At 39.9% G+C, this 55740-nt stretch carries 67 protein-coding genes and 1 riboswitch (1 of these 68 only partly in view); of the genes, 51 read left to right on the top strand and 16 right to left on the bottom strand.

The window, feature by feature from the left end; translation table 11 throughout:
* On the bottom strand, positions 1-127 hold the beginning of the coding sequence (locus EDD69_RS08145; protein WP_132948463.1) for a response regulator transcription factor. It extends 551 nt beyond the left edge of the window; the window shows 127 of its 678 coding nt (coding positions 1-127); it begins with the start codon at positions 125-127; its stop codon lies beyond the left edge, outside the window.
* Positions 124-1110 (bottom strand): YncE family protein, encoded by a 987-nt coding sequence (locus tag EDD69_RS08140; protein WP_132948462.1) that lies wholly within the window; start codon positions 1108-1110, stop codon positions 124-126. The genes EDD69_RS08145 and EDD69_RS08140 overlap by 4 nt, the downstream gene beginning before the upstream one ends.
* A gap of 121 nt (positions 1111-1231) precedes the next feature.
* On the opposite strand from EDD69_RS08140, the gene EDD69_RS08135 reads away from it, so the two are divergent.
* The 3 genes from EDD69_RS08135 (at position 1232) to EDD69_RS08125 (ending at position 3251) form a co-directional block, all read left to right on the top strand.
* Positions 1232-1609 carry a FixH family protein gene (locus tag EDD69_RS08135; protein WP_132948461.1) on the top strand — a complete coding sequence of 126 codons (378 nt, stop codon included), beginning with the start codon at positions 1232-1234 and terminating at the stop codon, positions 1607-1609.
* 83 nt (positions 1610-1692) lie between these two features.
* Positions 1693-2712: a YkvI family membrane protein gene (locus EDD69_RS08130; protein ID WP_132948460.1), complete on the top strand. Its 1020-nt coding sequence runs from the start codon at positions 1693-1695 to the stop codon at positions 2710-2712.
* A gap of 59 nt (positions 2713-2771) precedes the next feature.
* On the top strand, positions 2772-3251 hold the full coding sequence (locus EDD69_RS08125) for a hypothetical protein (RefSeq protein ID WP_132948459.1): 480 nt from the start codon (positions 2772-2774) through the stop codon (positions 3249-3251).
* 19 nt (positions 3252-3270) lie between these two features.
* Here EDD69_RS08125 and EDD69_RS08120 read toward each other — a convergent pair whose 3' ends face one another.
* Positions 3271-4896, bottom strand: a complete 1626-nt coding sequence (locus tag EDD69_RS08120) for a methyl-accepting chemotaxis protein (RefSeq protein WP_132948458.1) — start codon at positions 4894-4896, stop codon at positions 3271-3273.
* 111 nt (positions 4897-5007) lie between these two features.
* Between EDD69_RS08120 and EDD69_RS15550 the strand changes: the two genes are divergently transcribed.
* Positions 5008-5124: a DUF6254 family protein gene (locus EDD69_RS15550; RefSeq protein WP_243643071.1), complete on the top strand. Its 117-nt coding sequence runs from the start codon at positions 5008-5010 to the stop codon at positions 5122-5124.
* A 535-nt stretch (positions 5125-5659) separates the two neighbouring features.
* On the opposite strand, the gene phoU is transcribed toward EDD69_RS15550, so the two are convergent.
* Positions 5660-6319 (bottom strand): phosphate signaling complex protein PhoU, encoded by a 660-nt coding sequence (gene phoU / locus EDD69_RS08115; protein WP_132948457.1) that lies wholly within the window; start codon positions 6317-6319, stop codon positions 5660-5662.
* A 162-nt stretch (positions 6320-6481) separates the two neighbouring features.
* A riboswitch (PreQ1 riboswitch) is annotated at positions 6482-6526 on the top strand.
* Between the two features lie 79 nt (positions 6527-6605).
* Between phoU and queC the strand changes: the two genes are divergently transcribed.
* The 5 genes from queC (at position 6606) to EDD69_RS08090 (ending at position 9762) form a co-directional block, all read left to right on the top strand.
* Entirely contained in the window at positions 6606-7271 is a 666-nt protein-coding gene (gene queC / locus EDD69_RS08110; protein WP_132948456.1) for a 7-cyano-7-deazaguanine synthase QueC, read from the top strand.
* Complete coding sequence (gene queD / locus EDD69_RS08105; protein WP_132948455.1) at positions 7268-7705, top strand: 6-carboxytetrahydropterin synthase QueD; 438 nt, start codon at positions 7268-7270, stop codon at positions 7703-7705. Before queC ends, queD begins: the two co-directional genes overlap by 4 nt.
* Entirely contained in the window at positions 7702-8430 is a 729-nt protein-coding gene (gene queE, locus EDD69_RS08100; RefSeq protein ID WP_132948454.1) for a 7-carboxy-7-deazaguanine synthase QueE, read from the top strand. The genes queD and queE overlap by 4 nt, the downstream gene beginning before the upstream one ends.
* A 17-nt stretch (positions 8431-8447) precedes the next feature.
* On the top strand, positions 8448-8945 hold the full coding sequence (gene queF, locus EDD69_RS08095; RefSeq protein ID WP_132948453.1) for a preQ(1) synthase: 498 nt from the start codon (positions 8448-8450) through the stop codon (positions 8943-8945).
* A 127-nt stretch (positions 8946-9072) separates the two neighbouring features.
* The gene (locus tag EDD69_RS08090; RefSeq protein WP_207893264.1) at positions 9073-9762 is read left to right on the top strand and encodes an oxidoreductase; all 690 of its coding nucleotides are present in this window, start codon (positions 9073-9075) and stop codon (positions 9760-9762) included.
* A 15-nt stretch (positions 9763-9777) separates the two neighbouring features.
* Here EDD69_RS08090 and EDD69_RS08085 read toward each other — a convergent pair whose 3' ends face one another.
* Together EDD69_RS08085 and EDD69_RS08080 are read right to left on the bottom strand one after the other, a co-directional pair.
* Positions 9778-9954, bottom strand: a complete 177-nt coding sequence (locus EDD69_RS08085; RefSeq protein WP_132948451.1) for a YkvS family protein — start codon at positions 9952-9954, stop codon at positions 9778-9780.
* 89 nt (positions 9955-10043) lie between these two features.
* The gene (locus EDD69_RS08080) at positions 10044-10412 is read right to left on the bottom strand and encodes a hypothetical protein (protein WP_132948450.1); all 369 of its coding nucleotides are present in this window, start codon (positions 10410-10412) and stop codon (positions 10044-10046) included.
* Positions 10413-10565: 153 nt separating this feature from the next.
* Here EDD69_RS08080 and EDD69_RS08075 point away from each other — a divergent pair, with 153 nt between their 5' ends.
* Positions 10566-10760: a hypothetical protein gene (locus EDD69_RS08075; RefSeq protein WP_132948449.1), complete on the top strand. Its 195-nt coding sequence runs from the start codon at positions 10566-10568 to the stop codon at positions 10758-10760.
* On the opposite strand, the gene EDD69_RS08070 is transcribed toward EDD69_RS08075, so the two are convergent.
* On the bottom strand, positions 10757-11242 hold the full coding sequence (locus EDD69_RS08070) for a sigma-70 family RNA polymerase sigma factor (RefSeq protein WP_165871754.1): 486 nt from the start codon (positions 11240-11242) through the stop codon (positions 10757-10759). The two genes, EDD69_RS08075 and EDD69_RS08070, sit on opposite strands and share 4 nt — an antisense overlap.
* A gap of 365 nt (positions 11243-11607) precedes the next feature.
* Here EDD69_RS08070 and EDD69_RS08065 point away from each other — a divergent pair, with 365 nt between their 5' ends.
* The 3 genes from EDD69_RS08065 to EDD69_RS08055 all read left to right on the top strand — a co-directional run bounded on the left by EDD69_RS08065 (position 11608) and on the right by EDD69_RS08055 (position 13850).
* Positions 11608-12156 (top strand): cell wall hydrolase, encoded by a 549-nt coding sequence (locus EDD69_RS08065; RefSeq protein ID WP_243643077.1) that lies wholly within the window; start codon positions 11608-11610, stop codon positions 12154-12156.
* 134 nt (positions 12157-12290) lie between these two features.
* Positions 12291-12536, top strand: a complete 246-nt coding sequence (locus tag EDD69_RS08060; protein WP_132948447.1) for a YueH family protein — start codon at positions 12291-12293, stop codon at positions 12534-12536.
* A 27-nt stretch (positions 12537-12563) separates the two neighbouring features.
* Positions 12564-13850: an ATP-binding protein gene (locus tag EDD69_RS08055; RefSeq protein ID WP_132948544.1), complete on the top strand. Its 1287-nt coding sequence runs from the start codon at positions 12564-12566 to the stop codon at positions 13848-13850.
* 15 nt (positions 13851-13865) lie between these two features.
* On the opposite strand, the gene EDD69_RS08050 is transcribed toward EDD69_RS08055, so the two are convergent.
* Positions 13866-14492, bottom strand: a complete 627-nt coding sequence (locus EDD69_RS08050) for a nitroreductase family protein (RefSeq protein ID WP_207893263.1) — start codon at positions 14490-14492, stop codon at positions 13866-13868.
* Between the two features lie 176 nt (positions 14493-14668).
* Here EDD69_RS08050 and EDD69_RS08045 point away from each other — a divergent pair, with 176 nt between their 5' ends.
* From EDD69_RS08045 to EDD69_RS08020, 6 genes are all read left to right on the top strand, one after another.
* Positions 14669-14980, top strand: a complete 312-nt coding sequence (locus EDD69_RS08045) for a winged helix-turn-helix transcriptional regulator (RefSeq protein WP_132948445.1) — start codon at positions 14669-14671, stop codon at positions 14978-14980.
* A 68-nt stretch (positions 14981-15048) separates the two neighbouring features.
* Positions 15049-15255 (top strand): DUF1659 domain-containing protein, encoded by a 207-nt coding sequence (locus tag EDD69_RS08040; protein ID WP_132948444.1) that lies wholly within the window; start codon positions 15049-15051, stop codon positions 15253-15255.
* A 12-nt stretch (positions 15256-15267) separates the two neighbouring features.
* Complete coding sequence (locus EDD69_RS08035; protein WP_132948443.1) at positions 15268-15486, top strand: DUF2922 domain-containing protein; 219 nt, start codon at positions 15268-15270, stop codon at positions 15484-15486.
* Positions 15487-15541: 55 nt separating this feature from the next.
* Positions 15542-15688, top strand: coding sequence for a YvrJ family protein (locus EDD69_RS08030; protein ID WP_132948442.1), 147 nt, complete (start codon positions 15542-15544; stop codon positions 15686-15688).
* Positions 15689-15804: 116 nt separating this feature from the next.
* Positions 15805-17106 (top strand): globin-coupled sensor protein, encoded by a 1302-nt coding sequence (locus EDD69_RS08025; RefSeq protein WP_132948441.1) that lies wholly within the window; start codon positions 15805-15807, stop codon positions 17104-17106.
* 218 nt (positions 17107-17324) lie between these two features.
* A complete protein-coding gene (locus tag EDD69_RS08020; protein ID WP_132948440.1) occupies positions 17325-18473 on the top strand; it encodes a cation:proton antiporter in 1149 nt (382 codons plus the stop codon).
* 117 nt (positions 18474-18590) lie between these two features.
* On the opposite strand, the gene EDD69_RS08015 is transcribed toward EDD69_RS08020, so the two are convergent.
* Complete coding sequence (locus EDD69_RS08015; RefSeq protein ID WP_132948439.1) at positions 18591-19349, bottom strand: alpha/beta fold hydrolase; 759 nt, start codon at positions 19347-19349, stop codon at positions 18591-18593.
* A gap of 173 nt (positions 19350-19522) precedes the next feature.
* On the opposite strand from EDD69_RS08015, the gene EDD69_RS08010 reads away from it, so the two are divergent.
* Entirely contained in the window at positions 19523-20533 is a 1011-nt protein-coding gene (locus EDD69_RS08010) for a C40 family peptidase (protein ID WP_132948438.1), read from the top strand.
* A gap of 36 nt (positions 20534-20569) precedes the next feature.
* Here the strand turns inward: EDD69_RS08010 and EDD69_RS08005 are convergent, their stop codons facing one another.
* Positions 20570-21361, bottom strand: coding sequence for an HAD family hydrolase (locus EDD69_RS08005; RefSeq protein ID WP_132948437.1), 792 nt, complete (start codon positions 21359-21361; stop codon positions 20570-20572).
* Positions 21362-21558: 197 nt separating this feature from the next.
* Between EDD69_RS08005 and glcT the strand changes: the two genes are divergently transcribed.
* The 8 genes from glcT (at position 21559) to EDD69_RS07965 (ending at position 31178) form a co-directional block, all read left to right on the top strand.
* Entirely contained in the window at positions 21559-22404 is an 846-nt protein-coding gene (glcT, locus tag EDD69_RS08000) for a glucose PTS transporter transcription antiterminator GlcT (protein ID WP_132948436.1), read from the top strand.
* A gap of 250 nt (positions 22405-22654) precedes the next feature.
* Positions 22655-24673, top strand: a complete 2019-nt coding sequence (ptsG, locus tag EDD69_RS07995; RefSeq protein WP_132948435.1) for a glucose-specific PTS transporter subunit IIBC — start codon at positions 22655-22657, stop codon at positions 24671-24673.
* Positions 24674-24795: 122 nt separating this feature from the next.
* Entirely contained in the window at positions 24796-25059 is a 264-nt protein-coding gene (locus EDD69_RS07990) for a phosphocarrier protein HPr (protein WP_132948434.1), read from the top strand.
* A gap of 2 nt (positions 25060-25061) precedes the next feature.
* Positions 25062-26780, top strand: a complete 1719-nt coding sequence (gene ptsP / locus EDD69_RS07985; RefSeq protein ID WP_132948543.1) for a phosphoenolpyruvate--protein phosphotransferase — start codon at positions 25062-25064, stop codon at positions 26778-26780.
* 152 nt (positions 26781-26932) lie between these two features.
* On the top strand, positions 26933-28912 hold the full coding sequence (locus tag EDD69_RS07980) for a methyl-accepting chemotaxis protein (RefSeq protein WP_132948433.1): 1980 nt from the start codon (positions 26933-26935) through the stop codon (positions 28910-28912).
* A gap of 169 nt (positions 28913-29081) precedes the next feature.
* Positions 29082-29399, top strand: coding sequence for a hypothetical protein (locus EDD69_RS07975; RefSeq protein WP_132948432.1), 318 nt, complete (start codon positions 29082-29084; stop codon positions 29397-29399).
* A 123-nt stretch (positions 29400-29522) separates the two neighbouring features.
* Positions 29523-30296, top strand: coding sequence for an SDR family oxidoreductase (locus tag EDD69_RS07970; RefSeq protein WP_132948431.1), 774 nt, complete (start codon positions 29523-29525; stop codon positions 30294-30296).
* A 15-nt stretch (positions 30297-30311) separates the two neighbouring features.
* On the top strand, positions 30312-31178 hold the full coding sequence (locus EDD69_RS07965; RefSeq protein WP_132948430.1) for an NAD(P)-dependent oxidoreductase: 867 nt from the start codon (positions 30312-30314) through the stop codon (positions 31176-31178).
* A gap of 7 nt (positions 31179-31185) precedes the next feature.
* Here EDD69_RS07965 and EDD69_RS07960 read toward each other — a convergent pair whose 3' ends face one another.
* The 3 genes from EDD69_RS07960 to EDD69_RS15315 all read right to left on the bottom strand — a co-directional run bounded on the left by EDD69_RS07960 (position 31186) and on the right by EDD69_RS15315 (position 32993).
* A complete protein-coding gene (locus tag EDD69_RS07960; RefSeq protein WP_132948429.1) occupies positions 31186-32340 on the bottom strand; it encodes an aminotransferase A in 1155 nt (384 codons plus the stop codon).
* A 133-nt stretch (positions 32341-32473) separates the two neighbouring features.
* Entirely contained in the window at positions 32474-32713 is a 240-nt protein-coding gene (locus tag EDD69_RS07955; RefSeq protein ID WP_132948428.1) for an IDEAL domain-containing protein, read from the bottom strand.
* A 130-nt stretch (positions 32714-32843) separates the two neighbouring features.
* Positions 32844-32993 carry a hypothetical protein gene (locus EDD69_RS15315; protein ID WP_165871752.1) on the bottom strand — a complete coding sequence of 50 codons (150 nt, stop codon included), beginning with the start codon at positions 32991-32993 and terminating at the stop codon, positions 32844-32846.
* Positions 32994-33252: 259 nt separating this feature from the next.
* On the opposite strand from EDD69_RS15315, the gene EDD69_RS07950 reads away from it, so the two are divergent.
* The 9 genes from EDD69_RS07950 to EDD69_RS07910 all read left to right on the top strand — a co-directional run bounded on the left by EDD69_RS07950 (position 33253) and on the right by EDD69_RS07910 (position 42859).
* Positions 33253-33903 (top strand): glycoside hydrolase domain-containing protein, encoded by a 651-nt coding sequence (locus EDD69_RS07950; protein ID WP_132948427.1) that lies wholly within the window; start codon positions 33253-33255, stop codon positions 33901-33903.
* Positions 33904-33976: 73 nt separating this feature from the next.
* Positions 33977-34885: a chemotaxis protein gene (locus tag EDD69_RS07945; protein ID WP_132948426.1), complete on the top strand. Its 909-nt coding sequence runs from the start codon at positions 33977-33979 to the stop codon at positions 34883-34885.
* 24 nt (positions 34886-34909) lie between these two features.
* Positions 34910-36526: a diguanylate cyclase gene (locus EDD69_RS07940; protein WP_132948425.1), complete on the top strand. Its 1617-nt coding sequence runs from the start codon at positions 34910-34912 to the stop codon at positions 36524-36526.
* Positions 36527-36536: 10 nt separating this feature from the next.
* Positions 36537-36779, top strand: coding sequence for a hypothetical protein (locus tag EDD69_RS07935; RefSeq protein WP_132948424.1), 243 nt, complete (start codon positions 36537-36539; stop codon positions 36777-36779).
* A gap of 53 nt (positions 36780-36832) precedes the next feature.
* The gene (locus tag EDD69_RS07930; RefSeq protein WP_132948423.1) at positions 36833-37207 is read left to right on the top strand and encodes a response regulator transcription factor; all 375 of its coding nucleotides are present in this window, start codon (positions 36833-36835) and stop codon (positions 37205-37207) included.
* A 213-nt stretch (positions 37208-37420) separates the two neighbouring features.
* The gene (locus tag EDD69_RS07925; RefSeq protein WP_132948422.1) at positions 37421-38887 is read left to right on the top strand and encodes a spore germination protein; all 1467 of its coding nucleotides are present in this window, start codon (positions 37421-37423) and stop codon (positions 38885-38887) included.
* Positions 38887-39978, top strand: a complete 1092-nt coding sequence (locus EDD69_RS07920; RefSeq protein ID WP_132948421.1) for a GerAB/ArcD/ProY family transporter — start codon at positions 38887-38889, stop codon at positions 39976-39978. Before EDD69_RS07925 ends, EDD69_RS07920 begins: the two co-directional genes overlap by 1 nt.
* A 7-nt stretch (positions 39979-39985) precedes the next feature.
* On the top strand, positions 39986-41104 hold the full coding sequence (locus tag EDD69_RS07915) for a Ger(x)C family spore germination protein (RefSeq protein ID WP_132948420.1): 1119 nt from the start codon (positions 39986-39988) through the stop codon (positions 41102-41104).
* 99 nt (positions 41105-41203) lie between these two features.
* Positions 41204-42859 (top strand): putative bifunctional diguanylate cyclase/phosphodiesterase, encoded by a 1656-nt coding sequence (locus EDD69_RS07910; protein WP_132948419.1) that lies wholly within the window; start codon positions 41204-41206, stop codon positions 42857-42859.
* Between the two features lie 16 nt (positions 42860-42875).
* Here the strand turns inward: EDD69_RS07910 and EDD69_RS07905 are convergent, their stop codons facing one another.
* Complete coding sequence (locus EDD69_RS07905; protein WP_132948418.1) at positions 42876-43313, bottom strand: YkyB family protein; 438 nt, start codon at positions 43311-43313, stop codon at positions 42876-42878.
* A 106-nt stretch (positions 43314-43419) separates the two neighbouring features.
* Between EDD69_RS07905 and ppx the strand changes: the two genes are divergently transcribed.
* Genes ppx through EDD69_RS07885 form a run of 4 tightly spaced genes read left to right on the top strand, consistent with a single transcriptional unit; the run spans position 43420 to position 47820 of the window.
* Complete coding sequence (gene ppx / locus EDD69_RS07900; RefSeq protein ID WP_279388140.1) at positions 43420-44976, top strand: exopolyphosphatase; 1557 nt, start codon at positions 43420-43422, stop codon at positions 44974-44976.
* Positions 44973-47066, top strand: a complete 2094-nt coding sequence (locus EDD69_RS07895) for an RNA degradosome polyphosphate kinase (RefSeq protein WP_132948417.1) — start codon at positions 44973-44975, stop codon at positions 47064-47066. Before ppx ends, EDD69_RS07895 begins: the two co-directional genes overlap by 4 nt.
* A 15-nt stretch (positions 47067-47081) precedes the next feature.
* On the top strand, positions 47082-47480 hold the full coding sequence (gene crcB / locus EDD69_RS07890) for a fluoride efflux transporter CrcB (protein ID WP_132948416.1): 399 nt from the start codon (positions 47082-47084) through the stop codon (positions 47478-47480).
* A 4-nt stretch (positions 47481-47484) separates the two neighbouring features.
* On the top strand, positions 47485-47820 hold the full coding sequence (locus EDD69_RS07885) for a fluoride efflux transporter FluC (RefSeq protein WP_306420891.1): 336 nt from the start codon (positions 47485-47487) through the stop codon (positions 47818-47820).
* On the opposite strand, the gene EDD69_RS07880 is transcribed toward EDD69_RS07885, so the two are convergent.
* Entirely contained in the window at positions 47809-48675 is an 867-nt protein-coding gene (locus tag EDD69_RS07880; RefSeq protein ID WP_132948415.1) for a metallophosphoesterase, read from the bottom strand. The two genes, EDD69_RS07885 and EDD69_RS07880, sit on opposite strands and share 12 nt — an antisense overlap.
* A gap of 154 nt (positions 48676-48829) precedes the next feature.
* On the opposite strand from EDD69_RS07880, the gene fadH reads away from it, so the two are divergent.
* The 3 genes from fadH (at position 48830) to EDD69_RS07865 (ending at position 51202) form a co-directional block, all read left to right on the top strand.
* Positions 48830-49582 carry a 2,4-dienoyl-CoA reductase gene (fadH, locus tag EDD69_RS07875; RefSeq protein ID WP_132948414.1) on the top strand — a complete coding sequence of 251 codons (753 nt, stop codon included), beginning with the start codon at positions 48830-48832 and terminating at the stop codon, positions 49580-49582.
* A 127-nt stretch (positions 49583-49709) separates the two neighbouring features.
* Complete coding sequence (locus EDD69_RS07870; RefSeq protein WP_132948413.1) at positions 49710-50930, top strand: EAL domain-containing protein; 1221 nt, start codon at positions 49710-49712, stop codon at positions 50928-50930.
* 41 nt (positions 50931-50971) lie between these two features.
* Positions 50972-51202 carry a hypothetical protein gene (locus EDD69_RS07865; RefSeq protein ID WP_132948412.1) on the top strand — a complete coding sequence of 77 codons (231 nt, stop codon included), beginning with the start codon at positions 50972-50974 and terminating at the stop codon, positions 51200-51202.
* Positions 51203-51235: 33 nt separating this feature from the next.
* On the opposite strand, the gene EDD69_RS07860 is transcribed toward EDD69_RS07865, so the two are convergent.
* Positions 51236-51451 carry a hypothetical protein gene (locus EDD69_RS07860; protein WP_132948411.1) on the bottom strand — a complete coding sequence of 72 codons (216 nt, stop codon included), beginning with the start codon at positions 51449-51451 and terminating at the stop codon, positions 51236-51238.
* A 112-nt stretch (positions 51452-51563) separates the two neighbouring features.
* Here EDD69_RS07860 and EDD69_RS07855 point away from each other — a divergent pair, with 112 nt between their 5' ends.
* The 7 genes from EDD69_RS07855 to EDD69_RS07825 all read left to right on the top strand — a co-directional run bounded on the left by EDD69_RS07855 (position 51564) and on the right by EDD69_RS07825 (position 55651).
* A complete protein-coding gene (locus EDD69_RS07855) occupies positions 51564-51803 on the top strand; it encodes a YkuJ family protein (RefSeq protein ID WP_132948410.1) in 240 nt (79 codons plus the stop codon).
* A 102-nt stretch (positions 51804-51905) separates the two neighbouring features.
* Entirely contained in the window at positions 51906-52100 is a 195-nt protein-coding gene (abbA, locus tag EDD69_RS07850) for an antirepressor AbbA (protein WP_132948409.1), read from the top strand.
* A 110-nt stretch (positions 52101-52210) separates the two neighbouring features.
* Complete coding sequence (gene cbpB, locus EDD69_RS07845) at positions 52211-52627, top strand: cyclic-di-AMP-binding protein CbpB (RefSeq protein WP_132948408.1); 417 nt, start codon at positions 52211-52213, stop codon at positions 52625-52627.
* 67 nt (positions 52628-52694) lie between these two features.
* Positions 52695-53405, top strand: coding sequence for a 2,3,4,5-tetrahydropyridine-2,6-dicarboxylate N-acetyltransferase (dapD, locus tag EDD69_RS07840; protein ID WP_132948407.1), 711 nt, complete (start codon positions 52695-52697; stop codon positions 53403-53405).
* A gap of 45 nt (positions 53406-53450) precedes the next feature.
* Positions 53451-54572 carry an N-acetyldiaminopimelate deacetylase gene (locus tag EDD69_RS07835; protein ID WP_132948406.1) on the top strand — a complete coding sequence of 374 codons (1122 nt, stop codon included), beginning with the start codon at positions 53451-53453 and terminating at the stop codon, positions 54570-54572.
* Between the two features lie 58 nt (positions 54573-54630).
* Entirely contained in the window at positions 54631-54873 is a 243-nt protein-coding gene (locus tag EDD69_RS07830) for a YkuS family protein (protein ID WP_132948405.1), read from the top strand.
* A 235-nt stretch (positions 54874-55108) separates the two neighbouring features.
* Positions 55109-55651 carry a peroxiredoxin gene (locus EDD69_RS07825; RefSeq protein WP_132948404.1) on the top strand — a complete coding sequence of 181 codons (543 nt, stop codon included), beginning with the start codon at positions 55109-55111 and terminating at the stop codon, positions 55649-55651.
* The last annotated feature ends 89 nt before the right edge of the window (positions 55652-55740 follow it).

Raw genomic sequence — 55740 nt, 5'->3', positions numbered from 1 at the left:
GCAATTCCAATCCTTCTTCGCCATCTTTGGCTTCGATGCATGTAAATCCTTCAGCCGATAAATATAAGCGAATGAGTTCACGCATTTCTTTTTCATCGTCAATGATTAAAATGGTTCCTCTCATCATCGTTTTCCCTCCGCTGGACGGAAAAATAAGTAAAATGGACCTTTTCCGACTTTTATTTTTTGCTTCATCGTTAATGCTGTTGGGTCGACATAAATAATTTCGCTGCTATCGTAGCTCGCGACAACGATTTCTTGGTCTGTTTTGATCATCGCAAACGGATTAGCGCCAATTTCAATAGAACGAACTCTTTTTTTACTTACGGGTTCAATTTTATAGAGCATATTCGTTCCGTGACTAAGAACGTAAATAAAGTCATTCATTTGCAAAAGCTGAATCGGCATCGTTTCCGTTCGCACTTTTTCAAGAAGTTGTCCATTATTTAACGAGTAGATGCATACATCTTGTTGCATCGTTTCTCCGCCGCCGTGTCCACCGACCCATAATTCGTTCGTTTTTGTTACGACTAAACCGCTGACGGCTGATTCAAATGTGTTGATGGTTTGAATCACTTTTTTTGTTTTTTGGTCAATGACCGAAATGATGCCGCCTTTAAAATGAATGACAATCCATCGTTTGTGATTGACATCTTCAACGATGGAAAAAGGGGAAGGGGGAACATGAATTTCGTCAACGATTTTTCCTTTTAGAGTCATGATCGAAATGGTCGCATTTTTTTCGTTGACGAGCAATAAATGGTTGTTGTCATGCGATAAAGCAATATGCGCAATTCCTTTTGTAACAGGCCAATCCGCGATCTTTTTTCCGCTGGATAGTTTGTAGACAGAAATGTGTTCCATCTCTTGGCCATATAATAAAAGCGTATCGTGATCAGGTAACAGTTGAACTTTTGTAAACGGTTCATCCATACTCCATTTCGCTAATGGTTGTTTTGTGATATGATTAATAAACGATAAGCTATGTTCTTTTAAATTAACGACACCGAGAATCGGCACATCCCGTTCGATCGGTTCGTATGTTTGGGTCGTGCATCCTTGCAAAAAAAGGATGAGCGTCAAAACGATGGATAGAAAGCGGATGCTCACGGCCTTTCCTCCTTCAATAAGCAACATCGATACGATCTCTATCGTACAAAACAATTGTGAATGATTTGTGAAATGTCAAAAATAAACACATTTCTATTGTAGCATGAAAGGAGTCTATCCGATGAAAAAGTGGTTATTTCTTTTTGGATTGCTTATTGTTTTTCTTGCGGGATGTGCATCGCAAAATGAAACGGAAGAAGAACTTCCTTTTCTTGATGTAAAAATCGTGGCGGACGAAAAAGTGCCGCTGAATAAAGAGGTGGAAATTGCTTGTCTTGTCACGTATGGAAACGAAAAAGTGACAGATGCGGATGAAGTGAAATTTGAAGTTTGGAAAAACGGAACGGAAAATCATGAAATGATCGAGGGGAAGCATGCAGGAGGAGGAAAATACGTCATTCGTAAAACGTTTACAGAGGCGGGGACCTATTCCATTGTTGCACATGTTACCGCTCGCAGTATGCATAATATGCCGAAAGTGGAAGTGACGGTCGAATAAGCAGCGAGATTTCTCGCTGTTTTTCTTCTTTTTTACCCCCTTTTACTCATATATATGAACAAAATGGACAAGTGGGGGGAAGGATGATGGAAAAGTGGAGCCGAGTCATGCAAATTGCCTTTGTTTATGTCGGGACGGTCGTCGGTGCAGGGTTTGCGACTGGAAAAGAGATTGTTCAATTTTTTACTCAATATGGCGTATTTGGAGCGATTACGATTTTGTTAAGCGGAATATTATTTATTTTGCTTGGAACAAGAATGATGGTGATGGCAAGCCGGCTAGGAGCCAGTTCGTACAAACAATTAAATGATTACTTATTTGGAAGGACAGCCGGTTCGATTGTCAGCGGTGTGATGTTTTTTGTTTTATTTGGCGTCACGTCTGTCATGTTATCGGGGGCGGGAGCGGTTTTTGATGAACAATTAGGTTGGTCGAGTCAATTAGGAATTTTATTGACGATCGTTTTTGCATTTTTGACGATGCTTTTTGGGTTGAAAGGGATCTTAAGCATCAATACCATTGTTGTTCCAATGATGATTTTTTTTAGCTTTTCATTAACAGCTATAGTGTTTAAATATATTGAAGGAATTTCTTTTTCGCTTCCGACGTTTCCAGCGTTTCTTTCGCCGCTTTCTTATGTTGCCTTTAACTTGGCGATGGCTCAAGTGGTTCTCGTGCCGCTGGCTAATGAGGTGAAAGATGAACGAGTGATTCGTTTAGGCGGCATGCTTGGCGGAGCTTTCTTATGTTTGATTTTGTTAAGCAGCCACATTTCTTTATTAACTTTGCCGAATTTGCTTACATACAGCATTCCGATGGCGGAAATTGTAAAAACATCGTTCGCACCGCTTTATTCTTTTTATCTTGTCATCATTTATGGTGAAATTTTCACTTCATTAGTGGCCGGAATTTTCGGTCTGCAACGGCAGCTAGAAGCTTGGATCCGTTTGCCAAAGACCGTTCTTTTATTCATTGTTTTGTGCGGATTGTATATGATCAGCTTGTTTGGTTATCATGCTTTACTGAGCGTGTTATATCCCCTGTTTGGCTACATCAGTCTTCTTTTTATTTTTTTATTATTCTATCGAAAAATTCCTAGATAGGACGGTTTTGATGTAGTAAATTGTAAATATAGAGCGTGAGGGGATTGGGGGTGGATGTCGTGTCAAAGCGAATGATTGGTATAGTCTCGGTGACTGTGTTGATCTTTTTTGCTTTGGAAACGTTCCATTTGATTGATGTATATCGTGCCGATTGGTGGCCGTTGCTTCTTTTTATTTTTGGAATCATGATTCATTTATTGTTTTTTAAAAGAGGAGCAAACGAGGAAGAGGCTTTTTTATTGCTCCCAGGCGGCATTTTTGTCATGATGGCGGGAACTTTCTTTTTAAATGTTCGCGATCCTTTGTTCATCATCGCTTCCTACTTACTCGCATTCGCGTTCGGTTTATTTGAATGGTGGGTGTTTGGAAAGCAACAAGAATTGAAAGTGCCAATGATTCTTTTCGCTTCTTATAGCTTATCATTGTTTATTGAAAGTGCTGTTTCTCTCATTTATCTTTTCTTTATTGCGGTTGTTTTTCTTGTTTTTTATATTTTTCGTTATCGATTGTTAAAAAATGAGCGAGCCGATGTTCAATGAATAGGCTCGCTTTCGTTTTTTAATCGAATTGGAAACGTTTTAATATTTGCTTTAGTCGATGGACTTCTTCTGCAAGAGTGGCGGCTTCTTTCGCTAACATGTGAACCCCTGAGACTTGTTGCTCTAGTCCTGTTGCTGTTTCGTGGACGACATTTGTAAAATCTTCGGCGATGTAGTGAACGTCTTCGATTAACTGTTGTAAATCTTCTCCTTCTGCTGTCGCCCTTTCGACATAAGAACGGCTATGGCTAATGAGTGCATTCATTTCTTTGGACATTTCTTGGAATTCAGCAATACTTTGACTCGTTTCAGAAAGGAAAGAAGTCGTTGCTTCAATTGCGCCGACATTTTCATCGACTGCCTGTACAGCTGTTATTAAATCTTTTTGCGTTTTGCCGAGCGAAGATAAAATTTCAGATGCGAAACTATTTGTATCCTCTGCTAGCTTTCGAACTTCTGTAGCGACGACGGCAAAACCTTTTCCTGCTTCTCCCGCTCGAGCCGCTTCAATGGATGCATTTAAGGCAAGCATATTTGTTTGCTCTGCAATCGCTGTAATCGCAGAAACTTTTTTCATCGCGAGATCGGCTTCTTTTGCGACGGTTTGGATGAGTTGAGACGTTTCTTTAATTTTGTTTTGAATGGTGCGCATTTGTTGTTCTGTTTTTTGAATTTGTTCATTTCCAATTTGAGCAGAATGAAGGGTCGATTGTGCTCGTTGAACAACTCGTTCAATTTCCTTCTGAATGCTCAAAATGTTCTCCATCATCGTTTCGATCCGCATTTTTGCTTGTTGGATAAATGTCGTTTGTTTTTGTGCACCCTCACGAAATGTTTCCATTGTGGCGGATACTTCATCAAATGCTTCCGATAATCTTTTGGATTCTTCTTTTTGCTCCTTGCTCACTCGGTCAACAGAGTGCGTCGCTTTAGCAAACTCATTTAAAATGGAGCGCATGCCAAGAATGACTTTATTGATTTCATAACCAATTTGATGAAATTCATTTCGTTTACCAACGGTACGTACTTCCGTATGCAAGTTTCCGGATGAAACGGTTCGAGTCACATGGTACCAATTGCGTAAACGTGTAACAAGGATGCGATAAAAACAAAACGAACAAACGAAGCTAACCAAAAAAGTGCTCAATGTTAAAAGAAAGATATGAAAAAGAGATAAATCTAATAAGAACGAAGCGATTGCGACTGTGATGCTCGGAAGTAAAGCGATGGAACTAAACCATGTTTCTAAATAAGGGCGATGAACAAGCCTTCCCATGCGCAAATTAAAGCGTTTTCCGTTTTGGTCGGTGAGCAATGGACACGATGCATCAATTAAAACCTCTCCTGTATTTCGTTCGTAAACTTGCAGAAGAGGAGCGGTGGTTGTTGCGGCTTTTTTTCCTACCTCATCGTCAAAAGTGATTCCTTCACGCAATCGGTTTGTATGAATGATGGCGCATCCCGATTCATCGACAATAAGAAAATATTCGTCACGTTCTAACCGTTGATCTAAAATACGGCGCAACGTGTCAAGTTGCTGTGAAATGGAAACGTTCGGACGAATGGTTCGTTGAATTTCTTCTGCGACTCGCTGAACTTTGTGCAACGCTTTTTGTGCTGTTTTTTTCTTTAATAAATTTTCCAATTTTTTCTCCCCCTTTTCCCCTTACCTAATAATATACACAATTTTCAAACTATTAAAAAGACATAAAAAGAAGAAGGAACGAAATGATAAAGAGAGAGGGAGGTGATCCATTTGACACAGTCGAAACGACAAAAAGAACGCCAGTGGAAAGTGCGAAAACAGTCGCAAAACCCGCATGGAAAAGTGAAATCGTTTGAAGAATTAGCGAAAGAAGAAGGGAGAGAATAGCTATATACACTGATCTTCTCCTTTGTGCATAAGATGGAACGAAGATAGAAGGAGTTTACCGATTATATGTCTCTTTATTCGGGAAGCAGCCGGCTTATCAGAAAAAAGTGTTTTCGTCGTTTGCCGAAGGATTGAAGTTGGAGCGTGAAGATGAATGGGAAGCATGCGAGGATGATCGAAATGTTTATTGATCTAATAGATTCAAGTTGAGTTTCCGACATATCTCATCATGAATAGAAGGCCGCTTTTCTGCCATAGGCGGCAAGAAAAATCTTGCCGACCGGCATGCTTCTAGCATGCCGATCCCGAACGTAAAACGCGTGGCAGACAAATTCATTTGTCTGATGGCGTTTTCGTTCGGGGAAGTGGCAGAAAAGCTTGTTTATGTCGGAAAATTAAGCTTATCATATATATGAAGGATGAGAACGTTCGTGATGTGTTTTTTCGGGCGATGACCGATGAAATGGAACATGCGCTTCGATTTGCTATTTTGCTGTTTGGGCAAGCGAAAAGCTGACGTCATTGCGTCAGCTTTTTAATAATTTAAATCGACTCGCACCCCTTTTACGCTATATAAAATATTTTCAGCAATGTTTGTAATATGGTCGCCTGCGCGTTCGAGGTTGCGTGTAATGAAAGACAATTGTGTAATTTGATTTGTATATTCTGGCTTTTCTCCCATAAGCGTGACGAGTTCTTGAATAATTTGACCTTGCAGTTCATCGACGCGATCATCTGTTTGGGCGATGCGTTTCGCTTCTTCGATATCGTCGTTATGGAAAGCGTGAAGGGAATTGTTTAACATTTCATTGACGACCGCTGCCATTTCCGGGATGTGAACAATCGGTTTAACATGCGGTTCCGTGCCGATAAATTTTACGGATTTCGCAATGTTGACAGCGATGTCACCAATTCGTTCAACATCAGAAGAAATTTTGAGCGCAACAATGAGTCGGCGTAAGTCGGAAGCGACAGGCTGTTGCTTTAAAATGGTTATAATGGCTAACTCATTAATGTCTCTTTCCATTTCATTAATGTGTTTATCATTTTCAATAATTTGGTCCGCTTTTTCAAGGTCTTGTTTTTTTAATGCGTCTATCGCATCGTTTAACGCCTTCTGAGAGACGGAGACCATCGCCATCAGTTTTTCTTTCAATTCCTGCAATGCTGCATCAAACGTTGACCGTTTCGTCATGTTAGACCACCTGACTTTACGTTATTTTTAGTTATTATATCCTGAAAATTGTTCACAAATGAAAATTGTTCACAAATAAAGCATAATTTTTTTATAGTATAAATAAATATTTTATGATATATTATCAAACGGACAATTGAAGAAGAATTCCACGTCTTTGACGTGGGAGAGGTTCTAGAACAACCCTCTATAAAAAACTAGGGAAAACTATATCCTTAGAGGGTATAGTTTTTTTGTTTTAGAACGCTCTTTTCTTCTTTAAAATCATGAAAGGAGATAGAGAGCGATGAAAAATGAAAAAGCCGTCGTTGTTTTTAGCGGTGGCCAAGACAGCACAACTTGTTTATTTTGGGCATTAAAGCATTTCGCTGAAGTCGAAGCGGTTACTTTTAATTACAATCAGCGTCATAAGCTGGAAATTGAAGTAGCTTCTTCGATTGCTCGGGAGTTAAACATCAACCATACGATTCTTGATTTATCGTTATTAAATCAGTTAGCTCCGAATGCATTGACGCGGAAAGATATTGCGATTGAACATAAAGAAGGAGAATTGCCGTCCACGTTTGTTGATGGACGCAATTTGTTGTTTTTATCGTTTGCGGCTGTCTTTGCCAAACAGCGTGGTGCTCGCCATCTTGTAACAGGCGTGTGTGAAACCGATTTTAGCGGCTATCCAGATTGTCGCGATATTTTTATTAAGTCGTTAAATGTTACGTTAAATTTGGCGATGGATTATCAATTTGTCATCCATACACCGTTAATGTGGTTGAATAAAGCAGAAACATGGAAATTAGCGGATGAACTTGGCGCATTTTCGTTTATACGCGAAAAAACGCTTACATGTTACAACGGCATCATTGCGGATGGATGTGGAGAATGCCCGGCTTGCCATTTAAGAAGACGAGGTCTTGAACAATATTTAGCTGAAAAAGAAGGAGTGGAAAAGAAATGATTCATCAAATATACCCACAGGTCGCCCATTCGTTTCAATATGAAATAAATAAAGACATGTCGCTTGCGGCCGCACACTTTATTCCGCATGAAGCAGCTGGAAAATGTGCGCACCTTCATGGACATACGTATATTATCAATATTACAGTTGCCGGAGACGAATTAGATGAAACAGGATTTTTAGTCAACTTCCAACAGTTAAAACGCCTTATTCATGACCGTTTTGATCACACATTAATCAATGATCATGGTGAATTATTTAACGAAAAAAATAGCTATGATTTTCCAACGGCTGAATCTATTGCTCGAAAAGTATGTGAGATCGTTCAAGAACATCTTGACACGTTGCCGAATCGTCCGAAATGCTTACAAGTATTCGTTCGTGAAACACCAACAAGCTATGCTGTATATCGACCAAAATGGGAGAAAAAATGATGAAAAAAATTCCTGTTATCGAAATATTTGGTCCGACCATCCAAGGTGAGGGGATGTTGATTGGTCAAAAAACAATGTTTGTTCGTACGGCAGGATGCGATTATTCATGCCGTTGGTGCGATTCTGCCTTCACATGGGATGGATCCGCGAAAAAAGAAATCAGGCAATTAACCGCGCTCAATATTTGGCGGGAGCTTCAACAATTAGGTGGAGATCGTTTTAATCATGTAACGATTTCTGGCGGGAATCCTGCGCTTATTCAAGCGTTGGGAGAGCTCGTTAGCCTTTTAAAACAAAACGGCATTCGCGTTGCCCTTGAAACGCAAGGAAGCCGCTGGCAAGAATGGTTTTATGAGATTGATGACTTGACGATTTCACCAAAGCCTCCAAGTTCGGGAATGAAGACAGATTTTCACGTGTTAGATGACATCATTTTTCGCTTAACGAAAAAAGAAAAACAAGGCGTCAGTTTAAAAGTGGTTGTCTTTGATGATGCAGATTTTTCGTATGCCGAAATGGTGCATAAACGATATCCCCATATTCCGTTTTATTTGCAAGTCGGCAATGATGCGATTTCTTCAAACGATGAGTCAATGTTACGGACAGCGTTGCTTGACAAATTGAACTGGTTGGTTGAAAAAACAGTGCAATCGAAAGACATGAACGATGTTCGTGTGCTTCCGCAGCTTCATACGTTATTGTGGGGAAATAAACGAGGAGTATAAAGAAAGGAAGTGGAAAAATGGTTGGAAGAAAAGATGAGGAACTAAAAGGTTGTACGCTTCTTGGCAACCAAGGAACGAAATACGTTTTTGAATATAATCCGGATATTCTCGAAGTATTTGACAACAAACATCCAGATCGTGATTACTTTGTGAAGTTTAACTGTCCTGAATTTACGAGCCTGTGTCCGAAAACAGGGCAGCCGGATTTTGCGACGATTTATATTAGCTATATTCCGGACAAAAAATGCGTGGAAAGCAAATCGTTAAAGCTCTATTTATTTAGTTTTCGCAATCATGGCGACTTCCATGAAGATTGCGTCAACATCATTATGAATGATTTAATTCGCGTGATGAATCCGCGCTATATTGAAGTGTGGGGAAAATTTACGCCGCGCGGCGGAATTTCGATTGATCCGTACTGCAACTGGGGACGTCCGGGCACGAAATACGAGAAAATGGCTGAATATCGTCTCATGAATCATGATTTATATCCTGAAAAAGTAGATAATCGTTAAAAAAAGGCTGCCTCAAGCAAAAAGCGAGGCAGCCTTAAAAAATTCATAAATATGGAGTAGTTTTTTTGCGTAAACGAGTATATAATGACCAATTGTTATAAGCCTATTTTGTTTGGGGGGTCTAATTTTGAAAAAGAGAACCGCTCTTTTAATAGGGGCGAGCGGGCTAGTAGGGGGCGAACTTCTACAGCTATTGCTTCGTTCAGAGCATTATGAACGAGTGACAGCATTTGTACGTCGTCCTTTAATGTATAATCATGAAAAATTGCAGCAAATGATTATTGATTTTGAACAGATCGAAAAGTATGAAGATTACTTTCATGTAGATGATGTGTTTAGCTGTTTAGGAACAACGATGAAAAAAGCGAAAACCAAACAACAATTTATTAAAGTAGATTATGAGTATACGCTTCGGGCAGCAACATTAGCGGAGAAATGCCACGTAAAAAGCTTTTTATTTGTTTCGGCTGTCGGGGCAGATCCTGAGTCCATGTTTTTTTACAATCGCGTAAAAGGAGAAACAGAAGAAGCATTGCAACGTTTAACGATTAAATCGTTACACATTTTCCGCCCTTCTTTGCTTTTAGGAGAGCGAAACGAGTTTCGGTTGGGCGAAAAAACAGCGGAATGGTTGTGTAACGGTCTTTCGTTTGCGATGGTTGGAAAGCTAGAAAAATATAAACCGATTGAAGCAAAAGAAGTCGCACAGGCGATGTACAATGCGGCTCTTTCGGATCAACAAGGTGTACACATTTATGAGTGCAATGAAATTAGAGAGCAATTGAAAAAGGAAAAAGGGCTGTCTCATCAACGATAAGACAGCCCTGTTCATTTACTCGACGATTTTGTAATTTTTGTGATTGACGACGGTTCGCTCTTGTAAGTCGAGTTCTTTATAATTTTCCATGTACGTTAAGTCCACAATCACCGAATTTTCATTCACTTTTTCAACGATCCCGCGCAATCCATTTTTAAATTCAATAATGTCGCCGATTTGTGCTTTTTTCATTGAAAATCTCCTTTACTTTTAAGTTTCTTTTTCTTATTTTGCTTTATTTTTCCTGATTCGTAAAGGGAATTTTCAATTATTTTCTCACTTTAGCGATATGGCCAGTAAGGAGAAGGCATCATCGGCATCGTTCCATATGGCATTGCCCCGTATGGCATTGCTCCGTGTGGCATTGCTCCATATGGCATGGTTCCGTATGGCATACCTGGAGCCATTGTCATTGGAAATGGCATCGGCGAACAACCACAATCCATTGGTCCTGTTGGCATTGGCATCGGCGAACAACCACAATCCATTGGTCCTGTTGGCATTGGCATCATGGTTGCCATCGTCGTTGGTTGGGGCATCGTGGGAACGGCAGCAGGCATTATATTCATCGGAGGTTGTAGATTGTCATCTCGCCATTCGTAATCCTCATAACTATTTTCTTCTGTTGTATATGGATTCCATTGATTCATGTCCATCTTCCTTTCTTTGTTTTAGGATGATACCCATCATCATTGTATGCCTATTGTTTTAGAAGGTGTGTAAATGCAACAAAATTAGGTGTTTGACCATGATTGACAAACGAGCAGGCAAGGCGATAAAACAAAAATAGGAGGGGAAAAATCATGAATGAAAAGGAAGCAACAGAGTTGTTAAATCAATTGCGTGATGGTGAAATTCATGAACTCCTCGTGAAAAAAGAAGATTTTTTAACTTTTCGTAACGTTCTTGTAAACCGAGAAGATTTCAAACATTTTCGTGGCGTTGCGCAGCGAGGAGGAGACGTCATTTATTACTACATGAAAGAGCCGCGCAGTTAGAGCGGCATTATTTTTTTTAGTTTTTTGATCGCTGTTATTCGCCATTGTTTGACCGTATTGACAGACACCCCTTCTTCCTCGGCAATTTCTTTTAATGTCTTTTCGTTTACGATATAACCAATGAGCCACTTTCGTTGACAAGGAGATAAATGTGCGAGCCATTCTTCGTACATTTCGTTGGAAATGGGGATGTCTTTGCCTTCCGTTTGCAACGTATGAAGCAGCTCATCGGTGAGAGAATATTGAGCGCTTTTTGTCTTGATCTGTCGCCGCATTTCTGAAATCATTGACCAATATATTTTTTTAAAAGCAAATGATGAAAATTTCCCTTTCGCTTTGTCATAATGTTCATGAGCTTCCCATAAGGCGATTAGCCCAATTTGATAGTATTCGTCTACATTTGTGTAAATGTTCAACTTTTTCATAACGTGATAGATGAGCAAATGATATTGCTCAACGATGGATTCAAACGATTCTTTCATTCTTTTTTTCCTTTCCGAAGGCGCGCCATCGTTTTTTCCGCGGTAATAGTAAAATAAAAAATGATGCCGCGTTTGTCGAAGCGATAAACAGTATAAATAGAAGAGATCGAAAGCTAGAAAATTGCTTAAAAAAGCAGACCGTTTATAATGAATCATTCGCTAGAAAAGGAAGAAACAGGGGATTTTCGTAGAAATGAAAAAATTGCTAGTGCTTTTATAAACCGCATGATATCAAGCGCTTTTTTCGTTTTCCAACAATTAGATAATGATAGAGTAATAAACTCTTGGTAGTCTAATAGCGAGCAAATGACTAGGAGGGATTCATGTTGAGAAAAATGGTACTAGCATTTGCCTCGCTATTTTTGATGCTATCGTTTTGTCATGAAAAGGCGTCGGCACAAACAACGATTCATACCGTTCGAAAAGGGGACACGTTATGGAAGATCGGTAAACAATACGGAGTTTCGTTGCTAGAATTAAAGAAAATCAATAAGCGAACGAACGATGTTTTGTATGTCGGCGAAAGGCTTACCATTCCACCATCCATTTCTGCCTATGAAAAAGATTTATTAGCGAGGCTTGTTCATGCCGAAGCAAAAGGCGAACCGTTTGCAGGAAAAGTGGCGGTAGCAACGGTTGTATTAAATCGTGTCGATCATCCGCATTTTCCGGATAGCATTAAGGAAGTGATTTATGATCGATCAGGCGGTTATTATGCTTTCACGCCTGTACAAAACGGAACGATCAACCAACCACCGAGTGCAGAGGCGTATCGCGCAGTTGAAGAAGCCCTTGCTTTTCGCGGTTTAGGAAGCGGTTCATTGTATTTTTATAATCCAAAAACGGCGAAAAGCAACTGGGTTCGTTCGAAACAAGTGACAGTCGTGATTGGAAACCATGTATTTGCGAAATAGAAGAAATAGAAGGCTGACTCAACATTGCCTAGAGGCGATGTTTTGAGCCAGCCTCTTTTTGTGAAAATCTCTTTTGAATAAAGTAAAATAGTCGTGATATAGTTAAAATAAAAAAAGCGAAAGGCGGGAACGAGATGAAAATACGTAAAGCACCGATTCATGACGAACATCAACAGCAAAACGTTTACATTTATGAAAACAAAAAAGAAGAATATATCGTCGTTTCCATTCCGGATCTTGAATGGTCGATATGTGTGCGCTATGAAGAAGAAACGAAAGATGTGCAAAAACGAATTGAGCAATCGTTAAGAAAAGTGTTAGAAGCTGAAAAGGCTTCATCATTGACAGCGAAGATTGTTCAGTGGATTCGAGAAATGTGAAAAAGAAAGGAAATCGTTCATTTGTCTATGAAATATATTGTTCCTCTATATATTTTTGCTAGTTTATGTTGGATTACACTTACAGACTTATATATTTCCCATTTATCGCTTTCACAGCAAACAGTTACGTTTATTCAAACGGTAAAAGGATGGATTTTTGTTGCTCTTTCGGCCTTTTTCTTTCATATGGCGTTAAAAAATCGCCAAGAATTGAAACGAATGGCTGAGAGCGAGCAAGAGCTTTCAACGCTTATTAATGCGATGCCTGACTTTGTTTGTTTTAAAGATGGACAAGGAAGATGGTTGAAGGTCAATGAATTTGGCCGGAAATTGTATCAATTGGAACATGTCGATTACAAAGGAAAAACAGATCGGGAGTTAGCCGAATATTCCCCTTATTTTAAAGAGGTGTTTTTATATTGTGAGCGTTCGGATGAAGAGGCATGGAAGGCAAAAACAATCACGCGTTCTGAAGAATCTTTTTCTGTGCCAAGCGGGGAAGTAAAAACGTTCGATGTTATTAAGGTTCCGCTTTTTCATGAAAATGGGAAACGAAAAGGATTAGTCGCGATTGGACGGGATATTACGCAACAAAAAACGGCAGAAGCACTGTTGTTAAAACGTGAAAAACTTTCCGTTGTCGGACAACTCGCTGCGGGAATTGCTCATGAAATTCGCAATCCATTAACATCCATTAAAGGGTTTATGCAGATCATGAAGAAAACGAAGCAAGTAAACGATTCATACGTGTTGATTATTTTACAAGAATTAGAAAGAATCGATCAAATTGTTGGAGAACTGCTCGTTCTTTCAAAACCGCAAATGAAATCGTACCGAGCTTTTCGATTAAACGAGGTGCTCGATTATGTAACGAGTCTTGTCGCCCATCAAGCACTTTTGCAAAATGTAACGATTGAATATTCAAATCGATGGGTGAATCCATTTATCTATGGGGAACGGAATGAACTGATCCAAGTGTTTATTAATATTCTTAAAAATGCGTTAGAGGCAATGCCAAAAGGAGGAACCATTCGAATCGAAGTCGCTTATATGGAGCAAGATCGAATAAAAATTACCATTTCTGATACGGGAAAAGGAATTGAACAAGAGCGATTAAAAAGACTTGGCGAACCATTTTATACATTAAAGGAAAAAGGAATGGGATTAGGCTTGACCATTAGTACAAAAATCATTCACGAACATAAAGGATCGTTACAAATCGAAAGCGAAGTTGGGAAAGGGACGAATGTGCATATTATTCTTCCGCTTTATAAAGAAGCCGGCAAACATGAAGAAGGTCCGTCTAATCAGTGAGACGGACCTTTTTTCTTATTCTACCCATGTTGTTAGTTTTGTCACAGGAAGGCGCAATGATTTATGAGCAGGAGCGGCTGCTTTTCCAATTGTAATCAACATTACTGGCACGTAACGGTCAGAGATGTTGAATTGTTTGACGAATTGTTCTGTGTCAAACCCGCCGATTGGGCATGTGTCCCATCCTTTTGCTTTTGCTGCCAACATGAGTTGCATCGCTGCTAAAGAGGCATTGCTGAATGCTGCATCGCGAGCGTATTGTTTATTTTTATAAGCTTGAGCGATTTGGTTTGCGAGTGTTTCTTTTATTTCTTGTGTCATAAATCCTTGTTCGACAAGCGGATTGTATACTAGATCTGTATTTTCATTTGCTTTTAAATCGCCTAAAACAGCAACAACAGCGGAAGCATCGACGATTTGTTGTTGGTTATAGGCGATTGGAAGAAGACGTTGCTGTGCTTCTTTACCTTGAATAATGACGAAATGCCAATGTTGCAAATTCCATGCAGAAGGAGCTTTTCCGGCTGCTTCTAAAATCTCAATTAACTCTTCCTTAGAAATGGATACAGTTGGATCGTATTTACGTACAGATTTCCGTTCTTCAATCAACGAAAAAAAGGATAACTCTTGTTTGACATTCATGGTAAATTCCTCCATTTTTTATTTTTTATTACAAAAATAAAGTTACTTACTTTTTGTTAGTTAAATGTTTCATGAGGCTATGATAAGATGAATATATAGATCTGTCAAGTTTTTCGGGGTCTCATTTGGTATGTAACAAAGCGCGTTTAATTATGTAAAAAGAATAGGTGATGATGATGAAAAATCTTCATTTATGCCCAAAATTCGAAGCTGCTTTTGCGTTATTAGGAAAGCGGTGGAATGGTTTAATCATTCATGTATTGCTTCGCGGTCCGCTTCGTTTTAAGGAATTAGCTGAAACCATTCCGCATATTAGTCAAAAAATGTTAACGGAACGATTAAAGGAGCTTGAAGAAGAAGGAATTGTCGTTCGGCATGTGTATCCAGAAACGCCTGTGCGTATCGAATATGAACTTACAGACAAAGGAAAAGAATTGCAAAAAGCGATGAACGAAGTACAAAAGTGGGCGGAAAAGTGGATGAACTAAAAAATTTTCATGCCACCTAACCTTTTCACCTTTTTTTGCGATAGTAGAGGTGAAAGGAGGTGGAGGAAATGATTCAGCGCTCACAACTGCGTCTTGTATTTGAAAACGGTATGACGGAAGACGGCAAGCCGCTTTATAAAAACAAAAATTACAGCAACATTAAGCCGACAGCAACGGAAAGTTCCCTTTTTTCAGTCGCTCAGGCGCTTGCATCTTTACAAAGTGCTTCACTTGCTCACGTACAGCGTACGGATTTCCATGTATTAGGTGAATAGGAGGGATGAACAGTGGAAAAAACGTTGGAGTTGCAATTTGTCAATCAGGAAGGAAAAGTTGTTCGTTTAACGATTGATCAGCCGCTTGAATCACTTACGGACACACAGGTGGCCAACGTCATGGATTTGATCATCGCAGCAAACGTTTTTACTTCAAGCGGCGGTGATTTGGTAGCAAAAAAAGGAGCCCGCATCGTGTCAAAAGAAGTTTTAGAGTGGGCATTTGCTTAAACAGAAAGAGCTGGTTCTTTTTGAGCCAGCTCTCTTATAAAAAGGAGAGAAGTCAATGGATACGTATCTTTCGCTCATTTCCGATGTCGGTTTTCCAGTCGTTGTGACGTTTTACTTACTGCATCGAATTGAAGCAAAACTTGATTCCGTCATTGCCTCCATTCATATGTTAGCGGAACAATGGAAAGAAGAACACCCATAGATTCAAATGGGTGTTTTTATTTTTTTAGGAAAAAATTATCTTTTATTTTTCAAATCTTTCCGTTAATATAAAAATATTGTAACCACGTTGTTTTTACTAATTAAGGAGGACACATCATGCGGTTTTTTGCATTAAAAAAACGAGAAGAAGTAGACGAACAATTTGAGCGTGTATTGAATACACAAGCCAAATCGATTCGTTTCGGACATGAAATGATCGAGAGACAGCTTTCGCTCATTGATTTTACCGAGCGGGATTTAGCCATTTTAGCTTCCGCGAAACGTTACATAGAAGCAAATGTTCATGATATTATCGACCAATTTTATAGCGCGTTGCAAAAAGAAAGCGAAATGCTTGAGATCATTGAAGCGCATAGTTCGATTGAACGGCTAAAAAAAACATTAACGATTCATGTTATTGAAATGTTTAATGGAAAAATCGACGAAGCGTTTATTGAAAAAAGACGACGAATTGCGCTGGCGCATTTGCGAATCGGTCTTGAACCGAAGTGGTATATCGCTTCGTTCCAACATTTATTTGAATCCCTTTTTGCTGTCATCTCTCGATATTTCAATGAGCCGGCTCATTTATTTGCGGTGATGAAATCCATTTCGAAAATGTTAAATTTTGAACAGCAACTCGTGTTGGAGCAATATGAAAAGGAAAATGAAAAGCTGCGCCTACAAATCGAGCGAATTAAAAATGAAATGAAACAGCAATTAAAAGAGGCCATTTATAATCTCGGCAATGTTTCGGAAGAAGTAAGCGCTTCCGTTTCTTCCTTGAACATGCAAGCCAATGAAATTTTATCGTTTGCGCACGAGGCATCGTCGATCGCTGAAACGAGTGCTCACAAATCCGAAAAAGGAAAAGATCAGCTGCAATCCCAGTTAATGGAGATGTGCGACATTGATACGAAAATGAAGCAAATCCAAACGGATATGACAAACTTAAAGCAATCAGCAAATAAAATTGAAAACATTACAAATCTGGTTACAGCCATCGCCGATCAAACGAATATGCTTTCTTTAAATGCATCGATTGAAGCAGCGCGCGCGGGAGAGCATGGGAAAGGATTTGCTGTCGTTGCTGACGAAGTGCGAAAGCTTGCTTTTCAGACAAAACAGTCTGTATCAGATGTTGTGGACATTTTGACAGAGATTAATGAAAAAATTAATCACATTTCTGAATCATTGCAGGTTGTTTCACATTTAGTGGCCAATGGCGCAAACAATATGCGCGATATTAATGCATTTTTTGATGAGCTTGCGGCATCTCTACAACGCATTCGCGAAAAAAATTTGCGCATTGACCAAGAAATGAAAACATGTGTAAACGTTGTATCTGAAATTCATGAAGCGATTTCCCACGTTTCGGCCTCGACTGAGGAGCTCGAAGCAATGGCAGGGGAACTGTAAATGAAACGTTTTGATCAACAAGAGAAAAAATTAGCTCTTTTGATGGGAATGATTGCTTTTTTGTGAAAATGGATGTAAGAAGATGAGCACTTCCGATCATCTGCCTTGAGGAGATGATCGGAAGTGTTTTTTTATAGAAGTTGAAACTTTTTGCACACTATAAACGTAGTTAATGAAGGTCATATTTCGTTTTTGAATAATGGAAAGGAGAGTGAGAGATGCTTATTTTAGAATTGGCAGCGATTTTATTCGCCGCAAAGGTAGCAGGAGATATTAGCGTGCGTCTTGGCCAACCTGCCGTTCTTGGGAAATTGTTGATCGGAATCGTACTCGGTCCTTCTGTGCTAGGGATTGTTGACAATACCGACATTTTAAAAGAAATTAGTCAAATCGGAGTTATTTTGCTCATGTTTATTGCTGGATTAGAAACCGATATCGATGAATTTAAGCGATCAGGAAAAGCGGCTACGTATGTCGGTGTGCTCGGAATTGCCATGCCGATGTTGCTTGGTTATTTAGCTGGTATATCGATTGGTTTATCGCCAATGCAAGCAATGTTCCTCGGATTGTTGCTATCAGCAACAAGCGTGAGTATTTCTGTTCAAGCGTTAAAAGAAATGGATCAATTAAAATCAAAAGAAGGGGCGACCATTTTGGGAGCTGCGGTCATTGATGACATTCTTGTTATTATCGCGCTTGCGTTTTTAATGAGTTTTGCAGGTGGAGATGTGAATATTACGCAAGTGGTTTTAAAGAAAGTTGCATTCTTTGCAATTGCTGTTTTATTAGCTTGGAAAGTCGTTCCGATTGTTTTGAAAAAATTTGCACCGCTTCGTGTGACTGAGACGGTCATCTCGGCTGCGCTCATTATTTGTTTCTTTTTCGCTTACTTAGCTGAATATGCGGGGGTTGCGGCCATTATCGGTTCTTATATCGCTGGCTTAGCGGTTAGCTTAACCAATTACAAACATGAAGTATTTGAAAAAGTGGAGACTATTAGTTATTCCATTTTTGTTCCTGTTTTCTTTACATCGATCGGGGTGACTGTAGAAATTATTGGAATTGGTGATCATATTTGGCTTATTTTTGGTTTAAGTGTTTTAGCTGTGTTAACGAAGCTAGTCGGATGTGCAGCAGGAGCTAAACTTGGCGGATTTGGCTGGCGCAGCTCGCTCGCTGTCGGTGCAGGAATGGTGTCGCGTGGGGAAGTTGCTTTAATTATTGCGGGAATCGGTTTGGATCAAGCACTCATTTCGAGCGACTTATTTGCGGTCATTGTCGTTGTTGTCCTTGTGACGACGATTGTGACGCCACCGTTAATGAAATTCATTTTTAAAGGGAAAGGAACTGTTGAAAAAGCAGCGTAAAACAACCGTCGGTCACTTCCGACGGTTGTTTCAGACTGTAGACAAACAGGGTTCAGACACTGAGTCTGAACCCTGTTTTGATGAAAAAAGAGCCTAAATGTGAAAAAATGAAGATTCTTAATGATAGGCGCGAATAATAGCATTTAATTCATCAGCGTGTTTCGTTGGAATTTGATGCTTTGCATTTTCGACATAAACAATATCAACATGGTGAGCGTGCTTTTGGAAAATGCGCCCATACTCATGAACATAATAGTCAAGAGCGCCATAAATGAGCAAAATCGGTATATTTAGCTCATAGAGCCGATGAGTGGATCGGTAATGAAGCCCTTCCACATACATTTCATACAAGCGATCTTGATCGCATAATCGAGCGTAATGTTCAATCATTTTCTTCTCATCTTTTGTTTTTCCGTGAGCTTTTCCAAGCACTTTTGCTAACAAAGGAATGCTGCGATATTTGACCGTATAAATTCCGAGCAAAAATTCTAGGTAAAGCAAATGGGTGCAAACTTCCGAAAAGCCCCCAATTAATATTAATTTTTCGACTTGATGCGGATAAGAAAGAGCAAAATGTTGAGCAATGGAGCCTCCGTTTGAGTAACCACAAACAATGGCTCGCTCAATTTGCAGCTCATTCAATAGTTGATGCAAATCGCTTGCCAGCAAATCCATTGTGATTTTCTTTATTCCTTTTCCGCTTTTTCCGTTTCCTCGTAAATCATACGTAATGATGCGAAACGAAGATGAAAGAGCATGTTGACGATGAAATGTAACGCTTCCCATTCCAGGTGGGTGAATAAATACAATGGGTGTTCCTGATCCTTTTTCTTCATAGTACAAAGGAACTAATTTTTCAACATATATGTAAGCCATAAAACAACCCCTCTACGAATTTAGTACATATAGTATGTGAAAAAAGACCCGCATGCTATTCTTTTGTAATATAATGGAAAGAAAGTGTATAAGTAGGGGGTTAATAGATTAAAAGAATAATGGTATGATAAGGACGAAGAAGCGTTTCAAAAAAAGAAAAGGGGTTCTTCATCATGAAAAAGACCATTGTTGCTGGAACGATTTTAACTTCGCTCTTTTTAGGAGAGAAGGCAGCTTCTGCCGCTGAATATACGGTAAAACCAGGCGATTCATTATGGAAAATTGCGAAAACATTTCAATTGTCCATTAGTGAATTAAAAACATATAACAAACTAACGAGCGATACGATTTTTGTTGGACAAGTATTGCAGCTTCCAGATTCTAAAATAACATTATCTTCTAGTGTGCCAAAGGCTGCCACTGCTGTTCAACCGACGGCTGCAACGACAACGTATAAAATCCAGTCAGGGGACTCGTTATCTGTGATTGCTCGTAAATTTAACACGACTGTTACAAGATTGCTAGAGTTAAATCCAACCATTACGAATGAACATCGTATTTATGTTGGACAAGTCATTAAAGTTCCATCTGTTTCAAGTTCGTCTTCGTCGTCGCAGCGTATTTCTGCGACAGAGCCAAAGAATACAGCAAGCGGGAACGGAACGTATATTGTTCAATCAGGTGATAGTCTTTCGTTAATTGCAAAAAAATTCGGCTTGACATTAAATGAGCTATTGGCAATGAACCCGGCCATTACAAATCCGAATATCGTTCGCGTTGGACAAGTATTAACCGTTCCAATGTCGTGGCAACAAAAAGCAAATGCGATTATTGAAACAGGGAAAAAATATTTAGGTGCGAAATACTTATTTGGAGCGCCTGTGACGCGGACGGATGTGTTTGATTGTTCTTCGTTTACGTATCGCGTGTATCAGGAAAACGGAATTGCTCTTCCAAGAACGTCTCGCGAGCAAGCAATGATTGGAACGGAAATTCCGTTGTCCGATATCCGCACAGGAGATTTAATTTTCTTTGATACAAATGGAGACGGAATCATTAACCATGTATCGATTGTCGTTGATTCAGAAACATTGCTTCATGCAGCGACGAGCACAGGTGTCGCGTTTAGCAATATGAAGCCATACTGGGCGCCGCGAGCGGTCAAAGCGGTTCGGGTGTTTTAACACAAAAGGACGTCTCATTGGAAGAGACGTCCTTTTTTATGCATTAATTTTCGTCAAGATGATATCAATTGCTTCATGAACAGAATGGACGACGTAGCGTGCCTCTTTTTGCACATCTGGATGCGCATGCGACATAACAAAGCTATAAGGGGTGAGGCGGAACATCGGAATATCATTGAATGAGTCGCCAAAGCAAGCAATTTCATCTTCTTTTAAATGTAAATGTTTAATTAATGAACGAATGGCGTTACCTTTGCTGATATGCTTTGGCATAATGTCGAGACAACGCGGCTCTGAAATGAATGTATCCGCATGTTCTTGCCATTGTTCATTCACTTTTTGCTGAAATGCAAGCACAACTTCTTCTTCACCGATTACGGTAATTTTTGACGGAATGATTGTTGTACCGATGGCCTCTAACATATTTGGCTCCTCGATAATATCATGGAAAAGGCGTGCGCGTATTTGCTCGACATGCTCTGTTTTCTTTTCAACGAAATTGGTATGTTCATTGCATACCATGACAATCGCTTCGAGTTTGCGCGCTTCTTTATAAATTTCACGAGCTACGTTTGTTTCAAAGGCGACGGAATGGAGATGAACATCAGCATTAGTATAAATGTAAGCACCGTTTTGGCTCACTCGATGTGCTTTTTGCCCCAATTCTTTTAATACTTCTAAAATTTCGTTATCCATTCGTCCCGAAGCAACGGCAAAATCAATTCCGCTTTTGACGGCGCGTTCAACGGCTTCTTTATCTTCCTGTTTTACACGCCGATCGTAGCCAAGCAACGTTCCGTCTAAATCGCTTACAATTAATTTAATCATCCTCTTTGCTCCTTCCGTTCATGGTCGATGAACAAAAGTTTAACGAAATATTTCCTTTTGTGCAACGAAAATGTCCTTTTTTTAAAAATTAGTCAAATTTGTCTTGAAAAATTATTTTTTCTGCCATTGACTCGCTTCAGAGCGTTGCGTAACATTGAAAGTAATGTAACCGTTTTAGTTAAAGGAGCGGACGCCTTGTGCAACAGTCCTTTCGCATTGAAAAAGTACTAAACAACAATGTTTTGATTGCCTCGCATCCGACGTATGATGAAGTTGTTTTAATTGGAAAGGGCATCGGATTTGGCAAAAAGAAAGGAGATATCATTGAACAAAAGGGGGTTGAAAAATGGTTCATCTTAAAAAATGAACACGAACAAGAGGAATATAAAAAGTTATTGCCTCACCTTAATGAAGAGTTTATTGAAATAATGAACGATGTCATTCATCACATTCGCAAACGGACAAACAGTCCATTGAACGAACATATTCATGTAGCGTTGACGGACCATATTTTGTTTGCGCTTAAGCGCTTAGAGCAAGGAATGGATTTAAAAAATCCGTTTTTAATTGAAACGAAAAGTTTATATCCTCTCGAGTATGAAATTGCCACCGAAGTTGTTCAAATGTTAAATGAGCGATTAGAGACGAAACTGCCAGAAGGAGAAATCGGCTTTATTGCGCTCCATATTCATAGTGCACTCACCAACCATCACCTTTCCGAAGTGAATCAGCATTCGCAATTGATTGCTCGATTAGTCGCTGTTGTCGAAGAGCAACTTCAGATTCAAATCGATCGTAACAGCATTCACTATTTACGTTTTGTTCGTCATTTGCGCTATGCAATCGAACGCGTGAAAAAAGGTGAAAAAGTCGAAGAACCAAAAAAATTGTCGAAAATCTTGAAAGAAACGTATCCTATATGCTATAATTTGTCGTGGAAATTGATAAAGATTATGCAACAAACATTGCAGCTTCCGGTGGATGAAGCAGAAGCTGTTTATTTGACGATGCATTTACAAAGATTTTCCGAAAAAAGTGAATAATCGGTCTTATTCTTTACGTGTTACTGATTCGATCAGGCATGAGTAAAGAAGGACGAAAAAGGTAGGAAGGCGGAACATTTGTTTCGTCTGTTATCCCCTATTTCTGTCTTTCTTTGCTCATGCCTTTTTGTTTTCAGTTGTTTGCAAATGCTTACACTTGTCGGACGTCAGATGAGTAAAACTTCATCCACCATCTATACATGAAAACGGTGTTTGTTGCAAATCTTACATGTATGAAGGAGGGGTTAACATGAAAAAAGCATTTGGTACGTTGCAAAAAGTCGGTAAAGCGCTCATGCTTCCAGTTGCGATTTTACCGGCAGCAGGTATTTTACTCGCTTTTGGTAACGCGTTGCAAAACCCAGCTCTTATTGAAAAAATTCCTGCATTAGACGCTGGCTGGGTCAAAATGGTTGCGAAAGTCATGGAGCAATCAGGTGGAATTGTCTTTGCAAACCTTTCGCTTTTATTCGCGGTTGGAGTAGCGATCGGTTTAGCTGGCGGTGAAGGGGTTGCTGGTCTTGCAGCGATCATCGGCTATCTTGTGATGAACGTTACGATGAGCGTTATTTTAGGGGTAACAGCTGATCAAATCGGTACGGATCCTTCTTTTGCAAACGTTCTCGGCATCCCAACGCTACAAACAGGGGTATTCGGCGGTATTATCGTCGGTATTTTGGCAGCTTATATGTACAATAAATACTTTAATATTGAATTGCCGTCCTATTTAGGTTTCTTTGCTGGAAAGCGTTTCGTCCCAATTGTGACAGCGGTATCTGCGCTTGTGCTTGGAATTGTGATGACATGGGTATGGCCACCTGTTCAACATGCATTAAACGCATTCTCACACAATATGATTGATGCAAATAAAACGTTAGCAGCGTTTATTTTCGGTGTTATTGAACGCGCATTAATTCCGTTCGGATTGCACCATATTTTCTATTCGCCGTTCTGGTTTGAGTTTGGCGAGTATGTCAATAAAGCAGGTGAAGTTGTTCGCGGTGACCAACGCATTTTCTTCGAGCAAATTAAAGATGGTGTAGAGTTAACAGCTGGTACGTTCATGACAGGTAAATTCCCGTTCATGATGTTTGGTCTTCCAGCAGCAGCGCTTGCGATTTATCATGAAGCGCGTCCAGAAAACAAGAAAGTGGTTGCCGGAATCATGGCTTCAGCGGCATTAACATCTTTCTTAACAGGAATTACAGAACCAATTGAGTTCTCATTCTTATTCGTTGCGCCGGTATTGTTTGCGATTCATACAATTTTCGCTGGTTTATCATTCATGCTTATGCATATTTTAAATGTTAAAATCGGAATGACATTCTCAGGTGGTGTCATCGACTACTTGCTATTCGGTGTATTGCCGAACCGTACAGCTTGGTGGCTCGTCATTCCTGTTGGATTAGTGTTTGCGGTGATTTACTATTTCGGTTTCCGCTTTGCGATCCGCAAATGGAATTTAGCGACACCGGGCCGTGAAGAAGCGACAGAAGATACAACTTCAGCAGCGGATGCGGGAGATCTTCCATATGAAGTATTAGCTGCGCTTGGTGGCAAAGAGAATATCGCTCATTTAGATGCGTGCATTACTCGTTTACGTGTATCTGTTCATGACATTAAAAATGTGAATAAAGACCGCTTAAAAGAGTTAGGTGCTGCGGGCGTTCTTGAGGTTGGCAACAACATTCAAGCGATTTTCGGTCCGAAATCAGACACGTTAAAAACGCAAATTAAAGATATTATGGAAGGACGCGTTCCAGCAAAAGCAAAAGAGGAACCAAAGGAATCAACTCCTCAAGTGGAAGCTGGAACAGAAGCAATTGCTTCGCCATTAACAGGTGAAGTGCTTCCACTTTCTGAGGTGCCAGATCAAGTGTTTTCACAAAAAATGATGGGAGACGGCTTTGCGATTATGCCGACAGATGGAACAGTTGTTTCACCTGTAGACGGAAAAATCGTAAACGTGTTCCCAACTAAACATGCGATCGGTCTTCAGTCAACAACAGGTCGTGAAGTGTTAATTCACTTTGGAATTGACACGGTCAAATTGAACGGAGAGGGCTTCGAAGCGCTTGTCGCTCAAGGGGACGAAGTGAAAAAAGGACAACCGCTTTTAAAAGTCGACCTTGACTATGTGAAAAATCATGCTCCTTCAATTATTACGCCAATTATTTTCACAAACTTACAATCAGGAGAATCTGTAAGCATTGAAAAAACAGGTACAGTAACAAAAGGCGAAGACCGTATTGTCGTCATTAAAAAATAATTCACATAATGTTCAAGAGCAAGTTGCTTGAAAAGAGGAGAGTTTTTCAGTAAAAAAACATAGGGGGAATCCCCCTATGTTTCCAAATAAACTAAAATAAAATGAGAAGGGGATTGAAAAAGATGGAAAAAGTATTTACAGTAACAGCTGAATCTGGCATTCATGCTCGTCCTGCAACAATGTTAGTCCAAACAGCTAGCAAATTTGATAGCGAAATTAGCTTAGAGTATAACGGCAAAAAGGTAAACTTAAAATCCATTATGGGTGTTATGTCTTTAGGAATTCCGAAAGGTGCGCAAATTAAAATTTCAGCGGAAGGTAGCGATGCAGCAGAAGCAATGAATGCTTTAACCGAAACTTTAACAAAAGAGGGTTTAGCGCAATAATGATGAAACGAATTCAAGGTATTGCTGCATCGAGTGGAATCGCCATTGCGAAGGCGTACCGCTTAGAACATCCTGATTTAACGGTAGAAAAGAAAACAATTGCAGAACCTGCTGAAGAAGTTGCACGTTTTGAAGCAGCGATCGCGAAAGCGAAAGAGGAATTAGAGGCGATTAAAGCTCATGCATTAAAAGAATTAGGAGAAGATAAAGCAGCCATCTTTTCTGCTCATCTTCTCGTTTTAAGCGATCCAGAGTTATTAAATGCCGTGAAAGAAAAAATTGAAAATGAGCAAATAAATGCGGAGTACGCTCTTCATGAAGTGGCGACGATGTTCGTTGCGATGTTTGAAGCGATGGACAATGAGTATATGAAAGAGCGCGCCGCGGATATTCGCGATGTAACAAAACGTGTGCTTGCTCATTTGCTCGGTGTAACGATTTCGAATCCGAGCATGATTTCCGAAGAAGTCATTATTGTTGCTGAAGATTTAACACCATCGGATACAGCTCAATTGAATCGAAAATATGTGAAAGGTTTTACAACAGATATTGGCGGCCGAACTTCTCATTCGGCGATTATGGCTCGCTCAATGGAAATTCCAGCTGTCGTTGGAACAAAAGCGGTAACAGCCGAAATCCAAAATGGCGATATCGTCATCATTGATGGATTAGATGGGGAAGTGATCGTCAACCCATCTGCTGAAGTGATTGCGGAATATGAAAAGAAACGCGACAAATTTGCTGCGCAAAAAGCAGAGTGGGCGAAATTGGTCAATGAGCCGACTATGACAAGCGACGGCCACCATGTTGAATTGGCGGCAAATATTGGGACGCCAAACGATGTTGAAGGAGTTTTGAACAACGGGGCAGAAGGAATCGGTTTATACCGCACAGAGTTTTTATACATGGGACGCGAACAATTGCCGACAGAAGAAGAACAGTTTGAAGCATATAAAACGGTTTTAGAGCGCATGGAAGGAAAACCGGTTGTTGTGCGCACTCTTGATATCGGTGGCGACAAAGAGCTCCCTTATTTAGATCTTCCGAAAGAAATGAATCCATTCCTAGGCTTCCGTGCCATCCGTCTTTGCTTAGATATGCAGGACATGTTCCGTACACAATTGCGGGCGCTACTTAGAGCGAGCGTGTATGGAAATTTAAAAATTATGTTCCCGATGATTGCGACGCTCGATGAATTCCGTCAAGCGAAAGCAATTTTATTAGAAGAAAAAGAAAAGCTCATCGCTGAAGGGATTGCCGTATCTGATGACATTGAGGTCGGAATGATGGTGGAAATTCCAGCGGCCGCCGTATTAGCTGACCAATTTGCGAAAGAAGTGGATTTCTTCAGCATCGGCACCAATGACTTAATTCAATATACGATGGCTGCCGATCGGATGAATGAGCGCGTCTCTTATTTGTATCAACCGTACAACCCGGCGATTTTGCGACTCATTAGCAACGTCATCGATGCAGCGCACAAAGAAGGAAAATGGGTCGGCATGTGCGGCGAAATGGCGGGCGAAGAGCTTGCGGTGCCGATTTTATTGGCGTTCGGTCTGGATGAGTTTAGCATGAGCGCAACGTCAATTTTACGCGTTCGTTCTCAGTTGAAAAAACTTTCGAAACAAGAAGCATCTCGTTTGAAAGAGCAAATTTTAGCGATGGGTACAGCGGAAGAAGTCGTTAATTTTGTGAAAAAAACATTTGATCTTAATTAAAGGAGAACCAGTTTCGGTTCTCCTTTTTTGTAAAAATTTTCAATGATAAAAAAATAAATTGAGTGATAGACAAGTAAAAGCAAAAAAATTTATAATAAACGTGCAACTTTGGCAATAATCGATCATCTTTGACAAAAAAAGGAGGATCTACATTGTTTCGCTCACTAAGAGTAAAATTAACGTTATTAATGGGGTTATTACTCATTGGCGCATTAATGATTTCTCAAACAGTCAATTATATGCAAATGGCATCGACAATAAAAAAAGATGCAAAAGCGAACGCAGAATTGCTTGTTAACAATCTAGTAGATGATGTCGAACATAGCTTTGATAGTCAAGAAGACGCGCTCAAACAATTTAGTCAGTCGCATTTATTACATACCTTTTTAAAGGAAGGAAATGACAAAGCTTGGAGTGACATCGATCGGCAATTCGAGACGTTTTTAAAGGTTCATTCGAAAGTGCAGCTCATTTATATCGGCACGCCAAAAGGGAAGATGTATGCAACGCCATTTACCGATTTTCCGCCTGATTATGATCCGACTTCTCGTCCTTGGTATAAAAAAGCGATTCAACATCCAGACAACGTTATTTGGACGGAGTCTTATGTTGATGTGGTGACGAAGGACTATATCGTCACGTTGGCTAAAGCGATTGTTGAAAATGGCCAAGTTTTAGGGGTCATCGGCATAGATTTATCACTAAATGCCTTGACTGAAATGATTGAGCAGTTTGATGTCGGTTATAAAGGGTATCCTGTTGTATTTGACCAAAACAAAGTCGCCATTGTTCATCCACAGTATAAAGGAAAAGATATGTCAGATAATCCAACCGTAAAAAAAATGTTTGAAAATGAAAACGGAGCATATGAATTTACGTTTGATGGCGAAAGACGGATGCTTTACTTTGCGACTATTCCGCAATTAAATTGGAAAGTTGCTGCCATTTATAAAGAACAAGATTTATTTGCAACGTTAAAGAAAATAGCTAAAACATCATGGACGATTGTTATTATAGTGACACTGCTCGCTTCGATGTTGATTTATCTCGTTGCTCGTTCGATTGTGAAGCCGATCATTCATTTGAAACAAAGGGTGCAACAAGTCGCTTCAGGAGATTTAACGGTGACCGTTGAAAAGAAAACGAACGACGAAGTGGGTGAACTGACCCATCATTTTAATGAGATGGTGAAAGAAATGCGCGCGCTTATCGGAGAAGTCAATCGTTCCGTTTCGCATTTAGGGGAAGCAGCTAATCATTTAAATGCTGTATCCGAAGAGACGATGGCGACGAGCGAACAAGTGACGACAGCCGTGAATGATATTGCGAAAGGAGTTTCCGAACAAGCGAGCGACTTAGATGAGATAAATAACCAAATGAATGATTTATCAAAAAAAATGGAAACGGTCACACAGTCAGCGGAGCGTGTGAAAGGATTATCGTCTGAGACGAAAGAAGCGAGTTATGAAGGATTGGAGAAATTAAATGTATTGCAATCGAAATCGACTGAAGCGCAAAGTGAACTGCGTTCTGTTGAAGCGGTCATCGATGATTTAGACGAAAAAATGAAGAAAATTGACGCCGTTATTCAAACCATTACCGATATTTCCGCGCAAACGAACTTGCTTGCGCTTAATGCGAGCATCGAGGCGGCGCGCGCGGGGGAGCATGGAAAAGGATTTGCTGTTGTGGCCGAGGAAGTGCGCAAGTTAGCTGAACAATCTGCGCAAGCGACTGAACAAATTCGCCAAACAATTATGTCCATTCAACAGCAGGCAGCGATGGCAACCGAAGCGGTTAGTAAAACGAAAACAATGAACGATCAACAACAAGCGGCTGTTCATGAAACAGCTGAGTCCTTTATGAAAATTGCAACGATGATGGAACAATTGGCAGAAGCGATTGAAAACATTTTTACACAAATTCATGATGTTAATAATAATAAAGAGCAAATGATGGCTGCATTGCAAAACCTTGCAGCAATTTCTGAACAATCAGCAGCTGCCGCTGAAGAAGTATCCGCTTCTTCCGATGAGCAGTTAAAAGCGCTAAGCACGGTGGCGGAGGCGGTAGAACGCCTAAACAGCATGAGCAAAACGTTGCAGCAGCTCATTCAACGCTTTCAACTTTAAAAAAATCGGGCGCATATGCCCGATTTTTTTTTATCGCTAATATCGCTCGATGAAATGATTTATTCACTATTCATATTTTTCTTCTTTCAGTATTTTTGAGCACAAGCAATTCTATTCAATTGTCTCATATAATAACACTACGATTCAGAAATAATCAAGGAGGTGTCAAATGAAATTATCCGTATGGGCAAAAGTGGTTTCAGGATTGTTTGAATTGATTTTAGCGATTCCGATCATTGGAGGATTAATCGTTATAGGGAACGGATATCTCCCTTTAACGATCGTGTTTTTCCTTCATTTAACGACATTAATCATTTGTGTCGCAGCGAAACATTCGTTTAAATCCAGTGTTTTAGGAATGATCACATCTTTGATTGCGTGGATTCCTGTGGTTGGATGGCTCTTTCATGGCTTAACATCGATCGCGTTATTCGTGAGCGCGTATCAAACTCGCAAGAAAATTTCTACTTCATCGTCAATCCAGTGAGATTGACGATTGTTTTATTTGGGAGGTAAATTGTAAATAAAAAAGGAATAATGAAAGAACAAATAAAGCAGAAGGAATCGAGTGGTCATTAGCGAATAAATAAGGAAGAAAGGAGAGAGGAAAATGAAAGGAAAAACAGCGATTGTCGTTGCATCAAGTCAAGGACTTGGCAAAGCGATTGCTCGTCAGCTTGTGTCTCAAGGAGCAAATGTGATGTTAGCAAGTCGAAATGAAGAGAAATTACGAAAAGCAGTCGAAGAGTTAAATGCGCTTTCTAAAGGGCGAGCGGCTTATGTCGTGACCGATGTAACGAAAAAAGAAATGATCGAGCATCTTGTTAATCAGACGGTCGAAATGTTTGGTAACATTCATTTTTTAGTGAATAATGCGGGAGGACCGCCGCCAGGAACGATTACAACATTAACGGACGAAAACTGGCAACAAGCGTTTGAGTTAAATTTACTTAGTTATGTGCGCATGATTCGTGAAGCATTGCCGCATTTAAAAAAGACAAAAGGTAAAATCATTAATATTGCTTCTTCGTCCATTAAAGAGCCGATTCCAGGACTTATTCTTTCCAATACGTTTCGAATGGGAATCGTTGGGCTCACAAAAACGCTTGCCCAAGAATTAGCACCGTACGGCATTTTAATTAATACGGTCGCTCCAGGCAGAATTGCGACAGAGCGCGTCGCTTTTTTAGATGAGCAAAACGCAAAAAAACTTGGCATCACAAAAGAAGAGATGGAAGCGCGCATGAAAGCGATGATTCCGCTTGGCAGATACGGTACGCCAGAAGAGTTTGCGAACGTCGTTACATTTTTGCTTTCAGATGCCAATACATATATGACAGGGCAGTCATTTTTAGTGGACGGCGGCATGGTGAAAGCGATTTAGAAAGGAGAACAGTGAATGAGAACCATCGGGTTTATCGGCCTTGGTGTGATGGGAAAGAGCATGGCGCGCCATTTGTTAAAAGCAGGCTATTCTCTTCTTGTTTATACGCGCACGAAGGAGAAGGCGGTGGACCTTTTACAAGAAGGTGCGATTTGGAAAGACACCGTTGCGGACGTTGCCAAAGAAGCGGATGCGGTTATTACAATGGTTGGAGATCCGCATGATGTGGAAGAGGTGTATTTTGGTGCGAGCGGATTAATTGCTCATGCGCGAGAAGGTACGTACTTGATCGATATGACGACATCCAAACCCTCTTTGGCTGTTCAAATTTATGAAGCGGCAAAAGAAAGAAGTTTATTTGCGCTTGATGCTCCTGTATCGGGTGGTGATATTGGGGCACGGGAAGGAAAACTTACCATTATGGTTGGCGGCGATGAAGAAGCATTTCATGCGTGCTATCCGCTTTTTTCATGCATGGGTACAAACATTGTATGGCAAGGAAAAGCGGGTGCAGGGCAGCATACAAAAATGTGCAATCAAATCGCCATTGCAACGAATATGATCGGCGTGTGTGAAGCGCTAGCCTATGCGCAACGCACTGGATTGGATGCTAAACGTGTGCTCGAGACGATCTCTACGGGCGCGGCAGGAAGCTGGTCGCTTACTCATTTGGCTCCGCGCATGTTGGCGGGCGACTTTTCGCCAGGTTTTTACGTTAAGCATTTCATTAAAGATATGGGCATCGCGTTGGCAGAAGCTGAAGCGTTGCAATTAAATCTTCCTGGTTTAGCGCTCGCGAAAAAACTGTACGAACAATTGGCTGAGCGCGGGGAAGAAAAAAGCGGAACACAAGCATTATATAAGCTTTATGTGGAATGGTAAAAAGGTGTCAATGTGCGACACCTTTTTTTATGTATCGTTCTAAACGATCTAATCCTTCTTTTAACGTATCAAGCGAATATGCATAAGAGATGCGAATGTATCCTTCTCCGTATGATGAAAAAGCGCTGCCAGGGACGACTGCGACTTTTGCTTCTTTCGCTAGTTGTAAAGCAAACGCGAAAGATGATTCATGAAATGGACGAATGGAAGGAAAGATGTAAAACGCTCCGTTTGGTTTTTCGACTTCAAAGCCGATGTCGATTAATCGTTCATATACATAATTCATGCGCTGTTTATATTCTTTTTTCATTTCGGCTGCATCATTCATTCCTGTCGTTAAGGCAGCAAGCGCCGCTTTTTGTGAAATCGATGCGCTGCAAGAAACGTTATATTGATGAACTTTTAACATTTCTTTGCTCAACCATGCAGGCGCAAATACAAATCCGATGCGAAAACCGGTCATTGAATGGGATTTGCTTAATCCGTTGACGACAATTGTTTGTTCGCGCAGCCATTTTGCAATCGATTGATGTGTACCAGTAAACACGAGTTCGCTATAAATTTCATCGGATAACACCCAGATTGGCTTATGCTGCAGTAGTAACGCAATTTCTTTCAGCTCTTCCTCTGATAATGTTGCTCCAGTTGGATTGGATGGGTAAGGTAAAACGATACAACGCGTCTTTTCGTTAATAAAAGGTTTTAATAATTCAGCAGAAAGGCGAAATCCATTTTGTCGCGTATCCACATATACAGGTTTTGCACCACATAGTTTAATAATCGGTTCGTATCCCGGATATACAGGAGCTGGTAAAATTACTTCTGTTCCTTCTTCTAAAATGGTGCGAAAGGCCACATCGATCGCTTCACTTGCACCGACGGTTACAATGACTTCATCTTCGTTATAATGCAAGTCGTATTTTGTTTGAACGAAGCGGCAAGCGGCCTTTCTTAGTTCGGGAAAACCTGCGTTATGTGTATATGTTGTAAAGTTTTCGTCAAGCGCTTGTTTTGTTGCCTCTTTAATATGATGGGGAGTTGGGAAGTCTGGCTGTCCAATTGTGAGTGAAATCATGTTTGGATCGTTCGCGACAAGGTTAAAAAATTTTCTTATTCCAGAAATTTCAATTTCTTGAACGCGCGGATTGATTGACAGCTTCATTTGTTGCACACCTTTCTGAAAAATAATGATGTTATTCATTTTACATGATCCGATAAAAAAGGTGAACGTTTTGCAGACAAGTTTGCAAAAAACGTTCACCTTATCTCCTTAAACCATTCATCTTCACATTCGATCATGAACGAACGTCCTCCAGATGGCGATAGCGTGATCGCAATTCATTATATTGTGTCGAGAGCGTTAAAAATAAGGATTCATCTTTTGAAATGAGCGCCTTATCAATTTTTTTCATTAATTGTTCCTTTTCATAGCGAAACAGCGCTTGCTCAATCACGAGTTGTGCTGCTTGTTCATAAGGATTTTTCTGCTCATTTGGCTGAGAAATGAGAGTCATTTCGTTGTATTTTTCATACATCTTTCATTCCCCCTTAGCGAGAAGAATACTCTTCTCCCTTTTCTACATTATAATTACTTTTTTGTAAATTGTAAATAAAATTTAGATAAATAAAAAAATAAAAAATCTCGGTCAAAAGACCGAGAAGATTTCAATATCCATAATCCCAATCGATATCTTCTTCACGCCAAAAAACGGCTGTTTTTTCATCCTTACAAAGCGAGTCTAGTTCTTCTTTTTCAACGTCTTCGATAACGGTGATGGTATGATCTTCGTTGAAAAGAATGGCTAAGCCTTTCATCGTTACCCCTTCTCTTTTCATGATTTTATCAACAATCGTATTCTATTCTTATTTTCTTTCAACGTCTAGATACGCCTCGGAAAATTCATAAATCCGTCAACATTTCTGTATTTTCGAAATTTGTTGGGGATATAGCCTTTAAAAAAGTGGACGAAGAACCATTATGATGAGATCAGTCATCAAAAAATCAAAATTTTTATTAGACAGGCGCTTTTGCCATATACATAGAAGAGAAATGGATAATGAGGAGGATGGGAATATGGCAAGAGCGATTTGGGGTGTTGATTCAGCAGCGAAAGTGACGGAGGCATTGTTTTTTTGCGTAAAAAATGAATTGGGGTATCCGAAGTTTTGGGGGAGGTATTTAACGTATGTTCCGAATGTGTCCGATGGGTTAACGAAAGAAGAAATTGCGCTTATTCGGCGATACGGTATGAAAGTGGCGCCAATTTATAACGTGATTCGTGAAGCGACGGAATATGAAAAAGGTAAAATAGCTGCTCGCAATGCGATTTTTCATGCACAACGGCTCGGAATTCCAAAAAATAAAGCGATCTTTGCTAATATTGAAGATTATTTTTCTGTTGATGAGTCGTGGATTCGTGGATGGGTGGATACGTTTTATACGAGCGGCTATCGCCCTGGAATTTATGCGGATATGGTGAAAGGTGATTTTGCAGGTGCGTATTGTGAAGCGGTAAAGAAAAGCGAACGTGTCTCCCAACAAACTGTTCTTTGGAGTTCTTCTCCCCGTCCTGGGACGACAAAAGAAGAAAAAGCGCCCGCGTATCGGCCGAACGCGCCAAATTGTCGATCCAACGTATGGATTTGGCAATATGGGAGAGATGCACAAGAATGTCCAATTGATACAAATGTTGCGGATCGTCGTGTGTTGGACTATCTATATTAAAATTTTTTCATCCTTTCTATTTTTTATATGATAAAATAACAGTAAAATGTCGATGGTATTGGGGGATTTGTCAATGTTAGACAATAAAAATGGGATTTTATTGGAAAGTGGAACAAATGAACTGGAAATCGTTGAATTCGGAATAGGGAATAATCGCTTTGCGATCAATGTCATTAAAGTAAAAGAAATTATTAATCCGGTGCCGCCAACGAAAGTACCGCACGCTCATCCGTATATTGAGGGAATCATTGAGCTTCGTGGTGAGGTGTTACCGCTTATTGATATTGCGAAAGCGCTTGGTTTTCCGCCTTCGGAAAATCCAGAGCATGATAAATATATTGTTGCGGAGTTTAATCAGCAAAAAGTTGTCTTTCATGTACACAGCGTTACGCAAATTCATCGCATTTCATGGAAGCAAATTGAAAAACCTTCACAAATGTACCAAGGGCTAGATAGCCAAATTATCGGTGTGATTAAGTTAAATGGACAGATGATTTTATTGTTAGATTTTGAAAAAATTGTGGTTGATATTAATCCAGAGTCAGGAATTAACGTGAACCAAGTAAAAAAATTAGGAAAGCGTGAACGTTCGAATAAAAAAATTGTCGTTGCGGAAGATTCTCCTTTATTAAGAAAACTGCTTCATGATACGCTTGGGGAAGCAGGATATGTGTACATCGAATTTTTCGAAAATGGGGAAGATGCGCTTCGCTATTTGCATTCTATTGTTGAAGAAGGAAAATCGATTGAAAGCGAAGTGCAACTGGTCATTACGGATATTGAAATGCCACAAATGGATGGCCACCATTTAACGAAGCGCATTCGTGAAGATGAACGGTTGCAAAAATTACCTGTTATCATTTTCTCGTCGTTAATTACGGATGATCTTCGTCATAAAGGTGAAAGAGTAGGAGCAACCGCGCAAGTGAGCAAGCCAGAAATTGCGGAACTTGTGAAAGTGATTGACCAATATATTTTATAAAATACTATGTAGCAGGGGATGCAAATGGATAAATACAGCAAATATAAGGTCCATTTCTTAAGAAACATTCGTAAGCGATTAGAAGAATGGGAAAATGTTGAAACAATCCCGCATCAAGATGTGTATCGTCTGCTGCATTCGATTGCAGGAACAGCAACGATGATCGGTTTAACCGAAGTAGGGGAATATGCCCGCAAATTAATGAATGAATGGTCGGAACATGACGATAAGCAGTGGACAAGAGGCGAGGTAAAGCAATATTTAGCTCATCTTTTAAAGCTATGTTATGAAAATGAAGAGGGGCCATCGCTTATTTCGGCTGAACACTATGTGAAAAAGGGAGAAGAACCGACCATTCTTCTCATTGATGACGATCTCTCTTTTTTAATGTATGTGAAAGAATATTTGGAACAAATTGGTTGGTATGTTGTGGCCATTGCTGATCCGATGAAAGCCATTGTTTCTTTTTATGATGTTCGGCCTGATTGTGTCGTGATCGATATTCATATGAATAAAAAAACGGGATTCGAAATTCTTACATTTCTAAAAGAAAAACTAAAACAGCAGTTTGTTCCTATGGTGATGGTGAGCGTCGATTGTGAAAAAGAAACAAGAATGAAAAGTTACGAAATGGGTGCGGATGACTTTATTCCAAAACCGTTTGACATGGATGAATTTATTGTCCGCATTCGTCGTCAACTAGAGCGAAAAAAATTAATCGACGAATTGTTGCTGCTCGATGAACTAACACATGTATACAATCGAAAATATTTAAAACAAATTTATGAACAACTGAAAAACGAATGGCTTCGTTCAGGAGAGACATTTTGTCTTGCGGTGTTAGATCTCGATTATTTCAAACAGATCAATGATCGTTACGGACACTTAATGGGAGATGTTGTTTTAAAACAATTTGCTCATTTTTTAAAAACAAGCACACGTGCTAGCGATGTTGTCGTTCGCTTTGGTGGTGAAGAATTTATCATCGTCTTTCCGAAGACGGAGCTAGATGTGGCGTTTTCGATTTTAGAACGATTGAAGGCGACGTTTAGTAAACAAACATTTCAAAGTGAAGATGAAACGTTCTCATGCACATTTTCATGTGGAATTGTTGAAGTGACGAAGCCGACAGAGCCGCTTGAGCATTGGTTAAGCTTAGCTGATTCGGCTTTATATGACGCCAAAAATAGCGGAAGAAATTGCATTAAATTATCCAAAACGACAGATTTACCTTCTTATCGCAAAGTAATCAAAATTGCTGTTGTTGATGATGATGCCATTATTCGTGCCATTATGACTGATCTTCTGCAAAAATTGCCAACAAACGGAAAATTCGCTTATGATATTCAGACGTTTAAAGATGGGGCAGAATTTATTGGCTCCGATTGGCATCGAGGCGATTTTCCATGCCTTGTCATTTTAGATGGGGTCATGCCGAAGATGGACGGCTTGGAAGTATTACAATTGTTGCGTAACCAAAAAGATTCTGCGCGTTACAAGATTATCATGTTGACATCACGAAACAGCGAGAAAGATATCGCGCGTGCGCTCGAGTTCGGAGCAGATGACTATATTACAAAACCGTTTAACTGGCTTGAACTAGAAGCGAGAATTCGACATATGTTAAAGAGAATGAATTAAGTAGTACGAAATGAGACGATCGATTTCGCCATGTTCGTACTTATTCTTTTTTCATGCGTCATTTGCAAGCAAAATCGGACAAGAAACTGGCTATTTGCATGATATGAAACAAGCGCATACGAAGCTGATTTTAGTTGCTGAATTCGGTGCGCCTCGACGGCATGGATTGAAATTGATCGGGGTGTGCCAAGAACATGAGAAAAAGTTTTTGGATATTCGCAAGTTGCAAGTTGGAACGATTCCGAGCAACTGATTATATGGTGAAAGAATTGTGTGCAAATAGCGAGTAAAGGGGAGAAAGGAAGGATGGCAAAAATTTTATTGGCAGAGGATGAAGAAGTGTTACGCATGCTTGTTGTCGATACGCTTGAAGATGAAGGGCATGAAATTGATGAGGCTTGTGATGGAGAGGAAGCGATCAAACTCATTAAGCAAAACGATTACGATCTTATTTTGCTTGATTATATGATGCCGATTTATACGGGGCTTGAAGTGATTCAATACATAAGGCAAATCCTTGAAAAAAAAGATGTAAAAATTATGATGCTGTCGACAAAAAGTCAGCAAGCGGATCAACAGCGCGTTCTCGAGGCAGGGGCGAATTATTTTATGGCAAAGCCGTATAGCCCACTTGAGTTGGTAAAACAAATCGAGGCGATTTTAAATGGAGAAGATGCGTAATTATTTTCGCGAAAGCTTAGCGCGGCGGTTTGTCGGATTGATGAGCATTTTTATCGGGTTTTTTTTCGTAGGGAGAGTTTAATTAAAAGACAGCGGCCGATGGAAGATGAGGAAAAGAGGTTGTCGAGAGGACAGCCTCTTTTTTTTGTTGGAATAAATGAACAAAATCGTTACACACTATAAAAAATGGCATCGGTGGAAAAGGTGAAAACGATGTTTTTGAAAAAAAAGAAAATCGTGGATGAAGTAATCGAAAAACTTTATCGCTCTCCGGACTTAACGCGTCGCCGTATCGAGAGAAATGGACAAAAAATTTCACTATTGTTTTTAAAAAATTTAGTGAATCCTACGCAATTGCAACAAAGCGTGTTGCAATCGATTCAAAATATTGAATTGCCGTTAACGGCGGCGACCATCGCCAAAACGATTCCAATCGGTCAAGTTCACATTTGTCAAGATGTTGACATCATTACTGCCCATTTAATTGAAGGATGGGTGTATGTATGTGTGGAGCAGGAGCAAAATGGGGTATTGCTCAACGTTTCCGAGAAAGTGGAACGTTCGCTAGAAAAGGCGGAAACGGAATCGCTTGTCTTCGGTCCGAAAATTTCGTTTACGGAATCGCTTTCGACGAACATTCGCATTTTGCGCAATAATGTGAACGATGAACAGCTCGTTACAGAAGAGATGATTATCGGTAAACGAAATAAATTGCCTGTGCGCATTGTATATATTCAAGATATTGCGGATCCTGACAACGTTCAAACGGTGAAACAACGATTGAGCGAATTAGATGTCGACGATGTGACCGACAGTTCGGTATTAGCGCAAATGTTGGATGATCATTCATTTTCCATTTTTCCGCAATATTTAATGACTGAATTGCCCGATCGCCTTTCGTATAGCTTATTAAAGGGGAGAATTGGCATTTTGGTTGATCGCAGTCCGACTGTGATCATCTGCCCGACAACGTTTTTTAGTTTTTTTGAAACGACAGAGGACATTTATTTGCGCTGGACGATGAGTACGGTGCTACGCGTGATGCGCATGCTTGGCATTTTAACATCGATTTTTTTATCACCGATTTATGTAGCCGTCATTACGTATCATTATGAACTCATCCCGTCCGATTTGTTATTAACGATCGGCGAATCACGCTCTCGCGTGCCGTTTCCTCCTGTACTAGAAGCGCTTTTGCTTGAATTTATGATCGAGCTTTTACGCGAAGCGGGCGCTCGCTTGCCGACAAAAGTTGGCCAAACGATGGGCATCGTCGGCGGGATTGTCCTCGGCCAAGCAGCAGTCGATGCAGGATTTACGAGCAATTTATTAATTATCATCGTCTCATTAAGTGCACTTGGTTCGTTTACGGCACCGAGCTACGAAATGGGAACGGCGATTCGCATTCTTCGTTTTCCGATCATTATTCTTGCGGCAATGTGGGGATTAATCGGCATCATAATTGGGATCTGTGTGCTCATTGTTCATTTATTAAAGTTAACATCGCTAGGTCGTCCGTATTTATCGCCGATCTATCCGTTTCGCTTTGCTGATTTGAAATATTCACTCGTTCGTTTGCCGCAACAATTTTATTATAAGCGTCCGATTTCGAACCGCGTTCAAAACAAATATCGTTTTTCGTGGAAAGATAGCAAAAAGAGAAAGGATCTCGATGAGTGATGGGCATAGCGAAGGAACGAACGCTCCTTAACGTTTATTTAGTCATGTTTCTTGTTCATACGTCGCAAATTGGTCTCGGCATCATCGGCGTGCAACGCGTCATTTTCGTTGAAGCGAAACAAGACGCATGGATTGCTGTCATCATTAGCGGTTTGCTTGTCCACTTGATCATCTGGATCATTTGCAAAACATTGCAAGCGACCGAACATGATGATATTTTTTCGCTTCATACGTTTGTCTATGGAAAAACGATCGGAGCTGTTATGAATCTTCTTTTCATTGCATACTTATTGTTGGCATACACATCGATTGCGCTCGGATATGTTGAAATGGTGCTGACATGGATGTATCCTGACTTTCCGCTATCAGGCGGCGTGCTTATTTTAATTGTTTTAACGATCTATGCATTATACGGAGGAGGCATTCGTCTCGCGGCTGGAGTTAGTTTTATTACGTTTTTTTTAACGATTTGGATTGTCGTTTTGATGTTTGCACCGCTTAAGTATGCGGAATGGATTCATTTATTGCCGATATTGGAAGCGACGCCATCTCAAATGGCAAGAGGTGTATTCAAAACAACGTATACGATGCTTGGATTTGAAATTTTGTATGTGGTGTACCCATTTATTAAAGAGAAAGAAAAGGTGTTAAAATTTGCGCAAATCGGCGTCTTTTTTACGACGTTTCTCATAACGGCTGCTACCGTCTTTGCCATTGTTTTTTTTAGTCCAAAACAGCTCGAAGTGACGATTTGGGCTTCATTGTCGATGTTTACGATCGTCAAATTTTCGTTTATTGAACGATTTGAGTATGTATTGATCCCTCTTTGGCTGCTTGTTATTTTTCCGAATTTAGTGCTATTTATGTGGGCGGTGACGCGCGGAGGCAAGGCAGTGTTTCATTTAAAGCAAAAATATGGGTTGTTTTTTTTTAGTGCTCTTGCCTTTTTCATTGCGATTTCTTTTGCAAAAAGAGCGACGATTAACGAATTCATTGATCAGGTCGGTTATTACGGTTTCGGTTTTAGTTTTGTCTATCCGTTTTTTCTTTACACGTTCGTAAAAATAAAGAAGCGCTTTCGAAAAAGGTGAAATGATCATGAAATGGTGGATTGTGATATGGATGATGTTGGCTGGATGTGTTGAACCGCGCATTTTGGAAGAGCAAGGGATTTTTACTGCAGTAGGATTTGATAAAGTGGGGGAGCGGTATAAAGCCTCTTCGGTGATGCTTTCATTTCGTTCGCAACGCTCATCAAGGTCCGAAGTCATTCAGGCAACGAATGTGACAAGTAAAGGAACAAGGCAAGATTTAGAAGCTCAAACAAGCCACAATTTAGGATCCGGACAGTTACGTGTCGTTTTATACGGCAAAGAATTAGCAGAAAAAGAAGGGATTTTTCTGTTCACCGACACGTTTCGGCGTGATGCTAACATTGGTTCACTCGTTTACTTGGCAGTAGCTGAATCGAGTGCGGAAGAGATCGTAAAAAGCAAAAAACTTGAAGATGTTCCCGATATCGGTACGTATTTGTATCGGCTTATTGAAAAAAATCTAAAAAGCGAGTCGCTTTTAGCTGCCACGCTTCACGAATTTATTGCCAGTTATTATGATGTAGGAAAGGATCCTATTCTTCCTTATCTTTCTTTGCAAGATGGAAAACCCATTATTAAGTACGTCGCTTTATTTCATCGAGACCGCTTTGTAGGAAAAATTCGTTTAGATGAAAGCTTTTACATCAAATTGCTTTCTAAAAAATATAATGCCGGAATGAAAAATATTATAATCCCCCGAAAAAACATTGCTCCGATTCTATTGAATAAAGACGAACTCGAAAAAAACATCAAATTTGTGTTAAATGAAATTCGCTCGGATAGCAAAATCAAACTTGTTTCCGCCGAACCTGTTCCATCTTTTCGCATCCATGTAAAAATGGACGCTGAAATATTGGAAATTTCCGAGAAAATTAAACCCTTTACGAAGAAAAATATCAACATGTTAGAAAAAGCGATTGAAAAACAAATGAAGCATGAAATTGATCGCCTTCTTAAAAAACTAAAGAAGCATAACGCCGATCCAATCGGGTTTGGGCAAATATATGATCACTCCCTTCGACGTTATGAATTGACGAATCAAAAGTGGGATGAACGATATAAAAAAGCAAAAATCGATGTTCGCGTCGACATCAATATTTTACGGACGGGAACGATTGACTGAGGTCAAGTTAACGAAAAATTATGTATTTCAATTGTTTTACCGATATGGTTTAATTAAGGAAGGAGGATATAAATTTGACAAATAGGTGAGGAAATCAACATGATTGACAAAAAAAATAGTTTGCTTGTCCACGATGCGACTGCGCAAGAGGTGGAAGCGATCGGTCAACTTTTTGAACGCAGCACGATTTTAATCATTACGAATGAGCAAGGAAAAATTACGTTCGTGAACGAAGTGTTTGCAAAATCATTTGGACTTGATGTTGACGCTGCACGTGGACAAGAATTGACAGCATATATCTCGAATGCACATGAAGCGTTACAAGCAACTCGAAGTGGGAACGTTTGGCGCGGAGCGTTACAAATAGATGATGCGGCTGTTTATGTGAACGTCATTCCTTTTGATGAACAGGCGCTTTGGATTGGCTATTATATAGAACAGTGGCAGATGGAGAGGCACCATACTTCCCCTTTTTATGATCAACGAACCGGTTTATTTTCTTATTCGCAATTGTTGCATGCAATGAGTACGCTTGTCAAAAAAAATCGCCCATTTGTCCTTTTGTCCATTAATTTGGATCGCTTTAAATTTATTAACGATTTGCTGGGATATGAGTATGGGGATGTCCTATTAAAGCAGGTGGCGAATCGCTTAAAAAATGTGTTTGATTCGCATATACTAGCTCACTATCAACAAGATCAATTTTTTTTAATTGTTGAAACAGATGAAGAGAAAAAAGCTGAAACGATCGCTAAACAAATTTTGCAGTTGTTTATGAAACCTTTTCAGCTTGAGCATCATGAATTAACGGTTTCGCCGAGCATCGGAATCAGCTTTTTTCCGAAGCATAGCGATAATGTAACGACTTTGATGACGCTTGCAGATCTTGCGCTTGAAACAGTAAAAGAAAGCGGCGGAAACGGCTATTGTTTTTATACGAACGAAATCAAAAAAATGAACGAAGAAAAGTTATACATTCAAAACAGCATTCGTAAAGCGCTTGAAAACAATGAATTTACCCTTTATTATCAGCCGATTATTGACATTTCTTCAGGAAACGTGGATGCAGTCGAAGCGCTCATTCGATGGAATCATCCAAAATTAGGACCGATTTCGCCAGCGACGTTTATTCCGATTGCAGAAGAAACGAACTTAATTCAATTGATTGGCGATTGGGTATTGCGTGAAGTATGTCGGCAAAGCAAAGAATGGAAAAAGAAAAACATGCCGCACATCCAGATCGCTGTGAATATTTCAATTAAACAATTTTTACAAGCGGATTTGGTGCAAAGCATCTCAAATGTGTTACAAACGTACAATTTGGATCCGTTTTGTTTAAAATTGGAAATTACTGAAAGCATGGCGATGCATCATATGGATTACGTTCGCGCGCAACTGCAATCGTTAAAAGAACTAGGAATTCAATTAGCGATCGATGATTTTGGGACAGGCTATTCATCGTTGAGCTATTTAAAGAAGCTTCCTGTTGATATGATTAAAATTGATCGTACGTTTATTCAAGATATGGTAAAGCATTCATACGATTTATCGATCGTTCGCGCCGTCATTCAGGTGGCGCATAGCTTAAATATGAAAGTGGTGGCTGAAGGGGTCGAGACGAGCGAGCAACTAAAGATCTTGTGTTCGGAAAGATGCGATAAAGCGCAAGGGTATTATTTCAGCAAACCTCTTTTAGCGAAAGAATTAGAACAGCTGCTTCAAAATAAAATGAAATTAGAAGGGCGATCTCAATAAGAGGCCGCCCTTTTGTTTACCAATACGTTTTTCCTAAGCGTTTAAAAATAGGTCGTTCGTAACGTTTTTGTGACGGTGGAGTTGGTGGACAAACTCCAGTATAGGATTCCAACAATCGTTTTGCTTGAGATAAAGGCATTTTGGCGACCGGATTGCGATATGAATCATCCAATGTGCCAAGATGAGGAAGATGCTTGAAGTCTTCTTTTGTTGGAGGAATGTGGAAGTAATAATCACCAATCGAAACGAGTACGTCTGATTTTTGCTGACTATTTTTTGGATTGCGCGAGAAATGAAGACCGACTTTTTTCGCTTTTCCTTCTTCGATTAATTTTTCGATTGTTTTTTTCTTTAACAAATATAAATAAGAGGGATTTAATGCGGTTTTTGCATGTCGATTCACCGTAAATAGGGCTTTCGATAAATTCTCAATGGTACATTCGACCGTTTCCATTCCAACAAGCTCCTTTTTTAAAAATTTTTATAGTTTTATTATACATGATTTTACGCTATTTTGAAAATTTTTCAATACAATTTCCAATGATATATAATGAAAGAGGGTGAAAAAGTTGACGGAAAAATATGGGATTATCGATATCGGTTCAAATACGATGCGTCTCGTTATTTATAAGCGCGGCAGAAGCGGCCGATTACGCGAAATTGAAAATGTGAAAGTAGTAGCGCGTTTGCGCAATTATTTAACAGATGATGACGAATTAACAGAAGAAGGGATTCGCGTTTTGCTCGAAGGATTGTTCACATTTCAAGAAGTGACTCGCTTTCATCGTTTGACGAATGTCAAATGTGTCGCAACCGCTACCCTTCGCCAAGCGCGCAATCGAAATGAAATTGTACGTCTCGTTGCCGAGCAAACGGATTTTCATATTCGTATTTTATCTGAGTATGAGGAAGCGTATTACGGTTTTTTAGCCGTCGTCAATTCAACATCATTGTCAGAAGGAATTACGATCGATATTGGCGGGGGAAGTACGGAAGTGACCTATTTTCGCAATCGAGAGTTGATCGATTATCATAGCTTCCCCTTCGGTGCTTTATCATTAAAACGACAGTTCGTTTCAGGAAATACCCCAACGGAAGAAGAGTTGAAGAAGATCTCATCCTATGTAACTGAACAATTTCATTCGCTCGATTGGTTAAAAAATAAAAAATTGCCGATCATCGCGATCGGTGGAAGTGCACGAAATCTTGTTCAAATTCATCAAGTTTTAAAAAACTATCCGATTGCTGGCATTCATCAGTATGAAATGGATTGGAAAGATATTGTCACTGTTAAAAAATATTTGACGTCCTTAACATTTGAACAGCTACAAAAAGTGGAGGGGTTGTCGAAAGACCGAGCCGATTTAATCATTCCAGCCATTGAGGTGTTTCAAACTCTATATGAAACAGTTGATGCAAAAAAATTTATTTTAAGTCGAAAAGGATTGCGCGATGGTATTTTTTACGAGCAGTTTATTCAAACGTTGGGAACGTCGATCTTTCCAAGCGTATTAGAAGAAAGCTTTTTTGAACTTGCGCAAGATTATGAGCTGAATGTGGATCACGTACGACATGTCACAAAATTAGTCATTCAGCTATTTGAACAAATTCGGAATCTCTCCCTTTTTCCTTTGACAGGTGAAGATCTTGTTTTATTAAAACGAGCCGCTCATGTTTTTTATTTAGGGCAATATATTGATGAAGAAGCGAGCAGCCAGCATACGTTTTACATATTGGCAAACCGTACGATTGATGGATTGAGTCATCGCGATCGAGTGAAGCTAGCTCTCATCGCTTCGTTTAAAAATAAAACGGTATTTAAGCAGTATGTAAAACCATTTGAAACGTGGTTTTCGCGTGTGGAACAAAAACAGCTTCGCTTTCTTGGGGCGTTGTTAAAGTTTGCTTATAGTTTAAACGATACAAAGCGGCATATTGTTCAACAAATAAAGATCGAGATCGAAAACGAAAATGTCATGATTCACCTTTTTTGTAATCGTAGTTGGCGGGCAGAAGAATATCAAGCGGAAAAACATAAAAAGCATTTGGAAAAAATGTTAAAACGTTCGATTGAACTAAAATTTCATTTTCTTGATGAACTGGGGGGAGTCAGGTGAGCGTTGACCTGAGCAATCCGATGTATTACAATAACCGCGAATTAAGCTGGCTTGCATTTAATGAGCGAGTATTGCAGGAAGCATTGGACGAGCGCAATCCACTTTTAGAACGTTTAAAATTTTTAGCCATTTTCAGTTCGAATTTAGATGAGTTTTTCATGGTGCGTGTAGCAGGACTGAAGGATCAAGTAAAAGCAGGATTTAATAAGCCGGAAAATAAGGCAGGTCTGACTCCGAAACAACAATTATCAAAAATTTCTGAAAAAACACATCAACTTGTTCAGTTGCAATATGAAACGTATAACAAAATGCTGTTGCCGATGTTAAATAAGGAACAAATTTTTATTGTGCCGATGAATGAATGGACAGATGAACAAAAAACATATTTAGAAACTTATTTTATGGAGAATATTTTTCCGGTGTTAACACCGATGGCGGTCGATGCGTACCGTCCGTTTCCAATGTTATTAAATAAAAGTTTAAATTTAGCAATCGTACTGGATGATGAGGAAGAAGAGGAAGAGAAGCGGCGCAAGTTGGCGATTGTTCAAGTTCCTTCTGTGTTAAATCGATTTATATCTTTACCAGCAGCAGAAGGCGTGTATTGTTATGCCTTGCTGGAAGATGTGATTACAGCCTTTATTAATACGTTATTTAAAGGATATACCGTCTTATCTGTCACGCAGTTTCGCATCACCCGAAACGCAGATTTGACGATTCATGAAGAAGACGCGCGCGACTTATTAAAGAAAATTGAAAAAGAATTGAAAAAGCGAAAATGGGGGGCTGCTGTTCGGCTGGAAATGAGCCAAAACGGCTTTGATGAATGGGTGTTGTCTTATTTATTGGATAAGCTTGAGATCCATGAAAAAGATGTATATAAGATTGATGGACCGGTTGATTTGACGTTTCTTTTTCAATTTTATAAAGAAGTGGCTCAATATAAAGAGCATCTTGTGCATGAAACGCTCATTCCACAACCGCCAAAAGATTTGGACGGAGAAGAGGATGTGTTTGAAAAAGCAAAAGAACAAGATCTTCTTTTTCATCATCCTTATGAATCATTTGAGCCGATCATTGATTTTGTCTCGGATGCAGCGGATGATCCGGATGTGTTGGCGATCAAGCAAACGTTATATCGTGTAAGCGGAGATTCACCGATTATTGAAGCGCTTAAACGTGCGGCTGAAAATGGAAAACAAGTAACCGTGCTTGTGGAATTAAAAGCGCGGTTTGATGAAGAAAAAAACGTCCAATGGGCAAAAGAATTAGAAAAAGCAGGTTGTCATGTCATTTATGGCTTTACCCATTTAAAAACACATAGTAAAATTACGCTTGTCGTTCGAAAGAAGAATGGGAAAATTGAACGTTTCGTGCATATAGGAACAGGAAACTACAACGATGTCACCGCCAAAATTTATACGGATTTAGGGTTTATTACGTCGAATCGAAAGTTTGCCGAAGATGCAACGAACTTCTTTAATTATTTAAGCGGGTACATGGAAAAGCCAGATTTTCACTATTTATCGGTAGCTCCTTTTGATCTTCGTCAGCGTTTTCTTCAATTGATTGACGAAGAAATTCGTTTTCATAAACAATATGGAAATGGTCGCATCATCGCCAAAATGAATTCGATAACAGATAAAGAATTAATTATGAAGCTGTATGAAGCTTCACAAGCGGGAGTTCAAATCGATCTCATTGTACGCGGAATTTGTTGTTTGCGTCCGCAAATCAAAGGGGTAAGCGAAAATATTCGCGTTCGCAGCATTGTCGGGCGCTTTTTAGAACATAGTCGCATTTACTATTTTCATCATAACGGAGAAGATCTTGTCTTTTTATCGTCTGCCGATATGATGACGCGAAATATGGATCGGCGAATTGAAATTTTATTTCCGATTTTTGCAGAGAGATTGAAAAAGCGTATTATGAAAATTTTACACATCCTTCTCTCCGACAATGTTAAGGCGCGCGAACAAGACGAATATGGCGAATATCATTATGTCCAGCGAAAAGAAGGCGAAGAAGAAATCGACAGCCAAATGGTTTTATTTAACATGGCCTATCACGTAAAAGATGATGAAGAATAGAAGGTGACGGAATCGATGGATGTAAAAATGGGAAGTGCGGCGGCTGTTGGTGGAGCGCTTGGGGCAATCAGCCGCTATGTTTTATCTATTTGGATGCCCGTTGTCTCATTTCCTTTGGCAACGCTTATCGTGAATTATCTAGGCTCTTTTATTCTTGGCGCGTTGACCGAATATGCTGGGAAAAAAAGAATAAACGAATGGGTGCGTCTGGCGATTGGAACGGGATTTTGCGGCGGGTTGACGACGATGTCAACGTTTAGTAAAGAGATGGTATATATGTTTCAAATTGAAAAAGAGGGAAGCGCTCTCGTTTATTTCATTAGCTCGCTTGTTGGCGGATTGTTGTTTTGTTTTCTTGGGACGAATGTTGCGGCTCGGATAGTGGAAACGAAAGAGACGTTGGCAGGTGAATGATATGATGACGATTGCGATCGGCGGAGCGCTTGGCGCCTTTTGCCGCTATCAGTTGGGCGTTTGGTTATTGCGCTGGACGAAGCGTTTCCGTCTCCCTTTATCGATGCTGGTTGTCAATTGGCTCGGTTCGCTCGGCCTCGGTTTGGCTCTTCACAACGGAATCGATGCGCCAGGCGTGACGGTTGGTTTTTTCGGAGCGTTTACAACATTTTCTACGTTTAGCGTGGAGGCGTTGCAGCTTCTCGTGCATAAAAAATATATGGATGCGGGCATCTACATGGCCGCATCGTTATTCGGTAGCATCGTTTTGTTTAAAGTCGGTTTCACATTAGCGCTGTGAACCGACTTTTTTGCTTTTTAATGTGAACATTGTTAATTCTGGAGGGGAGAGAAAACGGAACGGCATGCGTGTCGTCCCAAGACCGCGATTCACGTATAACCTCATCCCTTCAACATCATAAAATCCCTCATAATATTTTTTAGCAAGCGGTGGCGTAATGAGCGGTCCGATGAATGGGAGTTGAATTTGCCCGCCGTGACTATGCCCAGAAAGCTGCAAATGAATTGGATATTGAGCGGTTTGATCTGCTGCATCAGGTTCATGCAATAAGGCAATCGTGTAAATAGAGGAAGATAATTGGTTAGCAATCGGTGTAAAATCGGGTTTTCCAAGCATGAAATCATCGAGCCCAACAATCATGATTTTATTTTGTTCGTCTAGCTGAATGATTTTTTGATCATTGACAAGTAAATCGAATCCTGCTTTCGTCATGATTTCGCGGTAAATGTCCGTTCCATATCCTCCATGGTCATGGTTTCCGTAAATGCAAAACTTCCCTAACGGTGCTGATATTTCTTTTAGAAGCATCGTCACTTCGTTTGTGTAATCATATCTGTTTGGCTCATCAAGCAAATCGCCAGTAAAAAAAACGATATGAGGGCGAAGGGAATTGATTCGTTTCACGACTTTATGAAATTCATCAACATCATAATAATAACCTAAATGCACATCGCTGAACTGTAGCAATTTGATCCCATCGAAACGAGCAGGAATGAGTGGATGAGCAATCGTATAAGAATGAACGACAAGTCGTTTCGGTTCAATATATTTTGCGTAAAAATAACCGATCGATGTAAATAGAGCACCTTTTGCAAAGTTGGAAAATAATTTTTTTAAAAATGTTCTTCTCTTCATCGACTCACGACCTACACTTCTTTGGAGTTTCTACTTCATTATAAAGCAAAAAAACAAACAAAACAGTAAAAACAAATATTATAAATTTTCTAAATATATAGTAAAATAAAAATGAATGAATAACCACTCATTAAATAGAAGGGAGCATGGGGGTATGAAAGATAAAGTCATCATCATCACGGGCGGATCAAGCGGCATGGGAAAATATATGGCAAAGCGGTTTGTATCGGAAGGAGCGAATGTCGTTATCACGGGCAGGAAAGCTGAAGCGCTAGAAGAAGCGAAAAAAGAAATCGGTGATGTGTTGACCATTGCGATGGACGTTCGAAAGCCTGAATTAGTGGAAGAAATGGTGAAACGAACGCATGAACAGTTTGGACGAATCGATGCGCTAATTAACAATGCAGCAGGAAACTTTATTTGTCCAGCTGAGAAATTATCGATTAATGGCTGGAATAGCGTGATTGATATCGTGTTAAATGGAACGTTTTATTGCAGTCGAGAAGTAGGGAACTATTGGATTAAAACAGGACAAAAAGGCTCGATTATTAACATGGTGGCTACATATGCATGGAATGCGGGGGTTGGTGTCATTCATTCTGCTTGTGCAAAAGCAGGAGTGTTAACGATGACGCGAACGTTAGCGGTCGAATGGGGAAAAAAATATGGATTTCGTGTGAATGCGATCGCCCCTGGACCGATTGAACGGACAGGAGGAGCCGATAAGCTTGTCCAATCGGACGAAATGGCCAAACGAATAAAAGAAAGCGTCCCGCTTGGAAGATTTGGAACGCCTGAAGAAATTGCAGCGGTTGCTTCGTTTCTGCTTTCTGAGGATGCTGCATATATCAATGGTGCTTGCATAACAGTTGATGGAGGACAATGGCTCAACCAGCATCCGTTTTAAAAGCAAAGCGAGCGTGGTTTCAGTTATTTGAAACCACGCTTCACTATTGTATACGCATGGTTTATTCATTATGGTATAATATTTGGAAACATGTAGCGGAGAAGCGGAGAAGTGGGGGGAAACAATGATGGATCCGCTAGATATTCTTACTCACTTAGATCAAGTCGTGCCTTATTATCAACCGATTTTCAGCGCCGACGAACAATGCATTATCGGCTATGAAGTGCTTGGTCGATTTCAAACAGCAGATGGAATTGTTAGTCTCGGTTCGTTTTTCCATGATGAAACGATTCCTGAAGAATTTCGCATGGAAGTCGATCAAACGGTAACGATGAAAGCGTTCGATCAATTTTTATATGCACAAGACCCATCTTCGCTCATTTTTATTAATCGCGATGCAAATTTGCTTATGCTTGATCGTGGCGAAGCATTTTTGCAAATGCTTTTACGATATAAGGAAAAAGGATTGAAGCTCGAACGGATTGTATTAGAGATTACCGAACATAACTTTAAAGGGGATATTCAACAATTAGGCCATGTACTTACATATTTTCGAACGTACGGAATAAAAATTGCTGTCGATAACATTGGAAAGGAAAGCAGCAACTTAGACCGCATTCGCTTATTGTCTCCCGATATTTTAAAAATTGATTTACAAGCTTTGCGAACGACGTCGGTGAGTTTATCATATCATGACGTTCTTTATTCCATTTCATTGCTGGCGCGCAAAATCGGAGCGACCTTGTTATATGAAGACATTGAAAGTTCTTTTCAGTTGCAGTATGCTTGGCGCAACGGCGGACGCTATTATCAAGGATACTATTTGTCTGAACCGTCGGATCAATTTCTTCCATCTGATTTTTTAAAAGAACGTTTACGTCAGAAGTTTCATCAGTTTATTCAACATGAGAAAAAGAAGCTGCAAACATTATACGATATTTCCGAACAGTTTCAGTTAAAAATTGGGGAACTGTTGGCGAAACATAAAAAGATTCAAGATTTTAACGAACTCATTTCTTTGCTTGCAAAAGAGCTGAGCGATTGCTGTTTTCGCATCTATATTTGCGACGAAGATGGTTTTCAACGATCAGCCAATATTTTTAAAAAAGATGAAGGATGGGAATTACAGCCGCAATATTATATGAAAAACTGGAGTTGGCGTCCGTATTTTCTCGAAAATATTATTCGCATGCGCTCGCGCAAACGAGGAATTTTATCTGACTTATACAGCGATATCGAAACGGGGGAGACGATTCGAACGTACTCTTATCCGATCGATGAGCATCATTATTTATTTATTGATCTTTCTTATGCCTATTTGTTTGAACATAATGCACATTTGTCATAAAAATGGCCTCACGGTGGAAAAGTAAACGTGAGGTGACAAAAATGGATCTATTATCATGGGTTTTATTAATCATTGCGTTACTCGTGCTAACGGGTGGTTTATTGTATACGTACAGGATTGGTAAAAGGCAGAAGCTTCAAGGGGAATATGATACAGAAATCGATGAAAAAGTGGCGGAGCATCCATACATCCTCAATCCCGTTTTTCTTGCTTATTTCATTGGCATTGGTTTAGTCATTGTTTATGCGTTGTATGTCGCTATCCGTGCATAAGCCCACGTTTCGCTTGTGGGCTTTTGTTTTTGTTTACTTTTCTAAACAATCTTGGTACAGTAGTGAATGGTCGATTTGTGAAATGTTTTCGCCTCTTGACGGATAAACTATATATGATAAGCTTAATTTTCCGACATGAGCAAGCTTTTCTGCCACTTCCCCGAACGAAAACGCCATCAGACAAATGAATTTGTCTGCCATGCGTTTTACGTTCGGGATCGGCATGCTTCTAGCATGCCGGGGCGTCAAGAAAAATCTTGCCGCCGATGGCAGAAAAGCGGTTTTCTATTCATGATGAGATAAGTCGGAAACTCAACTTGAATCTGTATAGAGAAGAAGCGTGTTAGAAAGGAGAAGGGCGATGTCACAGTTGTTAGGAATTATTCAACGTTTAATTAGTTTACAAGAGCAGAAAATGGGGAACAATGAAGCGCCGCAGCGTAATTTTGAAGTCAATGGCGAAAAAAAATGTAGCGTCACCTATTACGAAAAAACAAATACATTTGTTCTTGAAGTGTATGAAAAAGGGGAAAAGCCAAAATCGTATCAATTTGATAACATTGACATGATCGCAATAGAAATTTTTGAACTGTTAAACTAAGTCTTCACATGGGTGAAGGCTTTTTTTTATGAAAATGAACCATATTTTCAGAAGTTTTGTGTATATATAAAATGAAAATAAATCGTCAAGGAGCAAGAGGAAATGGAGAGAAGAATGGATCAACAATTGTCAATGGAAGAACAGCAGTTACTTGTGGATCTTTTATTTACGCAACAATATGCGATTGAGTTAATCAGCGCTGAATTGGCCGATATTGAATGCGGTTATAAGCAAGTCGATGCGCAGCGTTACAAACAGCTTATCGGTTTATATGATCGGGTTCGCGCGTTTGGTTGATCGCTTACAAGCGATCGTATTTTTGTTATAAAATGTAAACGCTTTCTTTTTTGCGAGTATGTTAAAATGAAACATGGGGAGATTTCAGATCGAGAAAGGCGGAATGATTGATGCACCTAAGTTATCTTTCTGAGTTCATGATTCCATCAGATAAAGTGGCCCATGTACAAATTGGTAATCACTTGGAGCACGCGCTTTTAGTGTTGACGCGCACAGGTTATTCTGCTGTTCCGGTGCTTGACCGCACATATAAATTACAAGGGTTAATCAGTATGACGATGATTATGGACGCAATTTTAGGATTGCAACGAATTGAGTTTGAACGCTTGGAAACGATGAAAGTCGAAGAAGTCATGAATCGCGATATCCCCCGACTTCGTGTTCACGATTCTTTTTTAAAAGGGTTGAAGTTGTTAATTGATCATCCATTTGTTTGCGTAGAAAACGATGAAGGCTATTTTGAAGGGATTGTGACACGAAGAGAAATATTAAAACGATTAAACAGACAAATGTATCAATCGCAATAACCCTCTTGTCATCAATGAGTTCGTTTGTTACAGTTAGAAAATAAGGAAAGTGAAGGAGGATGAAAAGATGAAAATGATGGATGCTCATGAAATTATTTCTTTTATTCAAAACAGCAAAAAAACAACACCAGTGAAAGTGTACATAAAAGGTGAATTAGATGGCATTGATTTTGGTCCAAGCGCCAAAACATTCATCACTGGCAATACAGGCGTTGTTTTTGGCGAATGGTCTGAAATTCAAGCCGCTTTAGAAGCAAATCGAGATAAAATTGAAGATTATGTCATTGAAAACGACCGTCGCAATTCCGCGATTCCGCTATTAGATATGAAAAACATTAAAGCGAGAATTGAGCCAGGGGCGATTATTCGCGACCAAGTTGAAATTGGCGACAATGCCGTTATTATGATGGGCGCGGTGATTAACATCGGCGCCGTTGTCGGCGAAGGAACCATGATTGATATGAATGCGGTGCTCGGCGGACGGGCGACGGTAGGTAAAAGATGCCATATTGGTGCAGGTGCGGTATTAGCCGGGGTGATTGAACCACCGTCAGCGAAACCGGTTATCGTGGAAGATGACGTACTAATCGGGGCTAATGCAGTCATTTTAGAAGGGGTAACCGTTGGAAAAGGTGCGGTAGTGGCTGCCGGTGCGGTTGTCACTGAGGATGTCCCTCCATATACGGTAGTGGCTGGCGTACCAGCGAAGGTCATTAAACAAATTGACGAAAAAACAAAAGCGAAAATAGAGATTAAAGAAGAACTTCGTCAATTATAAAAGCGTGGATATTTTCCACGCTTTTTTGCAAAGGAGAGAACTTCGATGAACAAGTTTGTTTCCATTCGACGGGATTTGCATCAAATTCCTGAGCTCGGCTTTCAAGAATTTAAAACGCAGCAATATTTGTTAGATTATATTGCAACCTTACCGCAGGAACGATTAGAAGTGAGAACATGGCGGACAGGCATTTTTGTGAAAGTGCATGGCGTTCGACCGACAAAAATGATCGCTTACCGCGCCGATATGGATGGATTGCCGATCGAAGAAGAAACCGATGTGCCGTTTCGCTCTCGTCATGAAGGGAAAATGCATGCGTGTGGTCATGATTTTCATATGAGCATCGCCCTCGGTGTGTTAACGCACTTTGCTCATCATCCGATCCGTGACGATTTATTATTTATTTTTCAACCGGCTGAGGAAGGTCCGGGCGGCGCGTTGCCGATGCTTCATAGCGATACGATGAAAGAATGGATGCCAGACATGATTGTCGCTTTACATATTGCCCCAGAATATCCTGTTGGCACGATTGCAACGAAGGAAGGATTATTATTTGCAAACACATCGGAACTATTTATTGATTTAAAGGGAAAAGGTGGACATGCAGCTTTTCCGCATTTAGCGAACGATATGGTGGTTGCTGCTTGCGCATTAGTCATGCAACTTCAATCGATCGTTTCACGAAATGTCGATCCGTTAGATAGTGCGGTGATTACGATTGGAAAATTGACGAGTGGAACGGTACAAAATGTCATTGCTGAACATGCTCGTCTAGAAGGGACGATTCGCACGCTTTCTGTTGCATCGATGGAAAAAGTAAAAGAGCGAATTGAAGCCATTGTTCGAGGAATAGAAGCCGCCTATCAATGTGAAGCCACCATTGATTATGGTTCGATGTATCATCAGGTCTATAATGATGAAGCGTTAACAGCTGAATTTATGAGTTTTGCGGAACAACTTCCAGATATTCGCGTCATTCGTTGCAAAGAAGCGATGACGGGAGAGGATTTTGGCTATATGTTGGCGGAAATTCCTGGATTTATGTTTTGGTTAGGAGTTGATTCACCGCATGGTCTTCATCATGCGAAACTCACTCCAGATGAGCGGGCGATTGACAAGGCGATTGCTTTGCTAACTTCTTATATTGCTTGGAAAGGGAACAACTAACTCTGTATATTCCCACCTCCCTTAAGACACATTATGTAAGTGTGGAGGTGGATGAACGATGGCGAAAATTGGTGTGGAACCATCATTAACAAACGTAAAAGAAGCATTGAAAGAAAGAGGACATGAAGTCGTTTCGCTTCGCCAAGAAAGCGATGCGAAAGGCTGCGATTGTTGTGTCGTCACTGGGCAAGATTCAAACGTAATGGGCATTCAAAATATTGTTACAGCTGCTTCTGTCATTGAAGCAAGCGGTTTAACAGCAGATGAGGTTTGTCGGAAAGTTGAAGAGAAGTTGCGCTAACGACGCAAAAAAAGACTAGGACGTTTCCTAGTCTTTTTCTAGAAATTTTTCTAGAAAGATAAAAAATATTGGGAAATAACAAAAATGAAACGAGTAAGTAATAAAAAACAACTATCTATTTAAATTAATTATCATTTAATTTTGACTAAAAATATTGCTTTTAGTATAATTTTACTTGCGGATAAGCTAAATCATCGAGACTCAATGAAAATTATAAAAATGGAGGGATGTACATATGGCAGAGCGCATGGTAGGAAAACAAGCTCCTCGCTTTGAAATGAAAGCGGTTATGCCAAATGGTGAATTTGGAACAGTATCATTAGAAGAGAATATGAAAAATGGAAAATGGACAGTTCTTTTCTTCTATCCGCTTGACTTCACGTTCGTTTGCCCAACAGAAATTACAGCGATTTCTGATCGCTACGATGAGTTTGAAGATTTAGATGCGGTTGTCATCGGCGTTTCTACAGACTCTGTATATTCTCATAAAGCATGGATCAATACACCACGCACAGAAAACGGACTTGGTGAAATTAAATATCCGTTAGCAGCGGATACAAACCATCAAGTTTCTCGCGATTACGGCGTATTAATCGAAGAAGAAGGAATTGCGCTTCGCGGTCTATTCATCATCGATCCAGAAGGCGAATTAAAATATGCGGTTGTTCATCATAACAACGTTGGCCGCAACGTTGATGAAGTATTACGCGTTCTTCAAGCATTGCAAACTGGTGGCCTTTGCCCAGCAAACTGGAAACCAGGTCAAGCAACTTTATAATAAAAACATCCATGAGTAATTTTACTCCCCACCCATGCATGAAAATCCATCATTCCTTCCCATAATGGATATGAACGCAAACAGTTTTG

It is taken from the genome of Thermolongibacillus altinsuensis, assembly GCF_004341205.1.
In the GTDB taxonomy this organism is placed as follows: Bacteria; Bacillota; Bacilli; order Bacillales; family Anoxybacillaceae; genus Thermolongibacillus; species Thermolongibacillus altinsuensis.
The sequence above is the reverse complement of the archived record's forward strand: the minus strand, read 5'-3'. Positions and strand labels throughout refer to the sequence as shown.

Coding starts and splice junctions, on each gene's coding strand:
- EDD69_RS07835 (WP_132948406.1), top strand. CDS start 53,451: ATGAACAAGTTTGTTTCCATTCGACGGGATTTGCATCAAATTCCTGAG.
- EDD69_RS08030 (WP_132948442.1), top strand. CDS start 15,542: ATGGATACGTATCTTTCGCTCATTTCCGATGTCGGTTTTCCAGTCGTT.
- EDD69_RS07930 (WP_132948423.1), top strand. CDS start 36,833: ATGGCAAAAATTTTATTGGCAGAGGATGAAGAAGTGTTACGCATGCTT.
- EDD69_RS08050 (WP_207893263.1), bottom strand. CDS start 14,492: ATGAATGTCAAACAAGAGTTATCCTTTTTTTCGTTGATTGAAGAACGG.
- queD (WP_132948455.1), top strand. CDS start 7,268: ATGATTCATCAAATATACCCACAGGTCGCCCATTCGTTTCAATATGAA.
- abbA (WP_132948409.1), top strand. CDS start 51,906: ATGGAGAGAAGAATGGATCAACAATTGTCAATGGAAGAACAGCAGTTA.
- ptsP (WP_132948543.1), top strand. CDS start 25,062: ATGAAACGAATTCAAGGTATTGCTGCATCGAGTGGAATCGCCATTGCG.
- EDD69_RS07920 (WP_132948421.1), top strand. CDS start 38,887: ATGGGCATAGCGAAGGAACGAACGCTCCTTAACGTTTATTTAGTCATG.
- EDD69_RS07880 (WP_132948415.1), bottom strand. CDS start 48,675: ATGAAGAGAAGAACATTTTTAAAAAAATTATTTTCCAACTTTGCAAAA.
- EDD69_RS08015 (WP_132948439.1), bottom strand. CDS start 19,349: ATGGCTTACATATATGTTGAAAAATTAGTTCCTTTGTACTATGAAGAA.
- EDD69_RS07855 (WP_132948410.1), top strand. CDS start 51,564: ATGTCACAGTTGTTAGGAATTATTCAACGTTTAATTAGTTTACAAGAG.
- EDD69_RS07990 (WP_132948434.1), top strand. CDS start 24,796: ATGGAAAAAGTATTTACAGTAACAGCTGAATCTGGCATTCATGCTCGT.
- dapD (WP_132948407.1), top strand. CDS start 52,695: ATGAAAATGATGGATGCTCATGAAATTATTTCTTTTATTCAAAACAGC.
- EDD69_RS08040 (WP_132948444.1), top strand. CDS start 15,049: ATGATTCAGCGCTCACAACTGCGTCTTGTATTTGAAAACGGTATGACG.
- EDD69_RS08130 (WP_132948460.1), top strand. CDS start 1,693: ATGATGGAAAAGTGGAGCCGAGTCATGCAAATTGCCTTTGTTTATGTC.
- EDD69_RS07905 (WP_132948418.1), bottom strand. CDS start 43,313: ATGGAAACGGTCGAATGTACCATTGAGAATTTATCGAAAGCCCTATTT.
- EDD69_RS07915 (WP_132948420.1), top strand. CDS start 39,986: ATGAAATGGTGGATTGTGATATGGATGATGTTGGCTGGATGTGTTGAA.
- EDD69_RS08055 (WP_132948544.1), top strand. CDS start 12,564: ATGAAATATATTGTTCCTCTATATATTTTTGCTAGTTTATGTTGGATT.
- queF (WP_132948453.1), top strand. CDS start 8,448: ATGGTTGGAAGAAAAGATGAGGAACTAAAAGGTTGTACGCTTCTTGGC.
- EDD69_RS07970 (WP_132948431.1), top strand. CDS start 29,523: ATGAAAGGAAAAACAGCGATTGTCGTTGCATCAAGTCAAGGACTTGGC.
- EDD69_RS08080 (WP_132948450.1), bottom strand. CDS start 10,412: ATGAATCAATGGAATCCATATACAACAGAAGAAAATAGTTATGAGGAT.
- EDD69_RS07935 (WP_132948424.1), top strand. CDS start 36,537: ATGAGACGATCGATTTCGCCATGTTCGTACTTATTCTTTTTTCATGCG.
- EDD69_RS07925 (WP_132948422.1), top strand. CDS start 37,421: ATGTTTTTGAAAAAAAAGAAAATCGTGGATGAAGTAATCGAAAAACTT.
- EDD69_RS08075 (WP_132948449.1), top strand. CDS start 10,566: ATGAATGAAAAGGAAGCAACAGAGTTGTTAAATCAATTGCGTGATGGT.
- EDD69_RS08085 (WP_132948451.1), bottom strand. CDS start 9,954: ATGAAAAAAGCACAAATCGGCGACATTATTGAATTTAAAAATGGATTG.
- ptsG (WP_132948435.1), top strand. CDS start 22,655: ATGAAAAAAGCATTTGGTACGTTGCAAAAAGTCGGTAAAGCGCTCATG.
- EDD69_RS07940 (WP_132948425.1), top strand. CDS start 34,910: ATGGATAAATACAGCAAATATAAGGTCCATTTCTTAAGAAACATTCGT.
- EDD69_RS07870 (WP_132948413.1), top strand. CDS start 49,710: ATGGATCCGCTAGATATTCTTACTCACTTAGATCAAGTCGTGCCTTAT.
- EDD69_RS07965 (WP_132948430.1), top strand. CDS start 30,312: ATGAGAACCATCGGGTTTATCGGCCTTGGTGTGATGGGAAAGAGCATG.
- EDD69_RS07950 (WP_132948427.1), top strand. CDS start 33,253: ATGGCAAGAGCGATTTGGGGTGTTGATTCAGCAGCGAAAGTGACGGAG.
- EDD69_RS08045 (WP_132948445.1), top strand. CDS start 14,669: ATGAAAAATCTTCATTTATGCCCAAAATTCGAAGCTGCTTTTGCGTTA.
- EDD69_RS07955 (WP_132948428.1), bottom strand. CDS start 32,713: ATGTATGAAAAATACAACGAAATGACTCTCATTTCTCAGCCAAATGAG.
- fadH (WP_132948414.1), top strand. CDS start 48,830: ATGAAAGATAAAGTCATCATCATCACGGGCGGATCAAGCGGCATGGGA.
- EDD69_RS07885 (WP_306420891.1), top strand. CDS start 47,485: ATGACGATTGCGATCGGCGGAGCGCTTGGCGCCTTTTGCCGCTATCAG.
- EDD69_RS15315 (WP_165871752.1), bottom strand. CDS start 32,993: ATGAAAGGCTTAGCCATTCTTTTCAACGAAGATCATACCATCACCGTT.
- EDD69_RS08020 (WP_132948440.1), top strand. CDS start 17,325: ATGCTTATTTTAGAATTGGCAGCGATTTTATTCGCCGCAAAGGTAGCA.
- EDD69_RS08135 (WP_132948461.1), top strand. CDS start 1,232: ATGAAAAAGTGGTTATTTCTTTTTGGATTGCTTATTGTTTTTCTTGCG.
- phoU (WP_132948457.1), bottom strand. CDS start 6,319: ATGACGAAACGGTCAACGTTTGATGCAGCATTGCAGGAATTGAAAGAA.
- EDD69_RS08005 (WP_132948437.1), bottom strand. CDS start 21,361: ATGATTAAATTAATTGTAAGCGATTTAGACGGAACGTTGCTTGGCTAC.
- EDD69_RS07975 (WP_132948432.1), top strand. CDS start 29,082: ATGAAATTATCCGTATGGGCAAAAGTGGTTTCAGGATTGTTTGAATTG.
- EDD69_RS07945 (WP_132948426.1), top strand. CDS start 33,977: ATGTTAGACAATAAAAATGGGATTTTATTGGAAAGTGGAACAAATGAA.
- EDD69_RS08025 (WP_132948441.1), top strand. CDS start 15,805: ATGCGGTTTTTTGCATTAAAAAAACGAGAAGAAGTAGACGAACAATTT.
- EDD69_RS07825 (WP_132948404.1), top strand. CDS start 55,109: ATGGCAGAGCGCATGGTAGGAAAACAAGCTCCTCGCTTTGAAATGAAA.
- EDD69_RS07865 (WP_132948412.1), top strand. CDS start 50,972: ATGGATCTATTATCATGGGTTTTATTAATCATTGCGTTACTCGTGCTA.
- EDD69_RS08070 (WP_165871754.1), bottom strand. CDS start 11,242: ATGAAAGAATCGTTTGAATCCATCGTTGAGCAATATCATTTGCTCATC.
- EDD69_RS07910 (WP_132948419.1), top strand. CDS start 41,204: ATGATTGACAAAAAAAATAGTTTGCTTGTCCACGATGCGACTGCGCAA.
- EDD69_RS08010 (WP_132948438.1), top strand. CDS start 19,523: ATGAAAAAGACCATTGTTGCTGGAACGATTTTAACTTCGCTCTTTTTA.
- queC (WP_132948456.1), top strand. CDS start 6,606: ATGAAAAATGAAAAAGCCGTCGTTGTTTTTAGCGGTGGCCAAGACAGC.
- EDD69_RS08065 (WP_243643077.1), top strand. CDS start 11,608: ATGCTATCGTTTTGTCATGAAAAGGCGTCGGCACAAACAACGATTCAT.
- EDD69_RS08060 (WP_132948447.1), top strand. CDS start 12,291: ATGAAAATACGTAAAGCACCGATTCATGACGAACATCAACAGCAAAAC.
- queE (WP_132948454.1), top strand. CDS start 7,702: ATGATGAAAAAAATTCCTGTTATCGAAATATTTGGTCCGACCATCCAA.
- crcB (WP_132948416.1), top strand. CDS start 47,082: ATGGATGTAAAAATGGGAAGTGCGGCGGCTGTTGGTGGAGCGCTTGGG.
- EDD69_RS07960 (WP_132948429.1), bottom strand. CDS start 32,340: ATGAAGCTGTCAATCAATCCGCGCGTTCAAGAAATTGAAATTTCTGGA.
- cbpB (WP_132948408.1), top strand. CDS start 52,211: ATGCACCTAAGTTATCTTTCTGAGTTCATGATTCCATCAGATAAAGTG.
- EDD69_RS07830 (WP_132948405.1), top strand. CDS start 54,631: ATGGCGAAAATTGGTGTGGAACCATCATTAACAAACGTAAAAGAAGCA.